The sequence below is a fragment of the Amphritea sp. genome (genome assembly GCF_048266285.1).
GTDB lineage: Bacteria > Pseudomonadota > Gammaproteobacteria > Pseudomonadales > Balneatricaceae > Amphritea.
Map to the genome: position 1 here is coordinate 115343 of NZ_JBLWZV010000006.1, position 57671 is coordinate 173013.

At 49.1% G+C, this 57671-nt stretch carries 46 protein-coding genes (2 of these 46 running past the window's edge); 35 read left to right on the forward strand and 11 right to left on the reverse strand.

The features are described 5' to 3' along the window. The 9 genes from ACN0T0_RS09635 to ACN0T0_RS09675 form a co-directional block, all read left to right on the forward strand. A protein-coding gene (locus ACN0T0_RS09635; protein ID WP_417225490.1) for an MFS transporter crosses the window boundary here: on the forward strand, positions 1–1110 show its 3' portion. The gene continues 78 nt to the left of window position 1, outside the view; only the last 1110 of its 1188 coding nucleotides appear in the window; the start codon falls outside the window, past its left edge; its stop codon occupies positions 1108–1110. Between the two features lie 535 nt (positions 1111–1645). Then, positions 1646–2392 carry a FadR/GntR family transcriptional regulator gene (locus ACN0T0_RS09640; protein ID WP_417225492.1) on the forward strand — a complete coding sequence of 249 codons (747 nt, stop codon included), beginning with the start codon at positions 1646–1648 and terminating at the stop codon, positions 2390–2392. 115 nt (positions 2393–2507) lie between these two features. Next, complete coding sequence (locus ACN0T0_RS09645) at positions 2508–3698, forward strand: ABC transporter substrate-binding protein (protein WP_320135338.1); 1191 nt, start codon at positions 2508–2510, stop codon at positions 3696–3698. A 63-nt stretch (positions 3699–3761) separates the two neighbouring features. Further along, positions 3762–4619 (forward strand): branched-chain amino acid ABC transporter permease, encoded by an 858-nt coding sequence (locus tag ACN0T0_RS09650; RefSeq protein WP_215951921.1) that lies wholly within the window; start codon positions 3762–3764, stop codon positions 4617–4619. 2 nt (positions 4620–4621) lie between these two features. Next, positions 4622–5629 (forward strand): branched-chain amino acid ABC transporter permease, encoded by a 1008-nt coding sequence (locus ACN0T0_RS09655; protein ID WP_417225495.1) that lies wholly within the window; start codon positions 4622–4624, stop codon positions 5627–5629. Next, positions 5629–6384: an ABC transporter ATP-binding protein gene (locus ACN0T0_RS09660; RefSeq protein ID WP_252734934.1), complete on the forward strand. Its 756-nt coding sequence runs from the start codon at positions 5629–5631 to the stop codon at positions 6382–6384. Before ACN0T0_RS09655 ends, ACN0T0_RS09660 begins: the two co-directional genes overlap by 1 nt. Continuing rightward, a complete protein-coding gene (locus ACN0T0_RS09665; protein ID WP_417225497.1) occupies positions 6381–7073 on the forward strand; it encodes an ABC transporter ATP-binding protein in 693 nt (230 codons plus the stop codon). The genes ACN0T0_RS09660 and ACN0T0_RS09665 overlap by 4 nt, the downstream gene beginning before the upstream one ends. A 22-nt stretch (positions 7074–7095) precedes the next feature. Continuing rightward, complete coding sequence (locus ACN0T0_RS09670; protein ID WP_417225499.1) at positions 7096–8367, forward strand: Zn-dependent hydrolase; 1272 nt, start codon at positions 7096–7098, stop codon at positions 8365–8367. Continuing rightward, positions 8333–9778, forward strand: coding sequence for an amidase (locus ACN0T0_RS09675; RefSeq protein WP_417225501.1), 1446 nt, complete (start codon positions 8333–8335; stop codon positions 9776–9778). The genes ACN0T0_RS09670 and ACN0T0_RS09675 overlap by 35 nt, the downstream gene beginning before the upstream one ends. A gap of 126 nt (positions 9779–9904) precedes the next feature. Here ACN0T0_RS09675 and ACN0T0_RS09680 read toward each other — a convergent pair whose 3' ends face one another. The 3 genes from ACN0T0_RS09680 to ACN0T0_RS09690 form a co-directional block, all read right to left on the reverse strand. Beyond that, positions 9905–11236: a Na+/H+ antiporter NhaC family protein gene (locus ACN0T0_RS09680; RefSeq protein WP_417225503.1), complete on the reverse strand. Its 1332-nt coding sequence runs from the start codon at positions 11234–11236 to the stop codon at positions 9905–9907. 374 nt (positions 11237–11610) lie between these two features. Next, positions 11611–13566 (reverse strand): diguanylate cyclase domain-containing protein, encoded by a 1956-nt coding sequence (locus ACN0T0_RS09685; protein WP_417225505.1) that lies wholly within the window; start codon positions 13564–13566, stop codon positions 11611–11613. Positions 13567–13859: 293 nt separating this feature from the next. Then, positions 13860–15758: a PhoX family protein gene (locus ACN0T0_RS09690; RefSeq protein ID WP_417225507.1), complete on the reverse strand. Its 1899-nt coding sequence runs from the start codon at positions 15756–15758 to the stop codon at positions 13860–13862. A 258-nt stretch (positions 15759–16016) separates the two neighbouring features. Here ACN0T0_RS09690 and ACN0T0_RS09695 point away from each other — a divergent pair, with 258 nt between their 5' ends. After that, entirely contained in the window at positions 16017–16586 is a 570-nt protein-coding gene (locus ACN0T0_RS09695) for an NnrU family protein (RefSeq protein WP_417225509.1), read from the forward strand. 22 nt (positions 16587–16608) lie between these two features. Here the strand turns inward: ACN0T0_RS09695 and csiR are convergent, their stop codons facing one another. Continuing rightward, positions 16609–17310 carry a DNA-binding transcriptional regulator CsiR gene (gene csiR / locus ACN0T0_RS09700; RefSeq protein WP_417225511.1) on the reverse strand — a complete coding sequence of 234 codons (702 nt, stop codon included), beginning with the start codon at positions 17308–17310 and terminating at the stop codon, positions 16609–16611. Between the two features lie 344 nt (positions 17311–17654). On the opposite strand from csiR, the gene glaH reads away from it, so the two are divergent. From glaH to ACN0T0_RS09725, 5 genes are all read left to right on the forward strand, one after another. Beyond that, complete coding sequence (gene glaH / locus ACN0T0_RS09705; RefSeq protein ID WP_417225513.1) at positions 17655–18605, forward strand: glutarate dioxygenase GlaH; 951 nt, start codon at positions 17655–17657, stop codon at positions 18603–18605. 113 nt (positions 18606–18718) lie between these two features. Beyond that, complete coding sequence (lhgO, locus tag ACN0T0_RS09710) at positions 18719–19927, forward strand: L-2-hydroxyglutarate oxidase (RefSeq protein ID WP_417225514.1); 1209 nt, start codon at positions 18719–18721, stop codon at positions 19925–19927. 178 nt (positions 19928–20105) lie between these two features. Next, positions 20106–20753, forward strand: coding sequence for a class I SAM-dependent methyltransferase (locus ACN0T0_RS09715; protein ID WP_417225516.1), 648 nt, complete (start codon positions 20106–20108; stop codon positions 20751–20753). A 312-nt stretch (positions 20754–21065) separates the two neighbouring features. Beyond that, on the forward strand, positions 21066–22523 hold the full coding sequence (locus ACN0T0_RS09720) for a diguanylate cyclase (protein ID WP_417225518.1): 1458 nt from the start codon (positions 21066–21068) through the stop codon (positions 22521–22523). A 260-nt stretch (positions 22524–22783) separates the two neighbouring features. Continuing rightward, positions 22784–23356: a hypothetical protein gene (locus ACN0T0_RS09725; RefSeq protein WP_417225520.1), complete on the forward strand. Its 573-nt coding sequence runs from the start codon at positions 22784–22786 to the stop codon at positions 23354–23356. 90 nt (positions 23357–23446) lie between these two features. On the opposite strand, the gene ACN0T0_RS09730 is transcribed toward ACN0T0_RS09725, so the two are convergent. Together ACN0T0_RS09730 and ACN0T0_RS09735 are read right to left on the reverse strand one after the other, a co-directional pair. Further along, a complete protein-coding gene (locus ACN0T0_RS09730; protein WP_417225522.1) occupies positions 23447–25363 on the reverse strand; it encodes a putative bifunctional diguanylate cyclase/phosphodiesterase in 1917 nt (638 codons plus the stop codon). Positions 25364–25718: 355 nt separating this feature from the next. Then, positions 25719–26564 carry a DUF547 domain-containing protein gene (locus ACN0T0_RS09735; protein ID WP_417225523.1) on the reverse strand — a complete coding sequence of 282 codons (846 nt, stop codon included), beginning with the start codon at positions 26562–26564 and terminating at the stop codon, positions 25719–25721. Positions 26565–26936: 372 nt separating this feature from the next. Between ACN0T0_RS09735 and ACN0T0_RS09740 the strand changes: the two genes are divergently transcribed. Continuing rightward, positions 26937–27065 carry a hypothetical protein gene (locus ACN0T0_RS09740; RefSeq protein ID WP_417225525.1) on the forward strand — a complete coding sequence of 43 codons (129 nt, stop codon included), beginning with the start codon at positions 26937–26939 and terminating at the stop codon, positions 27063–27065. A 101-nt stretch (positions 27066–27166) separates the two neighbouring features. On the opposite strand, the gene ACN0T0_RS09745 is transcribed toward ACN0T0_RS09740, so the two are convergent. The 3 genes from ACN0T0_RS09745 to ACN0T0_RS09755 all read right to left on the reverse strand — a co-directional run bounded on the left by ACN0T0_RS09745 (position 27167) and on the right by ACN0T0_RS09755 (position 30899). Further along, the gene (locus ACN0T0_RS09745; RefSeq protein ID WP_417225527.1) at positions 27167–27484 is read right to left on the reverse strand and encodes a hypothetical protein; all 318 of its coding nucleotides are present in this window, start codon (positions 27482–27484) and stop codon (positions 27167–27169) included. A 97-nt stretch (positions 27485–27581) separates the two neighbouring features. Then, entirely contained in the window at positions 27582–30311 is a 2730-nt protein-coding gene (locus ACN0T0_RS09750; protein WP_417225529.1) for a cation-transporting P-type ATPase, read from the reverse strand. A 222-nt stretch (positions 30312–30533) separates the two neighbouring features. Next, the gene (locus ACN0T0_RS09755) at positions 30534–30899 is read right to left on the reverse strand and encodes an STAS/SEC14 domain-containing protein (RefSeq protein WP_417225531.1); all 366 of its coding nucleotides are present in this window, start codon (positions 30897–30899) and stop codon (positions 30534–30536) included. A 107-nt stretch (positions 30900–31006) separates the two neighbouring features. Between ACN0T0_RS09755 and ACN0T0_RS09760 the strand changes: the two genes are divergently transcribed. The 4 genes from ACN0T0_RS09760 to ACN0T0_RS09775 all read left to right on the forward strand — a co-directional run bounded on the left by ACN0T0_RS09760 (position 31007) and on the right by ACN0T0_RS09775 (position 33939). Further along, positions 31007–31510, forward strand: coding sequence for an NlpC/P60 family protein (locus tag ACN0T0_RS09760; RefSeq protein ID WP_417225533.1), 504 nt, complete (start codon positions 31007–31009; stop codon positions 31508–31510). A 129-nt stretch (positions 31511–31639) separates the two neighbouring features. Continuing rightward, entirely contained in the window at positions 31640–32113 is a 474-nt protein-coding gene (locus ACN0T0_RS09765; RefSeq protein WP_417225535.1) for a DUF2947 domain-containing protein, read from the forward strand. Between the two features lie 102 nt (positions 32114–32215). Continuing rightward, positions 32216–33013 carry an endonuclease gene (locus tag ACN0T0_RS09770; RefSeq protein WP_417225537.1) on the forward strand — a complete coding sequence of 266 codons (798 nt, stop codon included), beginning with the start codon at positions 32216–32218 and terminating at the stop codon, positions 33011–33013. Positions 33014–33126: 113 nt separating this feature from the next. Then, entirely contained in the window at positions 33127–33939 is an 813-nt protein-coding gene (locus ACN0T0_RS09775) for an HD-GYP domain-containing protein (protein WP_417225538.1), read from the forward strand. A gap of 22 nt (positions 33940–33961) precedes the next feature. Here ACN0T0_RS09775 and ACN0T0_RS09780 read toward each other — a convergent pair whose 3' ends face one another. Further along, positions 33962–37129, reverse strand: coding sequence for an EAL domain-containing protein (locus ACN0T0_RS09780; RefSeq protein WP_417225540.1), 3168 nt, complete (start codon positions 37127–37129; stop codon positions 33962–33964). A 271-nt stretch (positions 37130–37400) separates the two neighbouring features. Between ACN0T0_RS09780 and ACN0T0_RS09785 the strand changes: the two genes are divergently transcribed. From ACN0T0_RS09785 to ACN0T0_RS09850, 14 genes are all read left to right on the forward strand, one after another. Beyond that, positions 37401–39236, forward strand: a complete 1836-nt coding sequence (locus tag ACN0T0_RS09785; protein WP_417225542.1) for an ABC transporter ATP-binding protein — start codon at positions 37401–37403, stop codon at positions 39234–39236. A 60-nt stretch (positions 39237–39296) separates the two neighbouring features. Further along, entirely contained in the window at positions 39297–40046 is a 750-nt protein-coding gene (locus ACN0T0_RS09790) for an ABC transporter permease (RefSeq protein ID WP_417225544.1), read from the forward strand. A gap of 2 nt (positions 40047–40048) precedes the next feature. Next, complete coding sequence (locus tag ACN0T0_RS09795) at positions 40049–40936, forward strand: DMT family transporter (RefSeq protein ID WP_417225546.1); 888 nt, start codon at positions 40049–40051, stop codon at positions 40934–40936. A gap of 101 nt (positions 40937–41037) precedes the next feature. Next, on the forward strand, positions 41038–41700 hold the full coding sequence (locus ACN0T0_RS09800; RefSeq protein ID WP_417225548.1) for a LysE family translocator: 663 nt from the start codon (positions 41038–41040) through the stop codon (positions 41698–41700). Positions 41701–41702: 2 nt separating this feature from the next. Beyond that, positions 41703–42755 carry an NAD(P)H-dependent flavin oxidoreductase gene (locus ACN0T0_RS09805; RefSeq protein ID WP_417225550.1) on the forward strand — a complete coding sequence of 351 codons (1053 nt, stop codon included), beginning with the start codon at positions 41703–41705 and terminating at the stop codon, positions 42753–42755. Positions 42756–42872: 117 nt separating this feature from the next. Then, a complete protein-coding gene (locus ACN0T0_RS09810; protein WP_417225552.1) occupies positions 42873–43355 on the forward strand; it encodes an FKBP-type peptidyl-prolyl cis-trans isomerase in 483 nt (160 codons plus the stop codon). A 277-nt stretch (positions 43356–43632) separates the two neighbouring features. Beyond that, positions 43633–44553, forward strand: a complete 921-nt coding sequence (locus tag ACN0T0_RS09815; RefSeq protein WP_417225554.1) for an AAA family ATPase — start codon at positions 43633–43635, stop codon at positions 44551–44553. Positions 44554–44575: 22 nt separating this feature from the next. Further along, entirely contained in the window at positions 44576–45601 is a 1026-nt protein-coding gene (locus ACN0T0_RS09820) for a DUF58 domain-containing protein (RefSeq protein ID WP_417225556.1), read from the forward strand. Then, a complete protein-coding gene (locus ACN0T0_RS09825; protein ID WP_417225557.1) occupies positions 45598–47598 on the forward strand; it encodes a transglutaminase TgpA family protein in 2001 nt (666 codons plus the stop codon). Before ACN0T0_RS09820 ends, ACN0T0_RS09825 begins: the two co-directional genes overlap by 4 nt. 56 nt (positions 47599–47654) lie before the next feature. After that, a complete protein-coding gene (locus ACN0T0_RS09830) occupies positions 47655–48407 on the forward strand; it encodes a M48 family metallopeptidase (protein ID WP_417225559.1) in 753 nt (250 codons plus the stop codon). A 204-nt stretch (positions 48408–48611) separates the two neighbouring features. Next, positions 48612–50402: a methyl-accepting chemotaxis protein gene (locus ACN0T0_RS09835; protein WP_417225561.1), complete on the forward strand. Its 1791-nt coding sequence runs from the start codon at positions 48612–48614 to the stop codon at positions 50400–50402. 450 nt (positions 50403–50852) lie between these two features. Further along, complete coding sequence (locus ACN0T0_RS09840; protein WP_417225563.1) at positions 50853–51968, forward strand: porin; 1116 nt, start codon at positions 50853–50855, stop codon at positions 51966–51968. A gap of 239 nt (positions 51969–52207) precedes the next feature. Further along, positions 52208–53356: a nitric oxide-sensing protein NosP gene (gene nosP / locus ACN0T0_RS09845; protein WP_417225565.1), complete on the forward strand. Its 1149-nt coding sequence runs from the start codon at positions 52208–52210 to the stop codon at positions 53354–53356. Continuing rightward, positions 53353–55950 (forward strand): NahK/ErcS family hybrid sensor histidine kinase/response regulator, encoded by a 2598-nt coding sequence (locus ACN0T0_RS09850; protein ID WP_417225566.1) that lies wholly within the window; start codon positions 53353–53355, stop codon positions 55948–55950. Before nosP ends, ACN0T0_RS09850 begins: the two co-directional genes overlap by 4 nt. Positions 55951–56082: 132 nt before the next feature. Here the strand turns inward: ACN0T0_RS09850 and ACN0T0_RS09855 are convergent, their stop codons facing one another. Further along, a complete protein-coding gene (locus ACN0T0_RS09855) occupies positions 56083–56751 on the reverse strand; it encodes a response regulator (RefSeq protein ID WP_417225568.1) in 669 nt (222 codons plus the stop codon). A gap of 575 nt (positions 56752–57326) precedes the next feature. Here ACN0T0_RS09855 and ACN0T0_RS09860 point away from each other — a divergent pair. Continuing rightward, a protein-coding gene (locus ACN0T0_RS09860; protein ID WP_417225570.1) for a cache domain-containing protein crosses the window boundary here: on the forward strand, positions 57327–57671 show its beginning. 1788 nt of this gene lie beyond the right edge of the window; 345 of the gene's 2133 nt are visible here — the first part of the coding sequence; its start codon is at positions 57327–57329; its stop codon lies off the right edge, out of view.

Below are 57671 nucleotides of genomic sequence, written 5' to 3' on the forward strand. Positions count from 1 at the left end.
ATGGCATTACTGAATAACTTTGCCATCGAACAAGCCGCCTTTACCGGGGTCGAGATCGGTATTTTGCAATCATTACGGGAGATCCCTGGGTTTCTCTCATTTGGTGCCGTGCTGTTGTTAGTGCTGCTGCGGGAACAAACCCTAGCACTGGTATCGATGTTATTACTGGGCTTGGGCACTGCGATGACCGGCTTTTTTCCAACGGAGTTAGGGCTTTACTGTACGACGGTACTGATGTCCTTGGGGTTTCACTATTACGAAACCATGAATCAATCCTTATCACTGCAACTGTTTAGTAAAGAGGAAGCGCCTCACCGTTTAGGGCAGATGGTGGCGATTGGTTCCTTTGCCAGCTTGGTGGCCTTTGGTTTGGTGTGGTTAGCACTGGACGTGTCTCGTTTATCGATGCAAACCGTTTATCTGTTGGGCGGGGGTGTAACCGTTGCCATTACGTTATTTTGCTGGCTATTCTTCCCGCATATGCCGGGTAAAGTCGAACAGCATAAAAAACTCCTGCTGCGTAAACGTTACTGGTTGTACTACGCATTGGTGTTTATGGGCGGTGCGCGGCGACAAATATTCATGGTGTTTGCGAGTTTTCTGATGGTGGAAAAATTTGGCTTTTCTGCTGGCGAAATATCTATTATGTTTCTCGTCAATGGCGCTTTGAATATGGTTTTTGCCCCCAAAATTGGCAAACTCATTGGTTATTGGGGAGAGCGAAAAACCCTGTCGGTCGAATATATCGGCTTGATTGTTGTCTTCACCGCCTATGCCTTAGTGTCCGATCCTTGGATCGCCGTCGGCTTATATATCGCAGATCACCTGCTGTTTTCGATGGCTATCGCACAGAAAACTTACCTGCAAAAAATAGCAGACCCTAAAGATTTAGCGTCCACCGCCGGAGTCTCATTTACCATTAATCATATCGCGGCGGTTATCCTACCGGCGGCCTACGGATTGCTATGGATTATCTCCCCTGCGGCTGTGTTCTTGACTGGTGCAGCGATGGGCGCCGTTTCGTTGGTGTTGGCGCGTATGGTGCCGATCAACCCCGCTCCAGGCGTTGAGGTCAGCTGGAAAAAAACTAACCAAGGTACGCCGCTTTAAAACGGTTTCATTAGCTGATTTATTACGCGTTCAGGCTTGATCCTGAACTCATTTTGGGCCTGTTCGTTTGAGGGAAGAGGGTTTATACACCCTTTCCCCCGCTTTTTTAATCGTCGTATGGCGGCGAGAGGTTTGTTTTTTTTTCGCCGATACGGTCCGTCTGTATGAATTTATACTGCTTTTGCACTTTTTTGCGTTCGTTTTGTTCTCTAATTAATATTTTCTTTTTTGTGTATATTGTTAGGTTTATCTTCTGTTATAAGTGGTCTTTATAAGATTAATCATCTTAATAAAGGTCGCTGAATATTCTGTTTGCGTAACTGAAATCATAACTATGGTTAATTTCATTGGCATTTAACTCACTGTAAGTAGTACTGTAGTTTTAAGTGGCAGTATGGATTTGTGCTTCATTACTATTCAAATCAGTCTGTACTCGTCGGTATCAGAAGCAGCTTTAGGGCTGATTTTTTTGAGCCAAAATAATTAATCATGATTATTTACATTAATTATTAAAGTGGCTCTTTTCGGAGATGAAATGGCTGAAGTTCAGCGAAAGTACCGTAAACAAAAATTATCTGATCTCATTGTCGATGAAGTGAAGTCGATGATAGTGGCAAAAAAACTTCTACCGGGTGATCGCCTACCTAACGAGCGAGATTTAATTGAGCAGTTTGGTTGCTCTAAGGGAACGGTCAGGGAAGCGTTAAAGGCGTTAGAAGTTGAAGGGCTTGTTTATACTCGCCCGGGCCCTGGCGGCGGAGCCTACCTTTCGGAAGTTGGCACGGATCCCGCCAGTAAGATGTTACGAAATTACCTCTACTTTAATCACTTATCAGCTGAGCAAGTGTACGAGATGCGTAAACTGATTGAAGTTGAGCTGGCTGTTTCGGTGGTAGGCAAGTTAACACCCACTGATTTCGAACGGCTTGAAGAGTATACCAAAGCCTGCTCAACAGCGCCGGAATCAGATGACCAGCAGCGGCTTCAGCGGATTGCTGAACTTGAATTTCATAATGTACTCGCCGATGCCAGTCCGAATCCTTTGTTTAGCTTTATGGGTCGCTTTTTAAACGAAACCCTGCGTGATTTGGTGGTACTCAAAAAATCCTATCAAATCGATGCTTATCAATTTACCCATTCGAATGTCGTTTATCACCAGCGTTTGCTAGCAGCCTATCGGGCCGAAGACGTAGCTGCTGTGCGCCATTTAATGGGTGAACATATGTGTGAGGCGGAACAGCAGTTTGTCGCGCTGGATGGCCAAATATCTCAAAAAATGTAAAACCGGGTATGTAAGTACCCATCAAAAAGAGCTTGTTAAACAGGCCGAGAATGACTGAGAAGCTTCAAGATAAGGCAATAAATAAAATAGTAAAGAAACCTTAGAGGAAAGCACTATGAAAAAAATGATTTTGAGGAATGTCTTACTCTCCGCTGTTTTAACGGCGACGACGACACTCACGTTTGCCGCTGAGGGGGTTACTATTTATGGCGTTAAATCTGTATCGGGAGCCTTTGCTAGTTATGGTAAATATGCCGATATGGGTTCAAAGCTGGCCGTTGAGGATTATGGCACGCTACTGGGGCAGCCGGTGAGCTATAAGACGCTCGATACTGAAGGAAATGCGGGTAAAGCTGTGCGTAAGGTTCAGGAAGCGATCAGTCAAGATAACGCGCGTTTTTTTGATGGTGCCACACTGTCTTCTACCGCGTTGGCAATCGGTAAGGAAGTGAATAAGGTCAATGGTGTTTTCATGACCCCTGCAGGTGCTGATGAGTTAACGGGTGTCGATTGCAATATGTCCACTTTTCGTTGGTCTGTGCCAACATATGGTGCTATACGTCAAACTGTTAAGCCCTTGATCGATCAGTTTCCAGAGAAAAAACGTTGGTACACCATCACGCCTCAGTATGTCTTTGGTGAAGCGCTGCTAGAAAATGCGAAGCAGGTGTTTGAAGCCGAAGGTGTCGAGCATGTGGGTAACAGCTACCACTCGTTGAAAGAGCAAGAGTTCTCTGGTTACCTGACAAATGCGATGGCCGCTCAACCTGATGTTTTACTGCTCTTGAACTTTGGTTCTCAGTCATCCAATGCACTGCGTCAAGCGATCAACTTTGGCCTTAAAAACCAGATGACCATTCTGATGGCTTGGTCTTCAGGTCTTGATCAATTGCAAGAGCTCGGTCCCGACATTGCAGACGGTGTGTATTTTGGTGCTCAGTATTGGCATACCGTTGATACCCCAATGAACAATGCGCTGGTGAAGCGGGTTAATGAAGCTTACGGCATGAACCCAAACTACCCATTAGCGGCTGACTATATTGGTACTACCGCAATCTTGAACGCCATCGCTAAGGCGGGTACGACTGACAGTGCTGTTGTCGCTAAGGCATTGGAAGGTGTGACCTATGATGGTCCTACCGGTAGTGAATTTGTGCGTGCAGCCGATCACCAGGTACTTAAAGATTACTACCTGCTGAAAGGCAAGCCAGCGTCAGAAATGGCTGATGCAGATGATTATGTCGATATTATCAGCTCTGGAAAATCGTTTCCTGATGAAGCCACTCTAGCGTGCAAACGTAGTTAATTTGACCTCCGTATTCCGGTTATGCCGGGATACGGAATATATGACTTTTGCTGGAGTGAACCGATGAGTCTCTATCTTTTTCAGATACTGAATGGTGTCGGCTTAGGGATGATCTATTTTCTGATTTCGGTCGGACTGACGATTATCTTTGGTCTTTTGAATTTTGTTAACTTTGCCCATGGTGCCTTTTATCTTATAGGCTCCTATCTTTGTTTTACCATTGTTTCTTTGACGGGTAATTTTTGGCTGGCGCTCGCGATAGCGCCTCTTATTGTTGCTGCTTTGGCTTTTTTGACTGAAAGGACGTTGATTAAACGTGCCTATCACTTGCCGCATACTTATCACATCTTGATAACCCTCGGTATCGCTCTGATTATTCAGGAGTTGACCATCTCTATCTGGGGGCCTATCGGTAAATCTGTTTCCGTACCGGATGCCTTGCAGGGCGTATTCCAGATGGGACATTTCTATTATCCGAAGTACCGATTGTTTGTGATTATCTTTGCTGCCGTGATCGCCTTTGCGCTTTGGTTGCTGCTAGAACGAACACGTTTTGGCGCGTTGGTACGTGCCGGTAGTGAGGATACGGAAACCGTTTCACTGTTAGGTACACATATCCATAAACTGTTCTCGATTACCTTTGCGCTGGGAGTGGGTCTTGCGGGTCTTGCTGGCGTGTTGGCGGCGCCTATTCGGGGTGTTCATCCCTTTGTTGGCGTAGAAGTCCTCGGTATTGCCTTTGTAGTGGTAGTGATTGGCGGGATGGGATCATTCACCGGAGCGCTAGTAGGTGGGTTGATTGTCGGCTTGGTGCAGAGCCTGATGACAACGATCTGGCCGCAGGGCTCAAGTTTGATGATTTATGGTGCGATGGCTTTTGTCATTCTGTTACGTCCTTACGGTTTATTCGGGAGAGGCTGATTATGATGAAGCAAAAAAAATCATCATCACTGTTTGGCGGGGTAACCTTAGCAGCGTTAGCAACGATTATCGTGATGCCACTGTTATTGCCTTCAGCAACGTTAGCGACTGAAATTCTTATTTTTGCGATGGCCGCGTTAGCTTGTAACCTGCTATTGGGTTATACCGGATTACTCTCTTTTGGTCAGGGGATTTTCTTTGGTGGTGGTGCTTATGTGGCGTCGATATGCATGATTCATTGGCAATTTGGACTACTCGAAGCACTGCTTATTGCAATGTTAACGGGCGCCTTACTCGCCGGATTGGTAGGCGCGCTGTCGATACGTCGAAAGGGGATCTATTTTGTCATGTTGACGTTGTCCTTTTCACAGATGGCGTACTTTATTGCTTATAGCCTGAGCGATTGGACTGGCGGTGATAATGGTTTGCTAGACATTCCTCGTCCGGCATTAATGTTGTTTGGCTTTGAGGTGAGTGACCTGGTCTCCAGTGAGGCGTTCTACGCTTTTGTTGGTGTGCTTTTCATGCTGATCTTTGTGTTTGCTCGTCGGGTGATTCATTCCCCTTTTGGCACCACACTGGTGGCGATTAGAGAGAACGAAAACCGCGCTTCAGCCGTTGGCTTTTCGACCAATCATTTTAAGTTGTTGGCCTTTGTTATTTCGGGCGGTATCACCGGTATTGCCGGCGCGCTTTACGCGATGTTACTCAACTTTGCGCCGCTTTCTAATATTGAGCTTCAGATGTCAGAAAGCATTTTGATCATGACGATCATTGGCGGTACCGGTTCTTTATTCGGCTCTATCCTCGGGGCGGGATCGATCGTGTTATTGGGCGATATATTGTCGTCCGTCTGGCCTCGCTGGATGATTTTATTAGGTATTGCTCTGATCGGCGTCGTGCTGTTTATGCCATCGGGTCTTTGGGGTGGTGTGGGTTCTGTTGCCGATCGCTGGCGTGAATATCGTCGTCGCAAAGCATCTGCGGCGAAGTCCTCGGGGGTTAACTGATGAACGATTATATACTCGAAACAGAAAACCTCGGTTTACGCTATGGCGCATTTGCGGCGCTAGGCAGCGTCGATTTGAAGATCAAACGAGGCTCTATACACACGGTGATTGGGCCCAATGGTGCCGGTAAAACAACTTTGTTTCACTGCCTGACGGGTGAACGTAAACCCTCCAGTGGAAGCATCCAGTTTGCGGGACATGATGTCACCCATCAGGCACCCCATAAGCGGGTAGCTGTGGGGATGTCCCGCTCATTTCAGATCACTAGTCTGTTTCAGAACCTGAGTGTGCGTGAAAACCTTCGCTTAGCCGCGCAAGGGCGAGATGGGTTGGCGGCATTGGCGTTCTGGTATTCGGAGAACCATCGGCGGCAACATAGCGATAAAGCCGATGAAGTGATTGAACGGATCAAGTTGGGCGCGGTGGCTGATACCTATGCCGGAGAGCTGTCGCACGGTCAGCAACGGGTCCTTGAGGTCGGTATGGCACTGTGTAGTAGCCCGCAAATGTTACTGTTGGATGAGCCTACTTCTGGTATGGGCGTGGATGATATTCCGGTGATGACACAGCTGATATCTGAGCTGGGGCAAGATCATACGGTGATGTTGATTGAGCATAATATGAAACTGGTGATGTCAATTTCAGATCGAATTACCGTGATGCATCAGGGCAATATTCTGATTGAAGGTGAACCCGAAGTGGTCAGTGGGGATGAGCGTGTTAAGAAGGCCTATCTGGGGGAAAGTGGATCATGAAACTTGAGCTTAATAATGTTCATTCTTACTACGGTAAAAGCCATGTGTTGGAAGGGCTTTCTCTTGAGGTGGGTTCCGGTGAACTGGTGACATTGCTAGGGCGTAATGGCGCGGGTAAAACGACTACATTACGCAGCATCATGGGTATTGTGAAACCGAAACAGGGCTCCATCCGTTTTAATGACGTTGAGTTGGTGGGGAAAGAGACCTTTGAGATCGCCCGTTATGGCATTGCTTTAGTACCGGAACACCGCGGTATCTTCAGTCTGCTGAGTGTCGAAGAAAACTTAGCCATTGCTGTTCGAGCGGGAAGTCGCTGGGACATCGGTGATGTGTATGAAATGTTCCCGCGGCTTTATGAACGGCGTAAAAATGGTGGTAATGAACTGTCCGGCGGTGAGCAGCAGATGCTTGCGATGGCGAGGGCTTTGGTGAATAAGCCGGAGCTATTATTACTGGATGAGCCCACCGAAGGTTTAGCCCCAGTCATTGTTGATGAAATCGTCCGCATTCTTGAACGCATCCGAGAAGCGGGCGTGTCGGTGCTGCTGGTGGAGCAAAACCTAGCGGTATGTGAGCGCCTAGCAGACCGGCACTATGTGTTAGAGCAGGGCAATATTGTTTATAGCGGCACGGGCGAGGATTTCCGTCAGCAAGAATCGATTAAAGATCGCTATTTGGCAGTTTAGCCGACAGCTAAAAGGATAATGAATGATGAATAAAATGAGTAACGAGATGTTGGCTTCTAATGTATTAAGAGTCGATCAAGATCGGCTCTGGGCGAGTCTAATGGAGCAGGGCAAAATCGGGGAGACCGCTAAAGGCGGCTTGAACCGGTTGGCATTGACGGACCTTGACCGCCAGGTGCGAGAGCTTTTTATTCAATGGTGTACTGACGCGGGTTGTGACGTCAGCATTGATCAAATAGGTAATATTTTTGCGCGTAGAGCGGGACGCGATAATAGCTTGCCGCCCGTGATGACCGGAAGTCATATTGATACACAGCCAACCGGTGGTAAGTTTGATGGGTGTTTTGGGGTGATGTCCGGCCTTGAAGCGATTCGGCGTCTGAATGATCTGAATATTGAAACGATGGCACCGATCGAAGTGGTCGTTTGGACTAATGAAGAGGGCTCACGTTTTCCACCTTGTATGATGGGGTCTGGCGTTTTTACCGGTCAGTTTACGCTGGAAGATACGTTAGCGACCTGTGATAGCGATGGTGTTTCTGTCGACGAGGCACTCCAAAGCATCGGTTTTGCCGGAGAGCGGTCGGTTACCGGCCATCAGGCTGCGGCGTATTACGAAGCTCATATCGAACAGGGGCCAGTGCTAGAGGATGAAGATAAAACCGTTGGGGTTGTCATAGGTGCACTGGGACAAAAATGGTTTGATTTACGTATTACCGGGGTTGAAGCGCATGCGGGCCCTACGCCTATGAAATTGCGTCATGATGCCGGTTTGGCTGCGGCCCATGTGATGGTTTTTGTTAATCAATTGGCGTTGAAATATGAACCACACGGGCGCGGAACCGTTGGCTGCTTAGAGCTGTTTCCTGGATCAAGAAATGTTATTCCGGGGCAGGTTGACCTAACCGTTGATCTACGCCATCTCGAAGCTGATATTCTGGAAACGATGGTGCTGGAACTGAAGGCAGAAATTTTGCGGATAGAGCAGCAGTTTGGCGTGACAACAGTGCTCACACCGACCGCTGATTTTCCGCCGCTGGCGTTTGCGCCTGAGTGCGTTGATGCGGTTCGTCATGCGACTGAAGCGCTGGGTTATAGCCACCTAGATATTGTTAGCGGTGCAGGACACGATGCTATTTTTATGGCAGAAATTGCACCTGCTGGGATGATCTTTGTGCCTTGCGAAGGTGGCATCAGTCACAATGAGATGGAGCGTGCCGACGCTAAAGATTTAGCGGCGGGAGCCTCGGTATTATTAAATGCCTTATTGGCAAGTGCTGGGCGGGCCAATTGAGATGGATATAAGCAAAGCGACGGATATTGCGGATCTTGATGCAACCACGCTTAGTCGGTTATATCGCAGTAAAGAGCTTTCACCTGTGGCGGCGACTGAGGCAGCACTGGCCCGGATAGAGGCCTGTAATGAGCAGGTAAATGCCTATTGTTATGTGGATGCTGAAAGAGCGCTAAATGCTGCCAAAGCGTCAGAACAGCGGTGGATGGCGGGTAACCCGCAAAGCCCAATTGATGGCGTACCCTCATCAATTAAAGATTTGACCCGGGTAGCGGGCATGCCAAATCGTAGCGGATCATTGATCAGTTCAGCGGAACCGGTGACTGATAATGCGCCATTTACTGATCGGATGCTTGAAGCGGGTGCGGTTATTCTGGGTAAGACCTGTACCCCTGAATTTGGCTGGAAAGGCGTTACCGATAATCGTTTAACCGGTATCACCCGTAACCCTTGGAATACTGGGTTGACCGCAGGTGGTTCATCTGGCGGTGCTGCCGCTGCCGCCGCTCTGAATATGGGGGTATTGCACCAAGGAAGTGACGCGGGTGGCTCTATTCGTATCCCCGGCGGTTTTTGTGGTGTGTTTGGGATCAAGCCAACCTTTGGTTTTATCCCGCAATGGCCTGCTAGTGCAATGACCACGCTGTCTCATCTTGGTCCGATGACTCGTACGGTTGACGATAGTTTGTTGATGATGGATGCCGTTGCCCGCCCTGATGATCGTGATTGGTATTCTGATCGTATCTATAGTGGCCGCTGGAGTGAGTCGCCAAGTATTGATTTTAGCAAGCTTACAATCGCTTACAGCCCAACGCTCGGATACGTGGATGTTGATCCAGAAGTACAGCTGAAAGTTGATCAGGCCATCAAGTTGTTGGTTGATTTGGGCGCAAATGTTGAAGAGGTTGATCCCGGGTTTACGGATCCGGCGGAGATCTTTTCAACGCTCTGGTTTGCCGGTGCCGGAAAAGTCGTTGAAAGTTTTAGTGAAGAGCAGCGGGAACTGCTTGATCTAGGCTTTCGCAATATAGGTGAGCAGGGTCGTAACATTGACATTGTTAGCTATATGAAAGCCGTCGATGCTCGAGCCGAGCTAGGAATGATGATGAACCAGTTTCATCGGCGCTATGACCTCCTGTTGACGCCAACGTTACCGATTACGGCTTTTGCTGCGGGACAAAATACAGTGGATGATAGCCAGACAGAGTGGATGGAATGGACGCCATTTTCTTATCCATTTAATTTGACCCAGCAGCCGGCTGCTACGGTTCCCTGCGGCTTTGTTAAAGGGTTACCGGTTGGTTTACAGCTGGTAGCCGCTCGAGGTGATGATGCACGTTTGCTCGCCGTCGCTAAGCAGTTTATGGAGGCGTGTAAAACTGACCGTCTGAGTACGCCGATCGTGGCGTGATCTAAACGTAAAAAGGGGATCACATTAATAATGTGATCCCCTTTTTTTGTGCTTAAACCTAGCCGTTAAGCGATGGCGAGGCTAGGCCATCGAGTCTTTTAGACCTGCTTTCATAGGGGCTGAGCGTTAGTATTCCGCTAGCTGTGCACGCGGCTTAGCGGCGTAGCTGCCAAAGATAATGGTTCCCAGTGCAATCACACCCAATAGCCAGGTGTATTGGATATTCGCAATGACAATCAGAGGTGATATCCCTGCAATCGAACCGGCCAATAGTACCTGGGCTCCATAGGGTAATAATCCTTGCACCGTACAGGAGAATATATCCATCAAGCAAGCACTGCGACGCGGGTCGACATGTTGACGCTCGGCAATGTCTCTTGCTAAACCGCCACAGATAATAATTGAGACGGTGTTATTGGCGGTACAGACGTTTGTCAGGGCTACCGCTGCGCTAATAGCCACTTCGCCGGCCCGAGGGCTGGCGGCAGCGCTATCGCCTTTGGAAGTGAGACGCTCGATCTGACGGGCCAGAAATTCGAGGCCACCTTGGGCTTTCATTAAAGCACCTAAACCACCGATCAACATCGACAGAATCATGATCTCCTGCATGCCGGTATAGCCGGCATAGATATCCTTAGAAAACTGTGCAATCGAGTAGCTGTCGGGTCCGCTTAAGCCGATGGCGCCTGCCAGCAGAATACCGCTAAACAAGACTAAGAAGACATTGAAGCCGGTCAGTGCCATGGTGAGCACAACCAGATAGGGTAATACTTTCAGCAACTGATAGTCGGTGTCCTGAGTAATATTGGCATCGGTGCCCTGTAAATAAAGCCATACGAGGGTGATGAGTGCTGCGGGCAGGGCGATTTTAAAGTTCATGCGGAATTTATCGCGCATGTTGCAGCCTTGTGAGCGGGTGGCGGCAATGGTGGTGTCTGAGATAATCGACAGGTTGTCACCAAACATCGCACCGCCAACAACGGCACCAATGCACAGCGGTACTGATAGATCGCTGACTTCTGTTAGACCGACGGCAATAGGCGCCATAGCGGCAATGGTGCCCATTGAGGTACCCATCGCGGTGGCAATAAAGGCGGTGATGATAAATAGACCGGGCAGCACAAATTGTGCTGGGATAAAACTCAGGCCAAAGTTGACCGTTGCATCGACACCACCTACCGCTTTAGCGACACTGGCAAAGGCGCCAGCGAGCAAGTAGATCAGGCACATGGTAATGATATTGCTGTCACCCACACCTTTAATAAAGGTATCGAGCCGTTGGTTCAGTTCGCCGCTTCCTAACAGTAATGCCAGCACAATAGCGGGCAGGATCGCTACGGGAGCTGAGATCTGATAGAAGGCATAATCTACATTAGCGGCTTGATAGTAAACGCCACTGCCAATAAACAGGGCGAGAAAGAGTAACAGAGGTAGTAGCGCGAGCGGGTTGGCTCTCATTTCAGGCTCCAGGGTAAAGAAACATATTTGCTACAACCGCAACAGAGCCATAGGGGAAGCGGTAGTCATCTACCGGTACACTAAGGTCACTGGATGTGGTTGTTGATTATATTCTGCAGATAAACAGAATTAGCAATAAAAAAACCTGCCACTCTTTTGGAATGCAGGTTGATAAATGGATAGTGAGCATTACGCTAGGTAACCTCACTAATTTAAGCCGGGATTATACCTATTCGCAGGCGCAGTTCTAATATTGATTTACTATATGGTCTTGATTTTGGTTATAAGAAGCATGTTATTGATAACCAATTGAAATAAATGAAGGTGGCCGAGGCTATCTGCAAACAGGCTAAGACCGGCGTGCTGCCCAGTGATTATGAGATGATTTCTAGCTCATCCGCATATTTGAAGCTATTGATTTTGCTGCGTTTAGCTTCATACATCGCTAAATCTGCTTCATGCAGGAGCGCTTCCAATGGTTGGCCTTTAAAGTGAATAGCGATACCAATACTGATGCCGACAGTGATTACTTGATCATTAAAGATGATGGGTTGGCCCATCGAGTCGATCACCCGTTGTGCGATGATTGATAGTTGTCGCCGGGTGCCGTGTGATGGCAGTATGGCGGCAAATTCATCTCCACCGAGGCGTGCAATGGTATCGGTTTCGCGGAGTATTTCACGCATCCGGCCAGCCACCTGCTGCAGAACATAATCACCCGCTTGATGACCATACTGGTCGTTGATGGGCTTGAAGTGGTCGAGGTCCATATAGATAAGTGCTAGAGGCGCTTTGGAGCGTCGGGCCTGTGCTAGTTGTAACTCTAATACTTCAAGAAACAGGTTACGGTTATACAGACCGGTTAGCTGATCGTAGTGGGCAAGGTGCTGAATCTCTTGTTGAGCAGTGAGGTGTTTTCGCTGTATACGGAAATATAGCAGGGTGCCAATACCGGTAATGGTGGAGGTAAGAATAAAGAACATCACCAACGGTGGGAGTAGGTTACGGTAGGAGGCGTAAAAGTCTTCGGAGCTGGCCAGTGAGATCAGCTTCCATTTAGGCCAATGGCTTACCTCCATCGGTTTACTATTAATGACTTTTGTTAGATCCGTGGAGATGGTGTCAAAGATAAAGTAGCCATAGTTCGAGGGGAAAAAACCCTGTTGATTGGCTTTAATACGCGACCAAACCCCAGGATAGTATTTATCAATGGTTCGGTCTTCATAGCGTGGAAACATAAAGGCCCAGGCTGCTTCACGTTCACGACCAAACAACCAGTAACCATTTTCGTTAAGCAGCATCAGCTCGCCGGCAATACTACTCGCTTCCCGTTTTAATTGAGTGAACAGGGCCGTGCTGTTCAAGTTAATGATGACAATGCCTTGCTTGTTACCTTGTTGATCAAATACCGGGGTAGCGATACGCACAATCGGTTTAAACGGCAGTTCAATGCGGCCATTTTCGATATTAAGATCCATTTTTGAAACGTAGACCTGACCGGCTGAAAGCTTAAATGAGTCGGCAAAATAATAGCGTTGATGCTTATCTTGCATTGCGTCTGGCGGGGTGACCACCGGGCCGAGGCTCGATTGATCTACCCGGATGACCTCAATGCCTTTAGCGTCAATATAACGGATCTGTTCATAAGCGGGCTTGATCGTGGCTAGGCTAAGATAATCTCGGGCTAACCGACTAGCGGCGTCGATCTCGCCCTTTAATAGGTATTGTAAATTATCCTGTAACGCCAGCATTCGCGTATCGGAGGCCGCTTTGGAAATATGTTCGTGGAGTCCATTTCTGATCAGCTTTAACTGTTGCTGCTCTTGCGCAATCGCCTCGGCGATATGGGTCTTATGCTCTTGCTGATAAATATTGAGCAACAACAAGAGAAACAGGCTCAGTGATGCGAGGTAAGTCAGTAGCAGAAATCCCCGTAAGGCGAGGACTTTCTCGATCAATGAACGATGGTTGAGTTGTCCGATTGTTCCACCTTTGAGTAATAGATAATGGATTAGCAAGGTGGTTAAAAGGGAAAAAGACAGGCCGCAGGCGATAAGCGTCGTTACACCTGATGAGGATAACTTTAGTAATGGCAGAACCAGTGCGAGTACGGTTGCCACTGTAAATGCGATAATGGCGGTGCGCAGCAGGAGTGATTCATTGCTGAGATCTTCCCGCGCGATAAAGCGTTTTGTTTTGAGCATGAAGCGCATGGTGAAGATGGTGATTAAGGCGGTTAGACTGGCATCGAGAAATATTTCCAGCCAAAAAAAACTGAGCGGAATCTCCAGTGTTTGCATGGCCTTCATGGTCAGCATTTCTGCAGCCATTAGGATAACCATAAGAAAAAGGCGGGATAGCATGTGTATAGGTTGGCCTTATCTCTGCGTTAGCAAATGAATAGCTTAGCAAGTGACAGCCTAATGACTATTCAGGTGAATGAAGTCGTGGTGAACCTATTAAGTAGGTAGCTTCATTTTAACAGAGGTTCTGCAAGCCTGACAGTAGACCGAGTTGGTGAGAGGGACTTTAAATGTAAAAAGCCCCCCACTTTGGGAGGGCTTTAGGTAAAATTAGACTAATCACTAATAGGCTCTGTTATCAGAACCTGTTGGGCATCGGCTTAGGCGCCGATAATGCCGCCATCTTGACGCTGAATCGCCATAATGGTCGAACGAGGTTTGCTGTTACCGCCCGCAGGGAAATGGGACGGTTTATCCGCTTCTCCGGGGTGTTGAACGCCGACAAAGACCGTACGTTGATCAGGCGAGAAGGTCAGGCCGGTGATTTCGCAGGCGATTGGCCCGGTTGCAAAGCGGCGTACTTCACCGGTTTTTGGATCGGCACAGAGCATCTGATTGTTCCCCATGCCGGCAAAATCTCCCTCATTGGAGTATTTGCCATCGGTTAGGATCCAGAGACGACCGTCGTTATCAAAACCTAAGCCATCGGGGCTGTTGAACATGTTCTCATCGTTGATATTAGCGGAGCCGGCATAGAAATCTTTGTGTACCGTTGGATTACCTGCCACCAAGAATAGATCCCATTTGAAGCTTGTTGCGGCGTTGTTAGCGCCGGCTTCGTTCCAACGCACGATCTGACCATACTTGTTATTGGCACGTGGATTTGGGCCACCAATCGGCTGATTGTCTTTTTTGCCACGGTACTTATTGTTGGTCAGGGTACAGCATACGGTTTTGGTTTTATGGTTGACTGCTACCCACTCTGGGCGGTCCATGGTGGTCGCGCCGACAACAGTCGCCGCTTCACGGGCAAAGATAACCACCTCTGCTTGGCTGTTAAAGCCATTTTCAGCGGTTAGGCCGTTTTTGCCATGGGTTAATTCGATCCACTCGCCGCTACCACTGACTTCACCGGGTTGGGCGTTGAAACGGGACACGTAGAGAGTCCCTTCATCGAGTAAGTGGCGGTTAGCCGCTTTATCGGCTGGGTTATATTTGTTTTTAGTGACAAATTTGTACAGGTGTTCCCCCCGTTCATCATCACCCAGATAGATCACTACATGACCATTATCGGCGACGATAACGGCGGCATTTTCATGCTTAAAGCGACCTAGGGCAGTACGTTTGAGCGGAGTCGACGTCGGATCCATTGGGTCGATCTCAACCACCCAGCCGTGGCGGTTAGGTTCATTTGGCTCTTGGGTCATATCGAAACGGCTATCGAATTTAAACCACTGGTATTTACTGTCGTCTTTTAGGCCGTAACGTTTTTCATGGGTATTTAACTCACCGCCGGGTTTAGCAAAGAAGCCGTTAAAGTTTTCTTCACAGGTAAGGTAAGTGCCCCATGGGGTTTCGCCATTTGAACAGTTGTTAAAGGTGCCTAGTACCTTAGTGCCCGTGGTGTCGGCCTTGGTTTTGACTAACGCATGACCTGCCGCTGGGCCGGTTAAATGCATTTCAGTATTCGCAGTGATACGGCGGTTGTAAGTGGATGTTTTGCTGTATTCCCAACCTTTGGCGGTGCGCTGGATCTCAAATATAGAGATACCTACGGCGGCCTGGGCTTTTTTAACATCATCGGCGGTCATGGCATCGCCACGATGGTTAAACAGCAACTTGTAGTTAGTGTATTCATTGTTAACGGCCAGCAAGCCGCGATCTTCAGACAGCGGGAAGTAGCTCATGCCATCGGTGTTATCACCGAACTGGCCCGCCTGAGCGCTGGCAGGCTGCATGCCACCCTCGTCAAACGCGGGTGCGCCTTGAAGAATAGGGTCACCCCAAGAGATCAGTGGTTTGGCAACATAACCTTCAGGCACGATAAAGGTATCTGCAGTGCTGGTCGGTACTTTTTTAAAGCCCAGTAGCTTGCTTTCAGGCTGTGTGGTTGCCGCAACCGCTTGGCTCAGCGGGTTAGCCGCTAGAAAGAGACCCATTGCCGTTGCACCGCCCTGCATAAAGCGGCGGCGGCTCATACCGGCATCGATTATTTTACTGAAGTCGGAGTCTAGTTCGGTATGCAACGCTGAATCGGCCTGCAGAAGATCTTTTTTCATGCTCAATGTTCCTAAAAACTATCTTGATAACGAAGGTGAGTGGAGTCATTTATCGCACCAAGACTAGACTTGAAATATGAATATTAGATGACTAAAAAGTAACAAGTAGATGACATGCTGGACAGGTGATGGAGTGAATGCTGCGCTGCGGTAGTCATCGGCCATACTTTTGTGGTTAGCTACGGTATTAACGGTACGCATCGTTTATGCGTCTGTTTTAGAACTTATTTTTAAGGACTTAAGTGTAAGGAATAAACAATGCTGGTGTTAATCTTAGGTTTGATTCTATTTTTGGGGATTCATTCAATATCGATTGTCGCTGAGCCACTGCGAGATAGGGCGGTGGCTATCAGTGATATGGGTTGGAAGCTAGCTTATATAGCGATTTCTGTGTTGGGTTTGTGGTTGATTGTTAGCGGCTATGCCGCGGCCCGGTTAGACCCTCAACTGATTTATGTAAGCCCCGGCTGGATGCGCCATCTTGCGGCACTTTTGTTACTACCGGTGTTTGTCTTTGCGTTAGCGCCGTATTTTCCCGGACGCATACAGCGTGTCTTGGGTCATCCCCAGTTGGTGGCGGTCAAATTGTGGGCACTGTCACATCTATTGGTTAACGGCACCTTGGCAGATCTGATTTTGTTTGGCAGTTTCTTAGCATGGGCGGTGATTGATCGTATCTCACTGAAAAAACGTAAGGCTCGCTCATTATCCACGGTGCCGGAATCTTGGATCAATGATGTGGTTTTGGTGGTGGCAGGTTTGGCGCTTTATGGCGTTACTGTACTGTGGGCCCATAAATGGTTAATCGGTGTGGCTCCGTTCAGTTGAGCGCGCCATTAAACGATGGGAATTAACCCGAGAGGGCGTCGAGCCCTGGGGTTTTTTCCAGCGCGCGGCTTGGGCTGAGTAAGTGTTGTTTAATCAGGTCTCGAGCCGCATCTGCATTACCTTTTAACAAGGCATCGATCAGTTGTTGATGTTCTTTTTGGTTCGCATCAAAGACGAGACTATTGGCCATGTTTTTCTTCAGCCAGAGGTTGCGATAACGGGATGCCTTTTCATATAGCGCTCGGCGCACCTGCAGTAAGGTGGGTGAATTACACCCCTTAGCGATGGCGGTATGAAACGCTTGGTGACGCCGCTCCCACTCCTGAGGGTCTTTTTCGACCATATCACCAAACTTATGCATAGTATGAGCCGCCGCAAGGATACCGGCTTCCCATTCATCGTCACCTTTCTCTACGGCTAAGCCAATACAGAGGGCTTCAATTTCGGCCCGCGTCGCGTAGATATCTAACATCTCTTCGCGGGATACGGGGTGCACTTTAAAGCCTCGCTGATTTTCAACCACCACCAACTGTTCGATCAATAGCTGCGAAAGGGCTTCGCGCAGCGGACTCACGCCGACCTGATAGCGCTCTTTTAGACGGTTCATTTTGAGCTTTTCACCGGGTTGAAAATAGCCTGTGAGAATATCCTGTTTCAGATCACCTACCACTTTTAGGGCAGAGTTATCGCCCTTGTCAGTTGTTGCTGCGCTGCTGTTTATCATGATTGCTAGGGTCTTATTGTCTGTTTTTAAAAGGATTGTTGCTATCAGGGCCATATTTGTACCGGCTATTTTAAGTTAGCGACATTTAATAGTTAAGACAAACATTTAAAATTATTGTTGACGATATGTAAAAACATCGACATTATTGCGTTGCGTCGATGTTGGCAGTGATGCAGATCAACACAAAGGTTAACTATCTGCCATGAAAACAAAAATATTTTAAAGAGCTCTTTGTGCGTGGGTTTGCCCGTTACCGAGTAATCATCGGTGCGACAGCTACACGAAGTGAAGAGGTCGGTAAAACACGTTCGATAACCAGAACGATTACAGTTTGGAGAGAAAAAATGACTGCTCTGTTGCGTGAAGTAGAAGTGACACAACCCAATGGTTTTTCTGTTGCCCCTTATGCTGCCAATAAGCGCTTGCAGGTTGTAACACTGACGGCAGAAACCGTCACTGCCTTTGATCAAGCGATCAGTGAGTGGCCTGTACAGGCGTTGGAATATAAGCCTTTCCTGCGTTATGCGGTGGCCGATAAACTGGATGCGTTGACTGACTACACGCTGGGTAAGTTTCTTAATGCGACCATGCAAGATCGCAACACCGGAGCATTTTTACTTCAATACGAAGGACAGCCCGCTGCCACCGAAGGTGAATTGCGCACAGAGTTTGACATTAAACTGTCGACCGCTGTGTCTCACCTAATCGGCTTGTCAAACCACGATGCAATGTATGGCAAATACTATGCGCGCTTTACCGTGTTGAATGATGATAATTCTGACAGCTACCTGCGTCAGGCACATCGTCGCATGGAGTTGCACAATGATGGCACCTATGTAAATGAGCGCACCGATTACGTGTTGATGCAAAAGCTGGGTGAAGCCCATATGGAAGGGGGTGATTCACTGTTACTGCACGTCGATGATTGGGCTGAGTTAGATAAGTTTTACCATCATCCACTGGCGAAACAGGACATTGTCTGGGGCGCACCTCGGTCTAAAAATGTAGAATCAAAGGTTGAGCATCCGGTGTTCTTTGAAGAAGACAAAAATGGTAAACCGCATATGCTGTTTATCGATCAGTTCGCTGAGCCACAGAATATGGCGGAAGGTCTCTACCTCTATGAGATGGGTGCGTCACTGGAAGCCGATGAAAACTTCTTCCGTGTGCGTTTACCGGTTGGTACTATGCTGGTCGCGCAAAACCATTGCTGGTTACACGGGCGGGACAAGTTTGTTGCTCATCCTCAGCTTAGCCGTGAACTGCTACGTCAGCGTGGCCATTTTACTAAGTAAAGTGGCAGCATAACTGCTATCGGCGGAGTCGTTTAAGCGTCTCCGCCGTTTGCTTTTGCTATTAACCACGTTTTTTTAAGCGTTCAAATGATTCAAGGTTTCGGGTGATAACCATGACATACGATTACATCATCATCGGCGGAGGCATCGTCGGTATGTCCACCGGTTGGCAGTTAAAGCAACGCTTTCCAGAGGCCAACATTTTGCTGCTGGAAAAAGAATCCGTGTATTCAAAGCACCAAACAGGGCATAACAGCGGCGTTATTCATGCCGGGGTTTATTATGCGCCGGGCAGCCTTAAAGCTCAGTTTTGTAAAGCGGGTGTGGCGGCTACGATGCAGTTTTGCGATGACAACGATGTACCCTATAACCAGTGCGGCAAATTACTGGTGGCCACCAATGCCCTAGAAGCTGAACGGATGCAGGCGCTGTATCAGCGTTGTCATGATAATGGCATCGATGTTGAGTTGCTTGATGCCGCGCAGTTGAAAGCCCGTGAGCCGAACATTGTTGGTGTTGGTGGTATGCTGGTGAAAGACACTGCCATCGTTAATTATCAGCAAGTGACCACTAAAATGGCCGAACGCTTTGTTGAGATGGGGGGCGATGCCCGCCTCAATCACCAGGTCATTGGTTTGCAGGAAACTGCTGATGAGGTGATGGTCGAAGCGTTGCATCAGGGAGAGAAGGTTCGCTTTAAAGGTAAATTTTTGATTACCTGTTCCGGCTTGATGGCCGATCGCACCACCAAAATGTTGGGTATTAAAACTGACTTTCAGATTATCCCGTTTCGCGGTGAATACTATAAGTTACCCAGCAAATATAACAGTATCGTTAACCATCTGATCTATCCGATCCCTGACCCCGAACTGCCGTTCCTTGGTGTACATCTGACTCGCATGATTGATGGCTCGGTTACCGTTGGCCCAAATGCGGTGCAAGGTTGGAAGCGAGAAGGCTATGGCAAAATCAATATTAGCTTGCGGGATATCTGGGATATGGTGACTTTTCCCGGTTTTTGGCGAGTGCTGAAGGCCAATATTGGCACCGGTATTGTTGAGACTAAAAATTCGTTGTGGAAGCCGGGCTATTTGAAGCTGGTGCAGAAGTACTGCCCGCAATTGAAAGTTGAAGATCTGCAGCCTTATCCGGCAGGGATTCGTGCGCAGGCAGTAATGAATGATGGTTCACTAGTGCATGACTTTTTGTTCGCTGAAAGTCCGCGTTCATTGCATGTGTGCAATGCACCATCGCCAGCGGCTACGTCAGCGATACCCATTGGTAACTATATCTGCGATAAGGTTGTTGAACAGACTAACTAATCGTTTAACGCCTTAATATTTCTCTATAAAACGCACCTTAGGGTGCGTTTTTTTGCTAGTGTCGCCATTCGCTATTTAGCTAGATCTACTGTAATCTGACCGTTCAAAGCATATTCCTTGTGACGTCACTGTTGTATTTCAAGCCATCTGCTATTTACCTAATTTAGCAGGAGTCTCTATGCCAGTACGCGTTCGTTACGAAACCCATGAGTTTGATAAAGTTGATATTCACCTGCGAAGTCTTCGCAGTAATCAGGAATTTGAAGATGATGCTGGCGAGGCTGAAGCCTTAGGCATCTCATCCGCCACTTGGCCTTTATTTGGTATTGTCTGGCCATCGGGTCAGGTGCTGGCCCATCATCTGTATCACACTGATTTTAAAGATAAACGTATCCTCGAAGTCGGTTGTGGCATCGGCCTAACCAGTATTCTGTTGAATCATCTCCATGCGGATATCACCGCCACCGACTACCATCCCCGTGCCGAAGGTTTTATGCAGTGCAATACCGATCTCAATAATGACCCTCGGGTGCCGTTTGTCCGCACCGGCTGGGCTGATCCAGAGACTGATTTGGGGAAGTTTGATCTCATTATCGGTAGTGATCTTCTCTATGAAGATGAGCATGTGAAACAGTTGGCTGACTTTATCTGTCAGCACAGCAACCCTGAAGGTGAGGTGATACTGGTCGATCCCGGCCGTGGACGGCATGCCCGTTTTAGTAAAGCGATGGAAGAAGCCGGCTTCACACTATCAATCGATCGTCCCGCCCAGCCCGATTTTATGGAAAATCCGTTTAAGGGCGTTATTCTCAGCTATTCTCGCTGAAGTCGCCGCGTGTCGTTTTTGTGATCGCTGTTTGTAACGACATTGCCGTGCCGATAGATAAGCTTAGCTAATCGCAATCTGCTATCTATCGTCCAGCGTATTCTACTCCTGACTGCCCGGTTATCTGTGTGGCTTATGCTCAAAGGCTGTTTAGAATCGAGCATTAGATGAGGTGATGCCGTCGCGTCTAAGCTATTATGACATCAGGGACTCCATCCATGCTGATGAGGTCGCTAAACTCGCTATGGCGCACATACCAATTTTGAAATACAAGACAGAGGACAAGCCTTGTATATAAACATGAGCCAGCAAATGGCTGTTCTGAAGTTGTTTTTTATCCTACTGATCGGCTGTCTTCTCCTTGCCATCAATCCTGTCATTGCCCAGCCCGCCGTTGATATTGGGCTCACCCAAGCTGAACGAGACTATTTAAGTGCTAAAAAAGTATTAAGCGTCTGTGTTGATCCTGACCGACTGCCCTTTGATGGGGTCGCTGAGGATGGTCAGCACGCTGGGTTATCGAAAGATTACTTTGATATCTTCGCCAATATGTTGGGCGTCAAGATGGTGGTGCCCAAGGTACAAGATTGGAACGACTTAATCAGTAAGGCTAAGCGTCGCGAGTGTGATGTGGTGTCGCAGATCAATGCCAGCGATAAGCGCAGAACCTTTCTCGATTTCACGACGCCCTATTTTTATCTGCCGTTAGCGGTTGTCACCCGTTATGACCGTATTTTTGTCGAAGAAAGCCTTGAGGGGGCCGGCACCCAGTTTGCGGTGATCAAGGGGGATATTGCCATTGATAAACTCAAACAGCGTTACCCCAGTGTTGTCTTGGTTGAGGTGAAAAATAATATCGAAGCGATGGAATTGGTGTATCAAGGCGAAGTCTTTGGCTATATCGGCGCACAGGGCGCGGTAGCCTTCGCCATACAATCCCTTAACCTGAATAAACTGGCGGTGACCGGCAGTCTGCCATTGCGATATGAGCTATCGGTTGCTACTCGCAATGATGAACCGTTACTGGCCAGCGCATTTGAAAAAGCGGTGCTGCACATCGATCCAAAAGAGGGGCAGAGTATTCGTGATAAGTGGATAGCGATTACCATTGAGAAGGTCACTGATTACACCCTGTTATGGTTGACCTTGCTGGTGCTGGGAACAGTGCTCATCGTCTCGTTATATTGGAATCGTCATCTAGCCCAAGCGAACCGAAAGATTCGCGATACGCTCAATGAGCTGCATGATGCGCAGATTCAACTTGAAGATCAAAACAGGATGTTTAAACGGCAGTCCATTACCGATGCACTGACCGGCATCTATAATCGCCTGAAGTTGGATGAAGATCTTTCCTATGCCATTAAACGCTCTAAACGAACCCAACGTGAATTCTCGATTATCTTATTGGATATCGATAACTTTAAGCGGGTGAATGACCGTTTTGGTCACCTAGTTGGTGATGAGTTATTGAAGGAGTTTGCGGCACTGTTAACCGGCGCCATACGCCAGAGTGATATTGTTGGCCGTTGGGGCGGGGAAGAGTTTTTGGTTATCTGCCCCGACACGGATCGGCAGGGGGGTGAGACATTGGCCGAACAGTTAAGGCAACGGATTGCAGCGCATGAATTCCCTGAAAAAAGAGAGCTTAATGCCAGTCTCGGGGTTGCTGTTCATCAACCCGATGAATCTGCTGATACGCTTATCGCTCGAGTGGATAAAGCGCTTTATCGTGCCAAAGAGCAGGGGCGAAATCGTGTAGAGGTGGGTTAAAAGGCCACCATTAACGGGTGTTCATGAGGATTGTTTGCCCACTTAGTCGCTTGACCCTAGTTTATTATCGTCGGATAGTGGACCATCAAACCTGCAATTAAGCAGCGAGTTCGCGGTTGTTGAACGTTACGGCGTTGGGTAGTAAAACGGAGCGCTGCAAGCTCAGCAAGAAAACCGGCAATAGCCGATTGAATCTGGGTCACAGCATAGGGCTCAAGGTTAACACTCACTACTCATGAATATAAAAGGCGTTGTTATCTGTGGTTATATTCAATAAAAAAATCGCTTTAGGTATTGTGCCATTATTCTGCATGATGTTGGCCGGTTGTGATCGGTCTGTTACTGCCACGGCAGTTAGCAATAAGAGTGTTCAACTAGATAGCGAACATGTCTTGATGGTTGAAAAAATGGATCAGAACGAAGTCGAAAAAGGCGTTGTGACTGGCCATATCTATAAAGTATCCGATGTCTTTACATATGCCATTGAGTTGAAGCCTGAACAGGCTATTTGGTCGAAAAGAGGTGCGGAACCTAAGCACCTATTGCTATGTGATGAGCATCTTTATTTGCATTTTATGGAGAAAAGACGAAATGCTTTATATGATCAACGGCAATCTGAGCCAGAGGCTGATATCGCATCAGAAGAGCCGAAGTATATCGTAGGGCATCACTATTCACAGTTTGTTGATAAGCGTTATCTGTTTAACTGGTTCGGTGATGCTTACTGGGTCGATATTTCACAGGATCAATATGCATCGGCCGCCACCCAGTGTGAAGAATACTCAGTTCCGAATGATAATGAATTTATTATCACCACTGACGCTAAGGGTTAGCCCTTAGCGAGAAACTCGCTGGCTAGAGGGCATTGAGTCCGTTGCTTAGGGGCGGACAACCGGGATGCTCGCCTCATCATAGAACTCGATTCAATCGAAGCGTTTAAAAATGTCGAACTCATCGGGTGGAACCGGTCTTTGAAATAAGTAACCCTGACCATATTGGCAGTTTAGGTTTTTAAGGTATTCATAACAGCCTCGGGTTTCGATGCCTTCGGCAATGACTTCCATATTCAACTCATGCCCCATAGCAATAATGGTGGATGCAATGGTGGTGTGTGCCGGCATAAAGCTTTTGTCGATTTTTAATACATCAAAGGGTAAATCTTTCAGATAACTTAAACAGGAATAACCGGTACCAAAATCATCCAGCAGTAACCGAGTACCCAACTCATCCAACTCGTGTAGAGTGGCAACACTGTATTGATCTTCGGAAATGACACTGTTTTCTGTGATTTCAATATGTATGCACTCAGCGGGCAAGGAGTAGCGGGTTAACAGGTCTGCGAGTCGCTTAGTAAACAGTGGGTCTTTCAACTGATGAGAAGAGACGTTAATAGCCATTGCATGGTTTGTGGCACCGGCGTCGTGCCAAATGCGACACTGCAGGCATGCTTGTTGCAAAACCCAATTACCAATATCAATGATCTGACCTGAACTTTCCGCGATCGGAATAAACTCATCGGGCCCAATGATTTCATTATCAGCGTTAGTCCAGCGTAACAGCGCTTCGCTGCCAACGGTGCTACCATCTGCCAGCTTCACCACCGGTTGGTAGGCTAGGCTGAACTCGCCGTTGTTAATGGCTTGGTGAAGCTGGTTAACGATGCTGAGTTTACGGTTTTGCTTTGTTGCCATGTGCTGGTCATAGGCTTGATACTGATTTTTACCCGCATTTTTGGCTTGATACATAGCGGTATCGGCATGTTTTAACAGAGTGGTTGCATTTTCCCCATTCTGGGGGTAGCAGGCAATGCCGATACTGGCCGTAATATATGATTCAATCTTGGTTAATTTAACCGGTTTATTGATGGTATCGATAATTCTGTGGGCAATAAAATCGGTGGTTTCAAGTGATTCAAAACAATCTGTGACGGCGACAAACTCATCACCGCCAAAACGTATCACGGAGTCGTTTTCGCGCACAATATGGGCTATACGCTTACCCATTTCGATCAGTAGTTGGTCACCGACGGTATGGCCTAAGCTATCGTTGATATCTTTAAACTGGTCAAGATCTATAAACATGACCGCAAACTGTTGTTTGCTGCGAGTTGCCCGAGCAATCGCCGTATTGATGGTGTACTCCAGTGAATTTCGATTGGGTAAGCCGGTTAAGGTGTCGTTATAGGCCAGCTGTTTGTTACGCGCTTCGCTTGCTGCGAGGGCTTTCATTGCCGCTTCTCGATGGGTGAGTACGATTGAAACGGCACGGGATAACAAGATGGTACAAACCAAAACGACAATTGAAGCCAGAATGATGATCCCGATAGTCATGTTGGCGATAAAGTTGGCGGTTTTTTCAACCGGTGCTTCAAATTGAGTTGAATTCGCTTTGAACTCAGCTAATGCCTTTATTAACTGGCTTTGGAGTACCTGTTTGTTGATATCGCCATTTTCATAGCGTGTAAGTGTTTCTAAGGCTTCATCGGCGCTGTTGAGGTCGCGTTCACAAATAGAGATGACTGCGGTGGTACCAATTAAACGCATCAATAACTGATCAGTGCTATCGATGATCGATAAACATTCTGCCGGTTGATTGCGAATTTTGAGGATAGCGCTACGGATGTGGTTGATATCGACAGGCGTTGTTGTGAGTAGTTTTGTGGGTTCAGATATTAACCCCATTAACTCCGTTGTGTGTTTGATATGACGTATATTGAGTTGATGAAAGTAATTGCTGTGATTGAGCGTCAGAAAACTCCATATCAATAACAACGAGAACAGAAAGAAGATAAGTGTCAGGAAGGGTAGTGCTTTTTTGATCTTACTGTTTTTCGATGTCATTTAGTCTTGGGCTCGATAAGATACTTGCACGAATAGGAGATAGGTTTTCGCTCTGATTAAAACTTACTTTCACAACCTATTATCGAACTTTTTAGGACGTTGAAACCTTTATAGCGAACTCATTATTATTTATAGCATACTCTCCTTTAAAAGCGAGGAGTGTCACAGGCTGATGCCTGATTGTGCCTGTATTAACCGAGGGCCGAGGCAACAGGTCAAAATGACAGGTATGAGAGCGTTAGGTGGGCGCGTTAAGTGGAGGATATGGGCGCCGGTGCAGTCTGGGTGGCACCGGCTTTATTCTTTAAAGCCGTGTTGGGCCTCAGCGGTTATCCGCTAAGGCATACTTGAGTCGCTAGCGTATTTCATTCAACTGCCAATCGTATTGATCATCTGAGATCTTTTGAATAGCCCCGAGTTGCTGCTTCAGCGGAGCTTGGGCGTACTGCTTTAAGTGCTCGATAATCCGTGCATCACTGGTACCAAAGTCTTCTTTAAACCAGTTATAGATGCTCGATACGATTAACTTGCCGTTGCTGACGTTAACTCCGCGTGGGTGGTTGATAAAGGCGTTTGCTGCCTGTTCTAGTTGTTGCTCCATATTCTCTGCGGTATAAGCTACGGTGCTTAGATTTGGGCAGCCAAGGGAGGCACAGTTAACGGCGTAATGGGTTCTAGGGTCGTTCCAGATAGGGCGCAGAATGCGGTGCTCTATATCATTAAGGCTGATAGGTTGTTGCTCTACCGTAATTAGTTTCTCTTCCCATGGACCCCGGGTGAAGAAGCCGGAGAGTTTTATATCCATAATGGATTTAACCGGGTAGTGGTCGAGTACTACGTCGATGGTTAACGCATTGTAAAGATTGATCCAGTAAGCGCGTTGTTGATCACGGCTATAATCACTAATGGGCAGGGCGGAGAGCTTGGCAATGTACGTCTTTAATATCTGCTTATCGCTGGGAGTCACTTTGGCGTAGTTGAAGGTATTAATTCCCTGTGTCAGGGGATTGCTGTCGTTATTTGTCACGATGTAGGTTGACAGAAAGTGGTCCCATTCACTGTGTGTAATGACAGTTTTACTCTGTGGATTTTGTTGTTGCCAGTGTTTCCACAGCTCTGATTTTGGCGCAGCATAGCTGTTGAGGGAAAGTGCCGCTGCCAAGCAGACAACGCAGAGTGCGAGGCGTTTGATTAAATTCATTTAGATTCGCTCTTATTTTAACGATCACATAAAAAATACATCCTAGCTGAAGACAGCGCTGGGTTAATTAAATTCAATTTTTCTCAGTCACTGCCAGCGTTGCCCCTGTATAGGTAAGTAGGTAGCACTGTTTCCTGTCGTTTTTTGTTAATGAGTCTTCTTTCTTGAGTGGGATAGGGGTTGCTGAATGTGTTTGTATAAACGATAGCTAAAGGATGTGAGATGCATACCCGGTGGTCATCCCGAAGGCGGGCCTCAAGGAGAACTTGGTGAAAACCCGTCATTGTCTGCAGCGTTGCTAATCGATCACCCAGGGCGGGTTAATCATCGTGGTTTAGCTTATGACACTCAATATTTGAGACAGAGTATTCAATGCTTGAGGTCGGGCTTAATCTGAGCGGGAGTGACGGTTGCGCTTGGCTATGCAGCATGCAGTGTCAAAAGACCGTGCCGGCCAGCCTGATTGTTGATGTTGATGCCAATCAGGTACTGGGGCGTTAAGCCTGAGTGTGTCATCTGTTAAGTAAGCTGCTGTCGGTAAAGCGCAGCTTGTTAGATGCTACTCTGTTGGGGGGTTACATAGAGCGAGAGGTGAGGCGTTATTATTCGAACACGACGCGCAATGGCTCACCGAAATCATCATAGATGACTTTTTTGCGCTGGCGAGTGCTTTTTTGCACCACTGGTGTTCTCTGCGTGCGCTCCGCTTTGCGAGCATCGATTTGTGCGAGTACCCCATTAAGTGGTGTACGTTCTTGCCGCTGAGGATTCAGAATAAATCCGGCGTTACGATAGGAGCCATTGATCAGACCTGTCGCGCCGGTTTCAACTTCCGCTACTTCCCCGCCTTTCTTGAGAAAGGCTTGAGTTTGCAGCTGCAATTGTTTGCGCAGTTCGGATTTGGTTTGACGCTTGATCATGTTCAATTCCCCCTGATGTGTATAATAAACGATCAATTATGCCCTATGTGGTGTCGTAATAGCAAAAGAGAAACCCCAGTTTGGGTGGCTAAGTTGTTTATTGCGTGTTTGCTGATCGATGCAGTAGTTTTTTCTCCAGCTCAACCACGAGAAATAGTATTAAACCAACGATGAGGATTTTTCCCCAAGCGAGCAGGCCGATGGCGCTGGTATGGAAGAATAACTGCATGATAGGCAGGTAAGTAAACAGCAGTTGAAATAGCATGACAGCGGCTATGGCATAGAGGGCAAAGCGATTGCCCAGCAACCCCTCACGGCTGAGCACGGAGCGGGTGAGGTAGCGTGAATTGAGTAGATAGAATACCTCCATGACAACCAGCGTGTTCACTGCGATGGTGCGGGCGGTGTCGATATCGGTGCCACCGTTGCGCTCCAAAAGGAACAGACCGAAGGTGCCGGTAACCATCAACAGGGAAACAAATACGATACGCCAGATCATAAAGGGCGATAAGATCGGACTGCGGGTGTTCCGCGGTGGTCGCGCCATCACGCCGGGTTCGGTTGACTCGAAGGTCAAGGAGAGCGCCAGTGTTACCGCGGTGATCATATTGACCCAGAGAATCTGTGCCGGTGTCACCGGTAACATGGTACCGAGGGCGATAGCGGCCAATACAGTCAATGCTTCACCGCCATTGGTGGGCAGGATAAATAGAATCGACTTACTGATGTTATCGAAGACCGTACGACCCTCTTCAACCGCATGGGTGATGGAGGCGAAGTTATCATCGGCTAGCACCATCTCAGAGGCTTCCTTCGCCGCTTCAGTGCCTTTAATGCCCATCGCTGTACCGACATCGGCCCGTTTTAAGGCGGGAGCATCGTTGACACCATCACCGGTCATGGCGACGACATGTTGACGCGCTTGCAGAGCCTGGACGATACGCAGTTTATGTTCGGGGCTAGAGCGGGCAAACACATCGATCTGTTCTACCTGTGCCTCCAACTCACTATCACTCATCTGTTCAACTTCATTGCCGGTCATGGCCCGAGGGTTATCGGTAATCCCCATCTGTTGGGCGATGGCCGAGGCGGTGGCAACATGGTCGCCGGTGATCATTTTGACTTTGATGCCGGCACGATGACATTCGGCGACGGCCTGAATGGCCTCTTCGCGGGGAGGATCAATAATGCCAACTAAACCGAGCATGACGAGTCCTTGGCTAACATCATCAAAATGCAGGATACGATGGTTTTCATCGACCATTAACATGGCCAGTGCCAAGGTTCTTCTTCCCTGTTTGGCGACCTGTTCCTGTTGCAGGTTCCAGTAATGACTATCTACAGGTTCTTCTCGGCCATTGGTCATCTGCCATTGGCAGCGGGGTAGGATGGCCTCGATTGCGCCTTTGATATAGATAACACCGTTGCCGTTATGGTCATGGTGCAGGGTGGCCATAAAACGGTGTTGTGATTCAAAGGGAATAAGATCATCACGGGGCATTTCAAGATGCAACTCGGTAATGTCGAGACCGGATTTTGCCCCGAGCACTAATAATGCGCCTTCGGTAGGGTCGCCTTCGATAAACCAGTCATCCCCTTTCTGCCGTAGCTGGGCTTCATTGCAGAGAATGCTGGCGCGACACAGCTGCTGTAATTCGACGAGGTTACTGAGATTTAGGTCTTGATGGTTGCAGGTGAAGGTGCCGTGGGGGTTATAACCGCCGCCGCTGATGTCGGCGTTGCAGCAGGCCGATACCACGGTGGTCACGGTCATCTCATTGCGGGTTAGGGTGCCGGTTTTGTCGGAACAGATAACCGATACCGAACCGAGGGTCTCTACTGCCGGCAGACGACGAATAATGGCGCGGCGGTCGGCCATCCGCTGTACCCCGATAGCGAGGGCGATAGTGATGACTGCGGGCAAACCCTCGGGTATGGCGGCAACGGCGAGTCCTACGGCGGCGAGGAACATATCCTCCAGCGCATAACCGCGTACCCAAGAACCGAACAACATAGTGGCTAGCGCGATGAGCAATATAGCACCGGTTAGCCAGCGGGCGAAGCTGTCCAATTGGCGGGTAAGGGGGGTTGTCAGGGCAGACACATCGGCGAGCAGGGTGCTGATGCGGCCAATCTCGGTTTGCGCACCGGTAGCAACCACGGTGCCAGTCCCTTGGCCGTAGGTCACCAGCGTGCCGGAAAAAGCAATGTTAGTACGATCACCGAGAGCGGCATCGGCGGGCACCGGTTGCGGCTGCTTCAACACGGGGACGGATTCGCCGGTGAGCAGTGCTTCTTCTATATTGAGCTCTTTGAGTTTATGCAGGTGAAGATCAGCGGGCACCCGGTCGCCAGATTGTATAAAGACGATGTCACCGGGCACGAGCACCTCGGCAGGTACCTGCTGGCGATGCCCATCACGAATGACCACCGCCTGCTGAGAGAGCATATTACGCACCGCATCAATGGCTTTCTCGGCTTTGCCTTCTTGGATGAAACCGACCAGTGAGTTGATCAAGACAACGGCAATAATAACCCCGGAATCAATACTGTGGCCGAGTAGCGCGGTGACAACTGCCGCGATCAGCAAAACATAGATCAGGACATTGTGAAACTGTGCCAGTAAACGCATTAAGGCGCTGCGGCGTTTACCTGGGGGTAATTGATTGGCACCGTATTGGTTGTAGCGCTGGACAGCCTCCTCCGAGGTGAGTCCTTGCGCAGAAGTATGCAGTTGATTGCTAACCTGTTGGTCATTGAAAGTGTGCCATTTGGGGGCATCATTGGGCTGGCTAGCAGCGCTAAACGTCCTGTTTTTGCTACTCATGTTCATGATCGTCATCTACCGAAAATATGCATAACTTCAGCGTAGCAGAAATGCATCATTTACCCCGGTATCAGATCAAGGTTTAGCGCTGAAAGTGGCCTTTCCAGCGTATTTTTATGGGGCGCCATCGCTTGCTGGGCTCAAGGGCGCTTGTTCCACGCCTGAGTGTCGGCCTGTAGCGGTCGGTTAAATGACTCATTAGCTTGCTTTGTTGTGGCTAGATTAACCGGCATCGATCCAGTGTAGGGCTTGTAAAAACTGACTTTCAGAAAAGTGTTGTGCTTCGCCGGTGATAAAATGCTCCCCCAGTTTTACCGCCCAATCAAGCCATTGTGCACCGCCGACAACCGCCAGACGAATAAAATCTTGGCGGTGGGTTAACCCTAGTTTGGTATCTTCCCATAGCGCACCCGCTTCCCAGCCGGTGAAGTTATGATCTAAATAGATCAGGCAGCGTACTGCACCATGGGCGGCGACTTTCTCTTCGAGCAACGGCACAAAGATATCCTGATAGTCGGCTGCGGTAAGCGTGTCCGTCGCCTGGATTACGATAATATCCCCCGCTGTTTCTGGCAAAATGTGCAGCATTGTTGTTTCCTTTGATGAACGAGAATAATAGGCTGTAGTGTATCGGCGCGACTTCTGGTGTCAAAAAAGAATCACGTATAGGATGTACCAATCAATAGGTGGTCAAGATGAAAGGTGTGATTGCGTTGTTCTGTCTGCTGAGTTTGGCGCTAAGTGGCTGTGCTCGTCAGTCCCATTATGCGGATGAGATGAAGCAAGCGCCGCATGATGTCGGGGCTTCATCGTTAGGTCAGCAATCGGCGGCGACCGTGCGGCATCGGTTGTTGCAGCATTATCAGGTGTGGCAAGGGGTTCCCTATCGTCTAGGTGGCAACGATAAGCAAGGGATCGATTGTTCTAGTTTCACACAGCAGACATTTAGGCAGCAGTTTGGCATTGCCCTTCCGCGCACTACACAGGCGCAGGCTAGGGTAGGTGAGCGGCTTGAGCCGGCGTTGCTGAGTCCCGGTGATCTGCTATTTTATCGCTCCTTAGTGAAAGTACGTCATGTGGGAATCTACCTTGGCCAAGGTGAGTTTTTACATGCATCGACGAGCCAAGGAGTGATCATTTCAAGGGTGGATAATCCTTATTGGGCCGGGCACTTTTGGCAGGCTCGTCGGCTGCGCTGATCCGTTGCGGATGATAAGCTTACCCTGAGTGTGTGAATTTACCGGTTAAGGGGCTGTTGTGATTGTTGCTCGGTGTCATTCTGGTATAGTGTGCGCGCCTTTAATTGAATATGAAATCATCGAGTTATCATGAGTTATTTGCCGGTCGAGCAATATAAAAGAGCCTGGATCTTCAGGCATAAAGATCTACCCATCAGTGATGAGGATCTGGCCCAAATTAAACCGCTGACCGAAGCCCGTGCTGAACAGGTGTGGACGCAGCAGATCAGCACGCAGTGCAACCATCCAAGCCTCTTTGGTGCGGATGACTGGGCAAATAAATCGCACACTTGGCTAGAAACCGATCATTGGCAACAGCGCTGGGAATCTGACAACGAAGCCCTGCCTGAGTTGCTGGCGGAGCATTTGCAATGGGATGATGGCACGGTGGTATGGTTTTGTTATAGCAGTGAACATGTGATTGAAACCACCTGGGAAATTTATCGTCGCCATTGGAAAAACTTCCTGTTCTTCGATGATGGTCCTTTGTTGATCGGTCGTAAGCGTAAACAGGTGGTACAGTTTCACCAGACCGGTAATTATCGGATCGGCAACCGTAAGTAAGCTCGGCTTGTTTCATCTATATCTCATCTTTTTTGTTTTTAACCCTCGCTAAGGATAGTGAGTTTCGGGGACGGATTTCTGTTGTATGTGTAAGGAATTCTTATGTCCCTGCGTGTTGCCGCTGCACTGTGCGTGTGGCTCCTGTCTGCCTGTGTGCTCGCTGATTCAGCGCCGTCTTTTAGTAAATCAAAACGCTTGTTAGCAAAGATGTATCAGGAAAACCCGGTGAGCTTTTATTGTGGTTGTGACTACCAGCTGGCGGGTAAAAAGCTGGTGCCTGATTGGGACAGCTGCGGCTATATTCCGCGAAAAAATGCTAACCGGGCGGCGCGGATTGAATGGGAGCATGTGGTGCCCGCATGGGCGTTTGGCCATCAGTTGCAGTGCTGGCAGACGGGCGGTCGCAAAGCCTGTAAGCGCGTCGATACTTTTAAACGTATGGAATCTGATCTGCACAACCTGGTGCCTGCCATTGGTGAAGTGAATGGTGATCGTTCTAATTACAGCTTCGCCCAGTTAGCAGGGGAGCCGCGGGTCTATGGCCGTTGTGATATGGAGGTCAATTTTAAGCAGCGCAAGGTCGAGCCACCGCTCAACCGTCAAGGTGATATCGCCCGTACCTATTTCTATATGCGTGATCAATATGGGTTAAACATCAGCTCAAAGCAGGAAAAACTGTTTGCCGCGTGGAGCAAGCTGGATCCTGTGGATCAGTGGGAATTTAAACGTAATGAGTTGATCACCGCACTGCAAGGCAATAGTAACCCCTATGTCACCTTGCCATTGGATGGTTCGCTAGGCCTTGCTCAGGATAGTGAAGCCGTGGAGGTAGCGCCTAAGGCTGCGCAGCAAGAAGATTCTCTGGTGAGACGTATCCTGTTAAAGCTTGGGCAGCTTTAACAGAAAATAGTCAACTGCGGATCAATTATGTCGATTTAATTTATTGACAGTCGCGCGGTATTAATCTTTTCTAAAAGACAGTAAACAGAGTGGTTTTTTGACCGAGGTATCTGATGATAAAACCCTACTACCGGACGGTGTTGATCTATCTGTTATTCGCTTCGCTGTGGATTTTCTTTTCAGATTCGCTGGTGGCGATATTATTCACTTCCGCCGACACCATTATTTTGGTACAGAGTCTAAAAGGCTTCACCTTTGTCGCGGCGACGTCAGTGTTACTGTTATTGTTGATGCGCGCGGATTTACAGCGGCTTGAAAAGGTCAACCTGCAGCTGCGCAAAAGCTATGATCAGACCCTACAGGGATGGGTGCAGGTGATGGATACCCGCCATAAAGAGACCGGTGTGCATAGTCTGCGGGTGACTCGGATGACGGTTAAGCTAGCCAGTCTGCAAGGTATTGAGGGGGATGCGCTCACGCATATCGCCCGTGGCGCCTTGATGCATGATACCGGTAAAGTGGGGATCCCCGACTCGGTATTGATTAAGCCCGGTCCGCTGGATAAGCATGAGTTGGCGTTGATGCGCACGCATCCGGTGATCGCCCGTGATTTGATGCGTGATATCGAGTTTCTTAAACCCTCTATTGATATTCCCTACTGCCATCACGAACGTTGGGATGGTAGTGGTTACCCTGAAGGCCTTAAGGGGGAAGCGATTCCGTTGGCGGCTCGGTTATTTGCGGTGGTTGATGTTTATGATGCACTGCTCGAAGAGCGGGTCTATAAAAAGGGGTGGGCTGAGGATAAAACTCTTGAATATATCGCCGCGCAAGCGGGCACTCTGTTTGACCCTCAAGTTGTAAAGCTCTTTCTAGCGCATTACCCAGAGATTAAAGACGCGGCCAACCATCCCTCGCTATTTTAAGTTTATGGCTTATCGTCAGGGTTTAGTTCGGCTGTGTTGGCTTGAAATCCCGATGCCATTGTTCAAACTCTTGCGGTGTCATCGCGCTGGCGTATAAAAATCCCTGACTATAATCACAATTGGCCTGTTGCATCAGTTGCTGTTGCTCGTCGGTTTCAATGCCTTCGGCGATGACCTTTAGACCTAGCGTATGCGCCATAACAATAATGGCGTTGCACAGCGTGAGGTCTTCAGAGGCCGCGTGCAGGTTGCGCACAAAGGTACGGTCTATTTTCAGGTAGTCGATATCCATGCGGTTTAGATGGGTGAGTGATGAAAAGCTGGTGCCAAAGTTGTCTACTCCTACTTGGATGTTAACCGCGCGTAACTGTTCGATCTTTTGCTGGGTCTCGATGGAGGATTCCATCAACAGGCTTTCACTGATCTCGATATTGATGGTGGCCGGTTCCATGTTGCTATCTTGTGCCATTTGCACCCAACGGCTATGGGCACTACTGCCATTTTTGGTTTCGAAATGGGCGGCCGATGCATTAATACAGATCTGTAATGCCGGGTTTAACGTTAGACGCCACTGCTTGACCTGCTGGAGTGCCTGTTTGAAAATCCAATCGCCCATCGCTTGGATGATGCCGCATTGCTCAGCGATCTGAATAAATTGATGGGGGAACATGATGCCTTCAGTTGGATGGTGCCAACGGATTAAAGCCTCTGCTTTAATGACGGACATCGTTTGCAGTGAGATGATCGGCTGATAATAGAGTTGAAGCTCCTCATTTTGGATCGCTAAGCGCAGATCTCTAATCAGATTCGTGCGTTTCTGTGACTGCGTATGCATGCCAGGAGTGTAAAAATGTAGTCGACCACGGCCGGCCTCTTTGGCTGAATACATCGCTTGATCGGCCATTTTGATCAGTTGCTCAGCATCCTTACCATTTTGAGGGTAGAGCGAGGCGCCGATACTGGCCGATATATGGCGTAACTGTTGCTCCAGTTCAAAGGGTTGTTTCAGCGCGGTGAGGATCTTATCGCCCACCTGTTGCACCTGCTCGCGGTTGTTGATGTGTGGCAAAATAAGGGTAAATTCATCGCCACCCAGACGGCAGATAGTGTCACTACTGCGAACTAAACGGGTAAACCGGGCCGCGACCTCGACCAGCAATTGATCGCCAACACTGTGTCCAAGGGTGTCATTAACCTTCTTAAAGTGGTCGAGATCTAAGAACAGCAGAGCTAGGGTCGTTTGTGAGCGGGCTGCTAAGCGTATCTCATGGCGCAGTCGATCCATAAACATTCTGCGGTTGGGCAGGTTCGTCAGAGGGTCGAAGTTGGCTTGATTCCAGATCAGCTCTTCGGTGCGCTTTTTCTCGGTGATGTCAGCGAAGGTCGTGATGCGTTGATGCACCGAGTTATCTTCGTTGAACAGGGTATTGATGTGCATACTGGCGATATAAAGCGATCCCTCTTTATGACGGTGCCAGATTTCGCCTTTCCATTTACCGGATTGGTTCAGGCTGTCGCGGATCTCATCATAGAAAGGGCTTTTATGTACCCCAGAGCGAAGCAGGGAGGGGGATTGGCCGATTGCTTCTTCAGCCGAGTAGCCGGTGATCTGGCTAAAGGCTTGGTTGACCTTGACGATTTTATCCTGCGGATCAATGATCATGATGGCGTCATTGCCTTCAAATGCCGCCGCGGCTAGATGTAACTGTTCCGTTTGCCGTTGTTGTTCAAAATTCATCTGGGTACCGGCAATGATTAACGGATGGTTGCTGTCATCATATTTAATCGGTTTGCCTCGGCTCTTTAACCATAGCCAGTGTTTATCATTGGTGAGTAAGCGGAACTGTACTTCAGCCGTTTGGTTGTTCAGCAGTTGAGGTAGAAAGTTAACGTAGAACTGAACCTGATCTTCCGGGTGCATTAGCTTGCGGAACAGGGCTTTGTCTAATTGGAACGCCTGATCCTCATAGCCCAACATCTCGTAACACTGCTTGTCCCAGCGAATCGAATCTTCGACTAAGTTCCAGCTCCACAAACCCGTTTGGGTGGCTTCCATGGTTAGCCGATAACGCTCTTCCGATTCTAAGAGTGCTTGCTCATAGCGGCTTTGATTACGGTTAAGTTGATTGAAGGCGCTTAAAAGCAGGCCCACTTCATCATGACTGGTGACCGTTAAGTCTTGTTTGGGCATCACACCCTGCGCCATTTTACGGATATCGTTAGCCGCGTTGGTCAGTGGTGTGAGTAGCTTTTTAAGCAGGTAGGCAATCACGACGGCCATCAGTAGACTGATCAATAAAATCACTAGGACAACGTTTTCCGTTAGATTATTAACGGTCTGCATCGCTTTCTGCAGCGGGTAGCTGCGGATGACAAGCCAGTCCATTTTAGCCAATTTAGCGGAGGTGAAGATAACCTGTTCATTAGCGCTATTGAGGGTTATTCCTGAACTAACCCCGGTTTTCAATTGCTCAATACAATCACAGTGTTTTTCATTTTGATAACTTTCCAAGGCTACCCCTTGGAGGGTGTCGGTGACATAGATCTCTAGGTGGGGATCTATGATCATCATCCGGCCTTCGTCATGTAAGGTGGGCTGAGATAGATCTTTCAGCAGGTTATCTTGCGCTAACAGGTTAACGCCGAAGATAAAGCCTAGCACCTCGCCGGAAGCCGAGAGTATGGGGGTGTTGATGCTAAACAGAGGGCTTTTAAGCCCTTTGCCCAGCAGTGGCTCAGTAATCACGGTGGTTTTTAACCGTCGTGCTTTCTGTAGATGCTGCCTATCGGAGAAATCGATTCCGGTACGGTGCGGCACCATCGGGAAGTCAACCAAGGAGATACCCTGTCGGTTGAGGACTAAAATGCCACCGCTGAAAAGGCTTTGTAAATGTGTATCCGCTTTGAGCGCGGCTTGGATCCGTTGATTTGAATGAAGCGCATCTTTGGTGTGCAGGGTTTCTGCAAATATTTCTAGATAATCGATCTGAGCCTGCAGTGCAGAATCCATCTGTTTGACGACCATATCGACCATCACCTGCTGCTGTTCGACCAGTCGCTCGGTGGCGTCTTGTTGTAGCGCACGAAACACTATCAGGGTGACAGTGATGGTGGATAACAGAAAGCCAACGAGGGTGAGCGTTAAAACCCGGTTATGCAGCGATGTCATTATGAAACGGTTAAAAACCATTTATGCATATCCATAAAGGTAAGCAATAGATTAACAGTGACGAAATACTCAGTAGTGACACAGAATATCTCGATAATGTGTCCAGCTTAGACCAAATAAATGATCTTTGAGCGTTTAAATAGTTAAAACGGTCAGCTATTTTATCGTCGCTGTGCGTTTCTGGGGGCTAAGGGTTTCAGGCTGCCATATCTTATAGATATGTTTAACCCCGCTTGCTTGAGGTATGCTTTGCATCCTATTTTTTGTCTGTCCGGCCTGTTGGATTTTATTGATGTTGCGATTTTTTGAACGTTTGACCAACCCCTTTCCTGAACCTGAACCCGGCCAACCGCCGACGGGACTGTATGCTTTCTGCCGCTATTACATGCGTGGGATGGAGTGGCCGCTGTTATGGATGGCACTGTGTTCCGCCGCGATGGCGATTCTCGAAGTATCGTTATTCGGCTTCTTGGGGCAGTTGGTTGATTGGCTTAGCACGAAACAGCCGGAAACTTTTTGGCAAGAAGAGGGTGATACTCTGACGTTGATCGGGGTTATGCTGTTGATCGGTTTGCCGTTGCTGGTGGCGCTGCATTCGGTCATCGTGCATCAGGTGTTATTAGGAAACTTCCCGATGTCGATCCGTTGGTTGGCGCATCGCTATCTGTTACGCCAAAGTTTGTCGTTTTATCAGAATGATTTTGCCGGGCGTATTGCCACCAAGGTGATGCAAACCTCCTTAGCGGTGCGTGAAGCGGTGATGAAGCTACTCGATGTACTGGTGTATATCGCGGTGTACTTCCTGTCGATGTTGGTTTTGGTGGCCCAAGCGGATATCCGTTTGATGCTGCCATTAGTCGGTTGGCTCGTGGGGTATTGTCTGTTGATGTGGTATTTCGTCCCGCGCTTGCGTGATGTGTCGGCGGTTCAGGCGGATGCTCGTTCCTCCATGACCGGACGGATCGTCGATAGCTACACTAATATTGCTACGGTAAAGCTGTTCTCCCATAGTCAGCGAGAGTCGGACTATGCCCGTGAGAGTATGGATGGCTTTCTAGATACAGTGTATCGACAGATGCGGCTGGCCACCGGATTGAATGTGTTAGTGCAATGTCTCAATTATCTGCTGGTATTTGTGATTACGGGGGTAGCGATCTATCTCTGGAGCTTTAGCTTGGTTAGCGTCGGCGCGATTGCCATTGCTATCAGTTTAGCGCTGCGGCTTAACGGTATGTCCCAGTGGATCATGTGGGAGGTAAGTGCGCTGTTTGAAAACATCGGCACGGTAAACGATGGCATGAATACCTTGGCGCAACCGCTGGACGTAACTGATCAGCCGGGGGCTAAACCGCTGCAGGTGACTAAAGGAGCCATAGACTATAGTGATGTATCGTTTCACTATGATAAGGCCGCCGGGGTGATTGAGCACCTTAACCTGTCGATACGACCGGGTGAAAAAGTCGGTTTAGTGGGGCGCTCTGGCGCCGGTAAGTCGACTTTGGTGAATCTACTCTTACGGTTTCATGATTTAGCGGGCGGGCGCTTATTGATCGATGGGCAGGACATCGGAGAGGTGCAGCAAGAAAGTTTGCGCCATCAGATCGGCATGGTCACCCAAGATACCTCATTGCTGCATCGTAGTGTGCGGGACAACATTCTTTATGGTCATCCTGATGCCTCCGATGAGCAGATGATTGCCGCAGCAAAGCGGGCCGAGGCGCATGACTTTATTCTTGGTTTAAGTGATCCTGAGGGGCGTACCGGCTATGATGCGCAGGTTGGTGAGCGAGGTGTTAAACTTTCCGGGGGACAGCGACAACGGATCGCCATTGCTCGGGTTATCCTTAAGGATGCCCCTATTCTGATTTTGGATGAAGCAACATCGGCGTTGGATTCAGAGGTGGAAGCGGATATTCAGCGGGGACTGTTGAACCTCATGCAGGGTAAAACGGTGATCGCCATTGCCCACCGTTTGTCGACCATAGCCGCGATGGATCGGTTGATCGTTTTGGATCAAGGACGGATCATCGAGCAGGGTAGCCATCACGAACTGGTACGAAAAGGTGGTGTCTATGCACAGTTGTGGGCCCATCAGTCCGGTGGCTTTATCGGTATCGAGACCGAGTAGTTCACCAGTAATACGTAAACCGTTGCCGGCAAGCGCTAGCGCGATGACAGGAGAGCCCTGATGCATGTGATTTCATGGTGGTCGCTGGCGTGGTGTGGGATACCGGTGGTGTTGATTGCTATCGTTTATGCCCGTTGGTCTGGCAGCGCGGCGGAAGTGTTATTATCCGCTGCCCGGATGACACTGCAATTAGTGGCGGTCGGCTATGTGCTGGTGGCGCTATTTGATAATCCATCCCCTTGGGTTACCACACTGGTTTTAACGCTGATGGTCGCAATTGCTAGCTGGATCGCCTTGCGTCCGGTAGATCACCAGCGTCACTATTTCATACCGACATTGATCGCCTTAGGCTGCTCGGCCGGCTTGCACCTGTTTATCTCTTTAGTGTTGGTGATCGGTGTTGAGACTTGGTACGAACCCCGGGTGATTATTCCGTTGGCGGGGATGTATTTTGCCAATACGATGAATGCAATCAGTTTGGCCGCCGAACGTTATCACTCTGAGTTGAAAGAGGGTAAGCCGGAGCCTCAAGCACGACTGACAGCGTTTCAGGCGGCGATGATCCCGCAGATTAATAGCTTGCTGGCTGTTGGCTTAGTTTCATTGCCGGGAATGATGACCGGGCAGATTCTTTCCGGCGTGTCGCCGCTAATTGCAGTGCGTTACCAAATTATGATTATGACGATGGTACTCGGCAGTGGCGGCTGTGGTGCCGCCTTGATGCTCTGGCAACTCGGCCGGCAACACTGTCGTCAAGAGTCTGGCCGCCAGGGTAACGATCACCGTGATATCGATCAGACGGGAAAATAATAATGAAGTTTGGTTCACATGTATCAACCCTGATGTACACCGCATTTGCCCTGTTGGCCTTTGCCGGAAACTCGGTTTTATGCCGTTTAGCATTGGGTGAAGGGAGTATTGATGCGGGCAGCTTTACGCTGATTCGCTTACTTTCCGGTATCGGCGTGTTGTTGCTGTTGTGGTATCTAACCGGCCAGAGAGGTAAAGCGGCGACACAAGAGAATCGAGGTAGCTGGATGGCGGCGGTGATGCTGTTTATCTATGCGCTGGGGTTTTCCTATGCCTATATCAGTCTCGATACGGGCACTGGCGCGCTGATCCTGTTCGGTGCGGTGCAGATCACTATGATTCTGGTTAGCCTATTTCGTGGCACTCGATTATTGCCGGTGGAGTGGTTGGGATTACTCTTAGCCTTCAGTGGCTTTGTTTACCTGCTTAAACCGGTGCTCAATACCCCTTCGCTGTGGGGGTTTATCCTGATGACCGCCGCCGGTATCGCTTGGGGGTTTTACACCCTGATCGGCAGAGGCTCGGTTAATCCTCTAGCGGATACGCATTTTAATTTTCTCAAGACCTTACCCTTGGTTGTTATAGCGCTATTGGCACTTTTATTGTTGGGTGATATCTCCCTAACCCGTCAAGGTGTTTGGTTGGCAATGTTGTCCGGCGGAGTGGCATCGGGTATCGGTTATGCGGTGTGGTATCGCGCCCTGCGAGGGCTGTCTGCGGTACAGGCGGCGGTGCTGCAATTATTGGTGCCGGTGATTGCTGCGGTAGGCGGTGTTCTGTTTACCGATGATGTGATCACTCTGCGGCTGACGGTTGCTGCTTTGCTCGTTTTAGGGGGCATTCTGATGGTGGTCGTGGGGCGTTATTACCTACTCAGTATTCGACGTTAATGATTGGTGGCGGGAATAATACCGCGAACAGATAGGCTCGCGGGTTATCAATAATTTGCTATAGGTGACGCGCTAAATACTGCTAAGATGCGGCCCATTATATGATGGCGTTTGCGGAGATTAAACGGATGATGGATGGCCAGTTGTTTATCACATTTTTGATAGCGATCACGCTATTAACGGTGACCCCCGGTGTTGATACCATGGTGACGATTCGCAACAGTGCGCGGGGCGGTTGGCAAGATGGGTTTGCTACCAGTACGGGTATCTGTTTAGGCTTGTTTTTACATGCAACCGTGTCGGCGCTGGGTATTTCTGTGATCCTGCTGCAATCGGCGAATGCCTTTTATGTGTTGAAGCTCATTGGCGCTTGTTATCTCATTTGGTTAGGCCTCAGTAGTTTACGGGGCGTTTTTAAAGGGGTGAGTCTTTTCAGCTTGCCTGAGGGGGGCGCAAGGCCTTTTGTCCTGTGGCGTTCTTTACGGGAAGGATTCTTATCCAATGCGTTGAATCCTAAAACGGCGCTGTTCTATATGGCATTCTTGCCACAATTCATTGATCCAGCGGGCTCTGCGGTATTGCAATCATTAATATTGGCGGGCATCCATTTTGTCATTGCTATGGTATGGCAATGTGGTTTGGCGCTGGCGGTGAATAGCGCGCGACAGTGGTTGCAAAATAAACGGGTTAGCCAAAGTTTCAATTCGGTCAGTGGTGCCGTGTTGATCTATCTAGGTGCACGCTTAGCATTAGCAGAGAGATAAACATGGGTATAGAGCAGCTTTTCGATATTCAGTTACCTTTAATTCAGTCTCCGATGGCCGGTGCTCAGGATGCGGCATTGACCATTGCGGTCAGCAAGGCGGGTGGGTTGGGCTCTTTGCCCTGTGCGATGTTAACGCCAGCACAGTTAAGAGCCGAGCTGGCGCGAATCCGCGCCGCTACGGATAAACCAATTAATCTGAATTTCTTCGTTCATCAGCCGCCAACGGTGGATGATGCCCAAGAGCAACAGTGGCGAGCAGCGCTGCGGCCTTATTATCAGACTTATGGTCTCGATCCAGAGGCGGTGCCGCCGGCCCCGGTGCGCAATCCCTTTAACGATGAAATGGCTGATATCGTTGAAGCGTTTCGCCCCGAGGTTGTGAGCTTTCATTTTGGTTTGCCTAGTGATGCGCTACTCGAGCGTGTGCGCCGTGCGGGTTGCAAAGCGCTATCGAGCGCCACCACCGTCGCCGAAGCCCTATGGTTAGAACAGCAGGGAGTCGATGGAATTATCGCTCAAGGGATTGAAGCGGGTGGTCACCGAGGTTTCTTTCTTGATCGAGATCTTAACCGGCAGATAGGTACCATGGCGCTTTTACCACAGATTCTGGCGGTCACCGATCTGCCCGTGATTGCGGCCGGCGGCATTGCCGATCGCGCCGGTATTCGCGGGGCGTTAGCAATGGGGGCTGCAGGCGTACAGTTAGGCACTGCTTTTCTGTTATGTGATGAGTCTCGGGTCAATGCTCTGCATCGACAGGCGTTAGCCGAACCTCATAAACCGACCGCATTGACCAATATTTTTTCCGGTGGTCCGGCGCGCGGCATTATGAACGAAGTAATGCAGGCGCTCGGGCCAATGGCGCCTCTAGCGCCAGCTTTTCCGTTGGCCGGGGCCGCTATAGCGCCGTTGAGGCAGGCGGCAGAAGCGCAACAATCGGCTGACTTTACGCCGTTATGGAGTGGCCAAAACCGGAATGGCTGCCGCGCGGTTCCGGCGGCGACATTAATCCAACAGTTATTTAATGATCCTGATTCATTGCCGCCACGCTAACTAAAATTGATGGCTAGGGGTTGATATCTTCGGACTCACCCCCAGATTAAAAAAATACACTAATCCGGGCCTCTGTCAGCAGCGCTGTTCATGTCTACACCTTTTGAGGTCTGAACGATGCAGATAGCCGACAAAAAGATTGTCCTAATTCACTATACCCTATCTAACCTAGATGATGAGGTCATGGATTCCTCTGTCGGCGCAGAGCCTTTGGCCTACCTGCACGGCACCGGCAATATCGTACCGGGTCTTGAAAAAGCACTGGTTGGCAAAAAAGCTGGTGATAATGTGAAAGTTGAAGTGTCTCCAGAAGAGGGTTACGGCGAACTGAACCCTGAATTGATTCAGGAAGTTGAGCGCGCCGCTTTTGATGGGGTTGATACCATTGAAGTGGGTATGCGTTTTATGGCGCAAACCTCTTGGGGTCAACAGCCTGTTGTTGTCACTGCGGTCACAGAGGAAAACGTCATTGTTGATGGCAACCACCCGTTAGCGGATCAGACGCTTAAGTTTGATGTTGATGTGGTTGAAGTACGTGATGCCACTGAAGAAGAGATGGAGCACGGTCACGCCCATGGCGCTGGCGGTCATCACCATTAATTGATTTTTGATTGAGTGGCTTTTCGGCCGGGCTAAATCGGGCCACACAGACACTCAATAATGATCACTTTAAAGGCGCTTAGCGCCTTTTTTATTGCCTGCGGCTTAGGCTGTTAGCGATGCATAACCGATCTAAATTAAGTAACCGTTATAAGCTTCATCTCAGAGGCTTATTTCTCAGTCTCTTTTTGCTAGTCTAGAAGCAGGAGTCGGTGGTTGAGCCGCTCTTGGATTCAATATTGTTATCAAATGCGTTAACCACGGCTGGGGAGTCCCGATGCGAGATCAGATAGAAGCGGCCATTAATGAAGTATCCCAGGTGCTCTATGGTAAACAGGAAGCGATCAAGCTTGCACTAACCTGTATCTTCAGCGAGGGTCATCTGCTAATAGAAGATCTGCCGGGGATGGGCAAAACTACCTTAGCCCACGGGTTGGCTAAGGTGCTGGGGTTAGATTATCAGCGCCTCCAGTTCACCAGTGATATGTTACCGGCAGATATTCTCGGGGTCAGTATTTTCGACCCGTCCAGTAATGGCTTTCAGTTTCATCCCGGCCCGGTGTTTACCCAGTTGTTGCTTGCCGATGAAGTGAATCGGACGACGCCGAAAACCCAGTCAGCCTTATTGGAAGCGATGGAGGAGGGACGGGTAAGTTTGGACGGCCAGACTCATCGACTACCCACGCCTTTTTTTGTGATTGCAACACAAAATCCGGTGACCCAGCAGGGCACCTTTCCGTTACCTGAATCACAGCTCGATCGGTTTTTGATGCGGATTGAGCTCGGTTATCCCGATAGTCGCGCAGAACGGGAGCTGCTGAAGGGGGGCGATCCACGACGGCGACTCAAAACCATGGCGACGGTTATTACGCCGCCGCAACTGCAAGCGATAACGGCGGCCTGTGCCGGGGTTAAGGTGTCTGACAGTATTATCGATTATCTACAACGGCTGGTGGCTTATAGCCGTCAAGCGCCTGAGTTTAGTTTTGGTATCTCCCCTCGGGGCGCACTGGCACTGTTACGGGCATGTCGAAGCTGGGCTTATATTCAGGGGCGTGATTATGTTATTCCTGAAGATTTACAGCAGTTGCTGGGGCCAGTCACAGGTCACCGTTTGCGCGCGGCTGAAGATCTGGGTGGATTAGGCGCCAACGGTTTGGTTCAACAGTTATTGAGTCGTGTTGATGTGGTGGCGTGAAGCGCTAGCCTGAGGGGCGACGATGGAATCGATAAAACAGCGTTTAGGCCGTGCGATGCTTAGCTGGAGCCTGCGTCGCAGCCCCCGGTTAAAACAACTGACACTGAGTCAACGGCGTATCTATATTGTGCCGTCACGCAGTGGCGGAGTGTTTTTACTTCTGTTGTTAGTGATGTTGGTGCTAGGCATTAACTTTCAGAATAATTTGATGTTTGCGGTCACCTTTCTATTAGGCAGCTTGTTTATCGTGACCATTCTGCATACCTATGCCAACTTGTCGGGTTTGACCATTCAGTTTGTGCGCGGGCATCCCTGTTTTGTTGGCGAGCCAGCAGCATTCGATTTACAGCTCAGTGCGCACAGTGGACGACAGTACGAGAGCATCCAGTTGGCTTTAGCCGGTGCTGAGGGCGGAGCTGTCGATCTATTAGATGATCAGCCCGTGACTTTAACGTTGTATCAGACGCCGTCTCGGCGGGGGCGGTTTCAGCCGGATGCGCTGTTGATCGAAACCTTCTACCCATTGGGTTTGTTTCGGGCTTGGACCTGGGTGCAGGTGGATCTTACCGCGCTGGTATACCCCCGTCCGCTGGCCGGTGGTCAGTTAGCCGATCTGAGTAGGGTCGACGAGGGCGATCAAACCTTAGCGCATCAGGGAGAGCGTCCCGGTGGTGAAGAGTTTGCTGGACTGGAAACTTATCAGCCCGGTATGTCGTTGAAACGAGTGGCATGGAAAAATTATGCTCGTGGTCAGGGGATGCATGCTAAGCAATACGTTGATTTCAGTGATAACCGGCGCTGGCTCAGTTGGCAGCTTTGGCCAGAGTTGAGCACAGAAGCCCGGCTATCACGGTTAACCTGGTGGGTACTGCAACTGCATCATCGTGGTGAAGAGTATGGTTTGATCCTACCGGAAGTACGGATAAATCCCGATCGGGGCGAGTCCCACCGTATACGGGTGTTAGAAGCGCTGGCCTGCTTTGGTTTGGATGAGCGGTTGGGGCAAGATCAGAGTGTTCAAGGCCGGGTAGAGGAGGGCGGACAATGAAACCGGTCTTTCAGCTTACCCGCAGCAGTATGCTGTGGTTGTTGGTCAGTATTCTGATGGTGATGGCACCCTTTGTTAGTGTTGTCCCCATTTGGTTGTTTTTATTGGCTATGTTGGCCGTCGGTTGGCGGTTGATGGTGCATAAGGGACGTTGGAACTTTCCCCACTGGAGCGTGCGGTTGGTCTTGATGTTGCTGGTGTTGGCCGGTTTGCTGGCTGAGCTACGCTCTAGTTCGGTGATGGTGGTGACGGTGAGCTTGTTGATGGCCGCCTTCCTGCTTAAACTGACGGAAATGTATCACCGTCGCGATGCTTTAGTGATGCTCTATGTGGCATTACTGCTAATCGTTTGCAGCTTCCTTTTTTATCAGTCGATTCCGATGGCGTTGTATGGCGTATTATCGCTGATCGTGGTGACCGCCTGCCTTAATACGGTGTACCGTAGCCAGCAAAATAATGATATTTGGCGGCCGTTAAAGCGCTCAGCCGTGTTATACCTACAAGCATTGCCGATGATGGTTATTCTATTTTTAATCTTCCCTCGCATAGGGCCGCTTTGGCAGGTGGATATGAATTCGGGGCAAGCCTTTACCGGACTATCGGATGCCATGTCGCCGGGGGATGTTAGCCGGTTGACGCGATCCGCGGATATCGCCTTTCGTGCGAGTTTTTCCGGGCCATTACCGCCGGAACCTCAGCGTTATTGGCGGGGATTAACCTATGATCAGTTTGATGGTCGACGTTGGCGTCGGTCAGCCCGGTTAGAGGCACAAGCGAGTGCTACTGACACGTATGAACGTCTTACCTATCAGTCAACGGGCGCGCAACGCTATCGCTATCAGGTGGTGATGGAGGCGACAGGGCAGCGTTGGCGTTATGGCCTAGATACGCCGGTGACGTACCCGGCGAACCTGCGGCAAATTGATGATCTGACATTGCAGGCGGCGCAGCCATTAATGCAGCGTAGCCAATATGAGCTAGAATCACTGAGTGGTGCTACCCGGCAACCACTGTCGGCCACCGAATTAAATCATTATCGACAGCTACCGCCCCAGATAAATAACCAAACCCGACAACTGGCACAGCAGTGGGCGGCACAATACCCGACGGTTGAAGCATTTACAGGGCAAATGATGACTTTCTTCGCAAGCAATTTTCGTTACACACTGGAGCCACCTCTGTTGCAACAGCGTGATCCGGTCGATCAATTTCTGTTTCAGAGTCGGCAAGGTTTCTGTGGCCATTTCGCTAGCGCCGGGGTGGTGTTGTTGCGCGCGGCGGGTATTCCTGCCCGGGTGGTCGGCGGCTATTTAGGCGGCGAATTAAACCCTCAAGATGGTGCCTTAACAGTGCGCCAATACGAAGCGCATGCGTGGTTAGAATATTGGAATCAACAGGATGCCAGTTGGCACCGGCTTGATCCAACCTCGGTGGTCGCGCCCTTACGACTAGAGCAGTCGGCCGCGCAACTGTTTAGCAGTGATCCTGCGTTTCTGGCAGATGCTATGTTAATGCGCAATGGCTTTCTGAGTGGTGTGTTTTTAAAGCAGTTAAGGCAGCGTTATGAGGCGATCAACTATGACTGGCATCGCTGGGTACTTAATTTCCACGAGCGTCAGTCCGGCGTTTTACAGCGATTGTTAGGTGACCTTTCGGTGGCTAAACTGCTGTTGCTGATCCTGCTGCCCGGTGCTTTGGTGATGTTGTTTGTGGCCTTTAGTCTATTGCGGCGTCGACAGCAGAAAGATCCGTTATTGCAGGCGCTAGCTCGGTTGGATAGCCGTTTAATCCCGTTTGACCGACAGCGCCGTCAAGGGGAAACCGTGGGACACTTTTTTGCCCGGCTGAGGCGTGAGTTTCCGCCGTTGGCAGGCGAGTTTGATACCTTGGCCGATTATTATGAGCGGATTAGTTATGCCGGTGATGCTAACCCAGCGCTGCAGCAGCAATTCCAGCGTATAGTCGCTCGTTGTTGCCGTTTGCTGGTAAAAAACTGATGGTCAAAGCCAGTATGTTAAACGGAGGTAATCAATGGAGGTAATAAACTGTCACCATGTTAGTCGATAAGTTACCGGAGTATAGCCTACGGCGTAGTGCGCGCCGGCGTACTATTGAGATTCAAGTTCGGCCCGACAGTGTGCGTGTGTTAGCGCCGACTCGAGTGTCACGTGCCCGTATCGATCGCTTAGTGGCAGAAAAAACCGACTGGATCAACGCCCGTCAGCAAGCACTGCGCCTGCGAGTGCCTGCTGCTGTCACCGTGCGGCCGCTCGATCAAGGTAGTGAGCTGCGGTGGTTGGGAGAGCGCTTGACGCTCGAGTTACTACCTAACCGGCCAGAAACACTGGTAACAGTGAGTGATGATCAGCTGCAGTTAGCGCTATCGGGGCGTATTCGCAAGGCTCGGGAAGAGGCGATAACCGAGCAGATAGAGCGCTGGTATCGGGCTCAAGCATTACAGTATTTTCACACGCGAGTGCTGTTTTGGTCTGAACATATGCGCCTTAAACCCTCAGCGGTGCGGGTGCGCAGCTATCGGCGTAAATGGGGTTGTTGTAATAGCCGAGGGGTGGTGAGCTTTAATTGGTTATTGGTGATGGCGCCGGTGCATATTATTGATTATGTGATTGTTCACGAATTGAGTCATCTGCAACATATGAATCATTCGGCGGCGTTTTGGTCGGTGGTGGCAAACTATTATCCGGATTACCGAGAGGCTAAAGCTTGGTTAGATCATCAAGGGGGGCATCTACATTGGCCTCCAAGTGGCGTTGTGGAGCAGTCGGCTGAGTCGCGCGGTGCTTAACGTAGGGATTTGCTATTGTTTAAGGATGTGTTTGGTCTGTTGGCAGGGTAGGGGTAAGCCATTAAGTGGTTGCCATCGTGGCAATAAATTTTTGTTAAATACATGAAATGGGTAGTCTTTTACTGTTCACGCTGTGTTATTTTATTTAAAACAGTGGCTAGCCAATGTGATTAATAACAATAAAGAATAAAGAAGTGGATGAGTATGGGGCTTTATGACGCAGTAGAACGAAAATTTTTTAATTCACTAACCCGCAAAATTGTCGGGAACTCAGTTTTCCTGTTAATTCCGTCATTACTCTTTATTGGCGTTAACTGGAGTGGCCTCAGCGGGCTTGAACAGATGGTTTCTCAGAGTACGAACGATCCTGAGTTAATCGCGCAGCTTGAACGCTTGCAGATGTTTAACTGGATTATTCTACTGTTTTCCCTATTGGCGACACTGTTTGCCGTGTTCTTTATGCGGCATCTGTTCTTGCTGCCTATCCATATGATGGTTGATGTTCTGAGTAACATCAAAGATAAAGATGGCGATATTTCAGCCACGTTACCGGATTTTACCCATGATGAAATTTCGGTGATGGCCAGCAGCTACAATGGCTTCGCCAGTAGTTTGAAGAAGATGATTGCTGAGTCCCGTAATCACAGTGTGAAGGTTGCCTTGAGTGCAACGCAGTTAACCAAAGTGTTGCAAGAAGTTCATGAGTCGACCAGCGCTCAGGAAGATCAAGCTCAGCAGGTGCTGCTGTCTAGTCAAGAGTCGACTGCCGCGATTCAAGAAGTCGCCGGTAATACCCTGAAAATATCGGAATACACGCGTAACAACCTCGATGAGATTAAGAGTTCTAGCCATGAGCTGGAACAGGTGCTCGGTCAGGTACGTATTATTTCTGAACTGGCCTCAGGCTTTCAAGATACTGTCGAAAAACTCAGTGTGAGTTCTGAGACCATCACTGAAATTTTATCGATGGTTAAAAGGTTCTCTGATCAAACCAACCTGTTGGCGCTAAACGCTTCAATCGAAGCGGCGAGAGCCGGTGAAGCAGGCCGAGGTTTTGCCGTAGTCGCCGATGAGGTGCGCAACCTGTCGCAACAAGTTCAGAACGCGACCTCTGAGATCGATCAGAATATCTCGGTGATGGCTGATTTGGTTGCCGATACACGCAGCAACTCGGCCAATATCCTTGAATATACCCGAAATACTGAAGGCTTTATTAGTGATACTAACGAGCAGTTTATTCGTCTGGTAAGTGACTTTGAGGGTGTGAATAGCCAGCTGACTACTATTAGCTCAACCCTCGATGAATTGACCTATACCAATCAAGAATCCCACTCACATGTGGAACGTATTGCGGGTATTAGTGGCGATATTCGCGATGAGATGGAGCGTTCGCGGCTGTTCTCCGCTGAATTAGAGTCTTCAACCGAGGAGACTCAAGAACTGTTATCGCGCTTTATTATCGGCTATGGCAGCTTTGAAAATATTATTCAAACAGGCCGTGAGTGGACGCGTCAGATTCAGGAAGCATTGGAGCAGATGTACAGTCAGGGTTATGACATCTTTGACCGCAACTATCAACGCACCAATGAGGGGATGCTGCCTGAGAAGTATGATACCAGCTATGCCGATGTCTTTGAGCAACGTCTGCGGCCTATGTATGACGGTTACTTGGTTGAACGGCCCGAGTTTATCTATGCACTAGCCGTGTGTTTAGATGGCTATGCCCCGGCGCACCACTTGAAAGTGTCCGATTCACTGACTGGAGACTTTGAAGTCGATAACGTTAAAAGCCGTCACCGTCGTTTCTTCAAAGGGAATCGTGCAGAGATTCGTCGAACCACTAATACCGCGCCGTTCCTGTTACAAACCTTTGCGCGGGATACGGGTGAAGTGCTGAATGATTTGACCTTCCCCGTTTATGTGGATGGCCGTCACTGGGGCTGTTTTGCGGTGGGCTTCAACCCGGAATTATTGCTCGATTCTGAAACCCGTTGAGGTTATCGCGACGGGATTGAACAGTGTTATCCTATCGGCCCGCAGCCTACCTGCCTGCGGGCTTTTTTGTGTTGTATAAAAATGTTTACCGGGGCTATTTTAATACTCGTCTCGGTTATCTAGCGGTACTTTCCTCTCCTCTATAGCTTTTCCTTTTTATCCTTTCTCTTTCCCTTGCACTGCTTAAGCATCAGAGACTTAAGCCGTATCGCCTAATGAAACAAGCACTAAAGCAGCACCGACTTAAGCGGTGGCTGCTATCCCCGTAAGGATGAGCCACTTTCGCGTTATATCGCTATGTTATTTGGGTGTGCCTCGATAGAGAGGTTTAGTCGCGGCGTCTAATTGCTGATCGGATCGGCGCTAAAGTGCTCTATTGCCCGGTAAGTCAAACACGAATAATGACCTGACTTACACAACAAACCTATCGATGAAGAATCAGAGGGCATAATGAATAATAAAAAACTATGGCGCAGCATGCCGTTAGCCTTGGCAGTCGCATTCAGTAACAGTGCAATGGCCGGAATCAGTTTGTACGATCAGGATGGCACTACATTTTCTGTAGATGGCCACTTTAACGCGTTTTATACCTATCAGGATAGTGAAGATAAGGTGGCTAAAACCACCGCCAAGACCTCACGGGTGCGGATGGGTTTTCTACCCAACTATATTGGTTTTAATGTTGCCAAGCAGGTGGATGGTCTGACGGTTGGAGGTCGCTCTTCATTCTGGGTATCGATCAACGATAGTAACCAAGATGGCGATAACACGAAAACAGATTCTATGATCGATGTGCGGCAGTTCTATGCAACCGTCGATGGCGACTTTGGTCAGGTCTTGTTCGGTAAAGATTTTGGCCTCTATGCCCGCAGCAATATTTTTGGTGATGAGCTATTGATGGGCGTCGGGTTTGCCCCGAAAACCACCGCTAATACAACCTTCGGTAATATCACCACCGGTTACCCTTATGCGAACCCAACCGCTCAGATTACCTATCGGACGCCGGTGATGAGCGGTTTCCAAGTAGCTGTTGGGGTGTTAGATCCGAATACCACCGGCGGTACCTCTGATGATACCAATTCGGCCCGTTTTGAAACGGAAGCGACCTACAATGCTGATTATGACGGCGTTACCGTAAAAGCTTGGCTGGGTGGTGCGATCGGTGATTCGGCCACCGCTGGGGTTGATGCCAACGGTATCTCCTATGGTGCTCGGGTCGGTGTCGCTGGTTTTGCCCTGAGTGCTTCTGGGTTTAATCAAGAGGGTATTAGCAGTGTCTTCGCCAGCAATACGCTGGTCAACAGTGCTGAATCTGACGGTTATCTGATCCAAGGTTCATATGCCTTTAATGCGAACCGGGTGGTGTTGTCTTATGGACAGACCGAAGATACCGCTGCCGGCAGCTCCGTAACGACTCAGAACAGTCTAACCGGTGCGGCGTTATTCCATAAAATTAATGATAATCTCAGTCTAGTGGCTGAATATACGGTACATAAAACCGATAACGGTACAATTGATACCACTCAAACCGATACCATGGCACTGGGTGCAACCCTGAGCTGGTAATCGCCTAACGGCACTGGCACCCTGACGGACAACCCCTTCCTCTGTTCGCTAGGGTGCCTTTTACTACTTTAGTGCCTATTTCTAAAAACGAATATGTTTTAAAAACAATGTGTTAGTTTTTTTGTCTCGTTTTCTATTATTATTCAGGTACTCAAGTACACTGTTTTCAATAGTGCTTCCCTTTTAGACTTAAAGATCTTTTTAAACTGTCGGGGGTGACGGGTGTGAGGAATGGATCATTGGAAAATATTTGCCAGCCAGAATTACGCACAGCATTTTCGACGGCGCGAGATGAACAGCAAGCCGTTGATCAATTATATGAACAACTCATCTGGCCCGACCTTCACTTTGTGGTGTTCTTCTGTTCTGCCGAATATCAGCTAGATCGACTCGCGAGTATTTTGCAGCAGCGCTTCGATGGCATACTGGTGGCCGGCTGTACCACGGCAGGTGAGATTACCGCCAAGGGCTATGATCAGGGGAGTATCTCCGCCATTGGTTTCTCCCGTGATGTGTTTGCCGTCAGTGGCCAATTAATTGAAAATCTCGATCAGTTTAATTTCAATGATGCCCAGACCCTTGTCGAGCGACTTTCTGAAAAGTGCCTCGAACAACAGGTTGCCCCCATTAAAGATCACAGCTTTGCCCTGACCCTGTTCGATGGTTTGTCGACGCAAGAGGAGCGGGTGTTGGTTACACTCGACTCGGCCCTTGGCAGTATTCCTCATTTTGGCGGCTCTGCCGGCGATGATATCTGTCTAGCTAACACCCATGTGTATTTTGATGGTGCTTTTTATACCGACGCGGCGGTGATTATTTTAGTCAATACTCGCTGCGACTTTCAGGTTTTCAGTGGTCATCATATGGAAAGCCGTGACAGTAAGCTGGTGGTGACCGAGGCCGATAGTGAACAGCGGCGCGTATTGGAGTTGAATGCGGAGCCCGCAGCGCTCGAATATGCCCGGGTAGTTGGGGTGCCACTCGAACAGCTCAACCATGAAGTGTTTGCCCTCAACCCGATCGCGGTACGGATTGGTAAAGAGTACTTTGTCCGTTCGATCCAGAGTGTTAATGCTGATCTCAGTTTGACGTTTTACTGTGCGGTTGAGAACGGTATTGTGTTAACGCTGATGGAGCCGGGGGAGCTGATGTCCCGGCTTGATCAACAGTTGACGCAGATAGAGTCCGCCTTTGGCGCGCATATAGTGACACTCGGGTGTGATTGCTTCTTACGCCGCTTAGAGGCGCAGATACGTGGCCAGAGTGAGCAGGTGTCTGACTTACTGCGCGATCATCGGGTGGTCGGCTTTAATACCTACGGCGAGCAGATCGACGGTATGCATGTAAATCAGAGCTTTACCGGTGTCGCGATCGGGAGAAAAGCATGAACCAAGTCGAGAGCGAATTGCAGTCAGAGTTGGCGCTACGGGTTGAGACGTTAGAGCGCGAAAACCGCAAATTACAGAAGATTAACCGGGTTTTAATCGAGCGGGTCGAGGTGAGTGCCACCACCCGAACCGATCCCTATGCTGCATTTGAACACTCGGTGGTGTTAGCCGAGCAGGTACGTGAGAGAACCGCTGCATTGAATGTTGCCCTTGGGGATATTAAGACCAGCAATATCGCTCTGAGTCAGGCTAAACAGCAAGCGGAAGTGGCGCATCAGCGGTTGATCGATGGTATTGAAAGTATCTCTGATGCCTTCGTGTTATTTGATAGTGAGCGTCGTATCGTCCTGTACAACAGTAAATTTGAATCGGTCTGGGCCGGTACCGGGGTTTCGATTGAAGAGGGGCTGGGGATTCAGGATATTCGTCGTTTGGCCGATCAACATGGTCTGATCGAAGAGGAGTTTCGTGGCGATGAAACCGATAACTCGGTATTTTATCGGCTCAAAAATGGCCGTTGGTTCCAAGTCAGTGAACGGCCCACGCTGGATGGCGGTCTGGTTATCTTGTATACCGATATTACCGAGCTTAAACATAATGAAACCGCCCGCCGTGAGAGGGCCTTGGCGGATAAATCGCGGGTGTTGCAAAATACCGTCGACAACCTTTCACAGGGGGTGGTGCTGATCAATGCCGATGGCTGTTTGGAGGTGTGGAATCAGCGTTTCTTAGAACTCTCCGGCTTGAGCGAAGCGGATCTGAATGCCTTGCCGCCTTTTGAAGACCTGATCGCCCGCTGTGAACTGGTGCTACTCACGCCGTTTAGCCACCAACATCGGTCAGGCGGAACCATCGAGTTGGAGCAAAGCTTAGCGAATGGTCAGGTGATCGAGATTCGCTCTCACCCGATTCAGGAGGGCGGTTTTGTTAATACCTATACCGATATTACCGAACGGCATCAGTACGCCGAGACGCTGCGTGAGAGCGAGCAGTGGATCCGTTTAATCACCGACCATGTGCCGGCGCTGATTGCTTATGTCGGGGGGGATTTACGCTTCCAATTTACCAATAAAGTCTATGAGGATTGGTATGGTTGGTCGCGGGAAGCGCTCACCGGTAAGACTATCGCTATGATTCATGGTAATGATCAATTTGTTAAGCTCAAACCTTATACTGATAGGGCTCTTTCCGGGGAAAGTGTGACCTTTGAAATAGAAGAGAAAGACCCCCAGGGTGGCCCCCGTTACATGCTCAAAGCCTATGTACCGAACCTCGATTCCGAGGGCCGTGCGGTGGGCTTTTTTGTGCTGATTCGAGATATTACGGAACGACGTAAAACCGCCTATGCGCTGCAGGAAGCCTATCAGACCATGGAGCAGCGGGTGATTGAGCGAACCTCTGAGCTGACCAAGCTGAACGATCAGTTATGGCAGGAGATTACCGAGCGTAAGCAGGTGGAAGGCCGGTTACTGGAAGCCAGTAAACATGCTGAGCAAGCTAACCTGTCTAAGACTAAGTTTTTAGCGGCGGTGAGCCATGATCTGTTGCAGCCGCTGAATGCCGCGCGTTTGTTTACTAGTGCGTTACAAGAGAAACCGGCGGTGCAAAGTGAGCGCCATCTGATTGATTCGGTGGGTAGCTCATTAGATGATGTTGAATCGTTGCTCAGCACTCTTGTGGATATTTCCAAGTTGGATGCTGGTGTTATCGAGCCTGATGTCACCGTGTTTCCGGCCAGCGGTTTGCTGAATAATATCGCCAATGAGTTTCAGCAGGTGGCGGGCAGTGAATTACTGAAGCTGCGCTATGTGCCCAGTAGTGCGGTGATCTGCTCCGATTCGCAGTTGTTAGCCCGTATTCTGCGTAACTTCCTCACCAATGCGATCCGTTATACCGATACCGGCACGGTGCTGCTCGGCTGTCGACGTAAGCGCAGTAGTTTGGTGATCGAAGTGTGGGATACCGGCTTAGGCATACCGGAAGATAAACTAGGTGATATTTTCCTCGAGTTTAAACGTTTGCATGGCAGCCCAGCGGTGAATGACAAAGGGTTGGGGTTAGGTTTAGCGATCGTCGATAAAATTTCACGGATGTTGGGCCATCAGATCAGTGTCAGCTCGGTACCGGGTAAAGGCTCTATGTTCTCAGTCGAAGTGCCTTTGGCCCGTGCTGATCAGTTCCCGGAAGAAACCAAAGAGGAGCATCAGTTCACCGTTGCGGATCAGTTAGCAGGGGAGTCGATCTGGCTGATTGATAATGATCCGGCAATTTGTCGTGGTATGCGCATCTTACTGGAAGGCTGGGGCTGCCGGGTCGAAACCGTGCAGGGCGAGTCGCAGTTGATGTCACTGTTGGAGCATCATCAGGCACCGAGCATTTTGATTGCGGATTATCATCTGGATAACGATGAAAATGGTTTAGAAGCAGCGATTCACTTTAATAAACGACTCGATTACCCGATTCCGGTGATTATGATCACCGCTAATTACACTAATGAGCTGAAGCAGATCGTGCGTGAGCAGGGCTATTTATTAATCAATAAGCCGGTGAAGCCGATGAAGTTGAAAATGACCCTTAATCATCTACTTGAATAACGCAGAGGCTTGGTCGAGGTGCGAGACCTTGTTAGCTGGGGTTGCCTATTAGACGTGTTACATAACCATGAGCGAAGCCGCCGGCGTTCAGTACGCCGGTGAGGCTCAGGATATATGATTGCGACGCTAGAGCTAGCGTTTTAGGTATTGGTTAAAATCAATATTACCCGCCGACAGCACCGCTTGAATCCGGTTGTGAACGCCAAGTTTTCTCAAAATAGCGCTGACATGTGCTTTCACGGTGGTTTCCGCAATATTTAGGTTATAAGCGATCTGTTTATTGGATTCACCTTCGCTCATGCGTTCAAGTACCAATAATTGCCGCCGGGTCAGCGAGGAGAGCATCTCTGGCGGGATCTGGCTGTCATCGTGGCGACGTTGAATGGTGCTGCGGGGTTTTTCTGAACGGATAATATCCGAGGGCAAATAGACATTCCCATTGAGGATCTGCTGCAATGCATCGGTCATCTGCTCCCGCGGAGATGATTTGGTAATGAAACCAACGGCACCGTAAGTAATCGCCTGGAGTACAATCTGTTTATCCTGTTCGGCAGAGACAATGACTACTGGGATGGTGGGCGAGTCATTGCGTAGGCTGATTAAACCGTTGAGGCCGTTCATGCCGGGCATATTCAGATCCAACAGAATTAAATCAAGATCATCTTCTTGTGCGGCGATTTTAAGTGCGCTATCTAGGTCTTCGGTTTCGAGGGTTTCACAGCCCGGAAAACCATTGGCTATTACGCCACAGATCGCTTCGCGGAACAGCGGATGGTCGTCGGCAATTAAAATTTTATACACTTCATTCTCCCGTTGGACGGCTGCCGTGTTAGCAGTGTTTAAGTGTCCATTATAATTATTCTGTAATGGGACTGGGTTTCCTACCACAGCGTACTACATTGGCATCCCGACACCTTGATGGTGTTCGGTCTGCGTGTTAATGCTATAAAAATCCCTTTTAAACAATGCTTTATGCTGCTTGATTTCATCTTCGCTATGCCAGAGGTGTATTACGACGGCAATCATTATTGAGCGACATTGGCAACATAGAGGTTGATATCACAGCGCTAGTTGATGTCTGCGCTATCATCAATCCGTATACACTATCTCTGATACCATTACACCTGTAGTCGGGGGGAATGGGTATTGGACTATACGCTCAAAAAACCAGTACTAAAGTACTGCTTTTGTGGTTGCTCTGCAAATATTTACCGGGCCTATCTATGCTATGATTCAGGTCAATAATAGTGATTTAGAATCGATTAAAGCGGTTTTTTTAACTATAAAACCAACCTTTTACTCGATATATTGGAATATTGCACCCAAACTGTAAGAGACAGAGCAAAGTGGCTGGAGTGATGTAATGGATCTGAGGCGTGAACAAAATTAAAGACTCAACTCGGTTGCCCACTCAGCTTTTATGGGGGGCGACCTTTATTATTATCCTGCTGTTGGCGACCCAAACGGTTTATTTTTACTTCAACACGCAGTCACGTTACCAGCATCAGCTGGGGTTGCTGCGTGAGAAAATGATTGAAGAGCAGCATAGCCGCTTAGAATCTGAATTGGCGGATGCCCGCTATATGATCGACCAGATGTTTGCTGAGGCCTCCGAGTTACTTGAACGACAGACCAGCAGTCAGACCCAGCAGGCGCTGACGCTGATGAACACACTCTATCAACGTTATCATCAACAGTTGAGTGAAGCTGAGATGAAGGCC

What these genes read in the sequence shown, in the direction of transcription:
- ACN0T0_RS09760 (WP_417225533.1), top strand. Translation starts at nt 31,007, where the DNA reads ATGAAAGGTGTGATTGCGTTGTTCTGTCTGCTGAGTTTGGCGCTAAGT.
- ACN0T0_RS09805 (WP_417225550.1), top strand. Translation starts at nt 41,703, where the DNA reads ATGGGTATAGAGCAGCTTTTCGATATTCAGTTACCTTTAATTCAGTCT.
- ACN0T0_RS09815 (WP_417225554.1), top strand. Translation starts at nt 43,633, where the DNA reads ATGCGAGATCAGATAGAAGCGGCCATTAATGAAGTATCCCAGGTGCTC.
- glaH (WP_417225513.1), top strand. Translation starts at nt 17,655, where the DNA reads ATGACTGCTCTGTTGCGTGAAGTAGAAGTGACACAACCCAATGGTTTT.
- ACN0T0_RS09740 (WP_417225525.1), top strand. Translation starts at nt 26,937, where the DNA reads ATGCTTGAGGTCGGGCTTAATCTGAGCGGGAGTGACGGTTGCGCTTGG.
- ACN0T0_RS09730 (WP_417225522.1), bottom strand. Translation starts at nt 25,363, where the DNA reads ATGACATCGAAAAACAGTAAGATCAAAAAAGCACTACCCTTCCTGACA.
- ACN0T0_RS09660 (WP_252734934.1), top strand. Translation starts at nt 5,629, where the DNA reads ATGAACGATTATATACTCGAAACAGAAAACCTCGGTTTACGCTATGGC.
- ACN0T0_RS09735 (WP_417225523.1), bottom strand. Translation starts at nt 26,564, where the DNA reads ATGAATTTAATCAAACGCCTCGCACTCTGCGTTGTCTGCTTGGCAGCG.
- ACN0T0_RS09825 (WP_417225557.1), top strand. Translation starts at nt 45,598, where the DNA reads ATGAAACCGGTCTTTCAGCTTACCCGCAGCAGTATGCTGTGGTTGTTG.
- ACN0T0_RS09850 (WP_417225566.1), top strand. Translation starts at nt 53,353, where the DNA reads ATGAACCAAGTCGAGAGCGAATTGCAGTCAGAGTTGGCGCTACGGGTT.
- ACN0T0_RS09665 (WP_417225497.1), top strand. Translation starts at nt 6,381, where the DNA reads ATGAAACTTGAGCTTAATAATGTTCATTCTTACTACGGTAAAAGCCAT.
- ACN0T0_RS09765 (WP_417225535.1), top strand. Translation starts at nt 31,640, where the DNA reads ATGAGTTATTTGCCGGTCGAGCAATATAAAAGAGCCTGGATCTTCAGG.
- ACN0T0_RS09745 (WP_417225527.1), bottom strand. Translation starts at nt 27,484, where the DNA reads ATGATCAAGCGTCAAACCAAATCCGAACTGCGCAAACAATTGCAGCTG.
- ACN0T0_RS09755 (WP_417225531.1), bottom strand. Translation starts at nt 30,899, where the DNA reads ATGCTGCACATTTTGCCAGAAACAGCGGGGGATATTATCGTAATCCAG.
- ACN0T0_RS09690 (WP_417225507.1), bottom strand. Translation starts at nt 15,758, where the DNA reads ATGAAAAAAGATCTTCTGCAGGCCGATTCAGCGTTGCATACCGAACTA.
- ACN0T0_RS09655 (WP_417225495.1), top strand. Translation starts at nt 4,622, where the DNA reads ATGATGAAGCAAAAAAAATCATCATCACTGTTTGGCGGGGTAACCTTA.
- ACN0T0_RS09650 (WP_215951921.1), top strand. Translation starts at nt 3,762, where the DNA reads ATGAGTCTCTATCTTTTTCAGATACTGAATGGTGTCGGCTTAGGGATG.
- ACN0T0_RS09640 (WP_417225492.1), top strand. Translation starts at nt 1,646, where the DNA reads ATGGCTGAAGTTCAGCGAAAGTACCGTAAACAAAAATTATCTGATCTC.
- ACN0T0_RS09770 (WP_417225537.1), top strand. Translation starts at nt 32,216, where the DNA reads ATGTCCCTGCGTGTTGCCGCTGCACTGTGCGTGTGGCTCCTGTCTGCC.
- ACN0T0_RS09780 (WP_417225540.1), bottom strand. Translation starts at nt 37,129, where the DNA reads ATGGTTTTTAACCGTTTCATAATGACATCGCTGCATAACCGGGTTTTA.
- ACN0T0_RS09800 (WP_417225548.1), top strand. Translation starts at nt 41,038, where the DNA reads ATGATGGCGTTTGCGGAGATTAAACGGATGATGGATGGCCAGTTGTTT.
- ACN0T0_RS09685 (WP_417225505.1), bottom strand. Translation starts at nt 13,566, where the DNA reads ATGGCTGCAGAAATGCTGACCATGAAGGCCATGCAAACACTGGAGATT.
- ACN0T0_RS09695 (WP_417225509.1), top strand. Translation starts at nt 16,017, where the DNA reads ATGCTGGTGTTAATCTTAGGTTTGATTCTATTTTTGGGGATTCATTCA.
- ACN0T0_RS09785 (WP_417225542.1), top strand. Translation starts at nt 37,401, where the DNA reads ATGTTGCGATTTTTTGAACGTTTGACCAACCCCTTTCCTGAACCTGAA.
- ACN0T0_RS09715 (WP_417225516.1), top strand. Translation starts at nt 20,106, where the DNA reads ATGCCAGTACGCGTTCGTTACGAAACCCATGAGTTTGATAAAGTTGAT.
- ACN0T0_RS09750 (WP_417225529.1), bottom strand. Translation starts at nt 30,311, where the DNA reads ATGAGTAGCAAAAACAGGACGTTTAGCGCTGCTAGCCAGCCCAATGAT.
- ACN0T0_RS09645 (WP_320135338.1), top strand. Translation starts at nt 2,508, where the DNA reads ATGAAAAAAATGATTTTGAGGAATGTCTTACTCTCCGCTGTTTTAACG.
- ACN0T0_RS09675 (WP_417225501.1), top strand. Translation starts at nt 8,333, where the DNA reads ATGCCTTATTGGCAAGTGCTGGGCGGGCCAATTGAGATGGATATAAGC.
- ACN0T0_RS09790 (WP_417225544.1), top strand. Translation starts at nt 39,297, where the DNA reads ATGCATGTGATTTCATGGTGGTCGCTGGCGTGGTGTGGGATACCGGTG.
- ACN0T0_RS09835 (WP_417225561.1), top strand. Translation starts at nt 48,612, where the DNA reads ATGGGGCTTTATGACGCAGTAGAACGAAAATTTTTTAATTCACTAACC.
- ACN0T0_RS09840 (WP_417225563.1), top strand. Translation starts at nt 50,853, where the DNA reads ATGAATAATAAAAAACTATGGCGCAGCATGCCGTTAGCCTTGGCAGTC.
- ACN0T0_RS09820 (WP_417225556.1), top strand. Translation starts at nt 44,576, where the DNA reads ATGGAATCGATAAAACAGCGTTTAGGCCGTGCGATGCTTAGCTGGAGC.
- ACN0T0_RS09775 (WP_417225538.1), top strand. Translation starts at nt 33,127, where the DNA reads ATGATAAAACCCTACTACCGGACGGTGTTGATCTATCTGTTATTCGCT.
- ACN0T0_RS09680 (WP_417225503.1), bottom strand. Translation starts at nt 11,236, where the DNA reads ATGAGAGCCAACCCGCTCGCGCTACTACCTCTGTTACTCTTTCTCGCC.
- ACN0T0_RS09830 (WP_417225559.1), top strand. Translation starts at nt 47,655, where the DNA reads ATGTTAGTCGATAAGTTACCGGAGTATAGCCTACGGCGTAGTGCGCGC.
- ACN0T0_RS09720 (WP_417225518.1), top strand. Translation starts at nt 21,066, where the DNA reads ATGGCTGTTCTGAAGTTGTTTTTTATCCTACTGATCGGCTGTCTTCTC.
- ACN0T0_RS09670 (WP_417225499.1), top strand. Translation starts at nt 7,096, where the DNA reads ATGATGAATAAAATGAGTAACGAGATGTTGGCTTCTAATGTATTAAGA.
- lhgO (WP_417225514.1), top strand. Translation starts at nt 18,719, where the DNA reads ATGACATACGATTACATCATCATCGGCGGAGGCATCGTCGGTATGTCC.
- csiR (WP_417225511.1), bottom strand. Translation starts at nt 17,310, where the DNA reads ATGATAAACAGCAGCGCAGCAACAACTGACAAGGGCGATAACTCTGCC.
- ACN0T0_RS09795 (WP_417225546.1), top strand. Translation starts at nt 40,049, where the DNA reads ATGAAGTTTGGTTCACATGTATCAACCCTGATGTACACCGCATTTGCC.
- ACN0T0_RS09810 (WP_417225552.1), top strand. Translation starts at nt 42,873, where the DNA reads ATGCAGATAGCCGACAAAAAGATTGTCCTAATTCACTATACCCTATCT.